Annotated in this window: 56 protein-coding genes (1 of these 56 only partly in view); 34 read left to right on the forward strand and 22 right to left on the reverse strand. The window is 38.6% G+C overall.

All coding sequences use genetic code 11. The annotated features are described in order from the left end of the window. On the forward strand, positions 1–1,149 hold the 3' portion of the coding sequence (locus tag F938_RS23155) for an acetyl/propionyl/methylcrotonyl-CoA carboxylase subunit alpha (protein WP_005035627.1). The gene continues 591 nt to the left of window position 1, outside the view; 1,149 of the gene's 1,740 nt are visible here — the last part of the coding sequence; the start codon falls outside the window, past its left edge; the stop codon is at positions 1,147–1,149. A gap of 129 nt (positions 1,150–1,278) precedes the next feature. Further along, a complete protein-coding gene (locus F938_RS23160; protein WP_005035629.1) occupies positions 1,279–2,316 on the forward strand; it encodes a hypothetical protein in 1,038 nt (345 codons plus the stop codon). 73 nt (positions 2,317–2,389) lie between these two features. Here F938_RS23160 and F938_RS23165 read toward each other — a convergent pair whose 3' ends face one another. Continuing rightward, a complete protein-coding gene (locus F938_RS23165; RefSeq protein WP_004826634.1) occupies positions 2,390–3,136 on the reverse strand; it encodes an SDR family oxidoreductase in 747 nt (248 codons plus the stop codon). A 149-nt stretch (positions 3,137–3,285) separates the two neighbouring features. Between F938_RS23165 and F938_RS23170 the strand changes: the two genes are divergently transcribed. From F938_RS23170 to F938_RS23195, 6 genes are all read left to right on the forward strand, one after another. Further along, positions 3,286–3,624, forward strand: a complete 339-nt coding sequence (locus F938_RS23170; RefSeq protein WP_004826637.1) for a winged helix-turn-helix transcriptional regulator — start codon at positions 3,286–3,288, stop codon at positions 3,622–3,624. Positions 3,625–3,730: 106 nt separating this feature from the next. Beyond that, positions 3,731–4,180 carry an ammonium transporter gene (locus F938_RS23175; RefSeq protein WP_004826640.1) on the forward strand — a complete coding sequence of 150 codons (450 nt, stop codon included), beginning with the start codon at positions 3,731–3,733 and terminating at the stop codon, positions 4,178–4,180. Positions 4,181–4,206: 26 nt separating this feature from the next. Continuing rightward, positions 4,207–6,849, forward strand: a complete 2,643-nt coding sequence (topA, locus tag F938_RS23180) for a type I DNA topoisomerase (protein ID WP_005035632.1) — start codon at positions 4,207–4,209, stop codon at positions 6,847–6,849. A gap of 79 nt (positions 6,850–6,928) precedes the next feature. Next, positions 6,929–7,723 (forward strand): NYN domain-containing protein, encoded by a 795-nt coding sequence (locus F938_RS23185; RefSeq protein WP_005035635.1) that lies wholly within the window; start codon positions 6,929–6,931, stop codon positions 7,721–7,723. Between the two features lie 5 nt (positions 7,724–7,728). Then, positions 7,729–8,487 (forward strand): hypothetical protein, encoded by a 759-nt coding sequence (locus F938_RS23190; protein WP_005035637.1) that lies wholly within the window; start codon positions 7,729–7,731, stop codon positions 8,485–8,487. A gap of 135 nt (positions 8,488–8,622) precedes the next feature. After that, positions 8,623–9,186, forward strand: coding sequence for an HdeD family acid-resistance protein (locus tag F938_RS23195; protein ID WP_004826648.1), 564 nt, complete (start codon positions 8,623–8,625; stop codon positions 9,184–9,186). Between the two features lie 136 nt (positions 9,187–9,322). Here the strand turns inward: F938_RS23195 and F938_RS23200 are convergent, their stop codons facing one another. Beyond that, on the reverse strand, positions 9,323–9,775 hold the full coding sequence (locus F938_RS23200) for a carboxymuconolactone decarboxylase family protein (protein ID WP_005035639.1): 453 nt from the start codon (positions 9,773–9,775) through the stop codon (positions 9,323–9,325). Positions 9,776–9,875: 100 nt separating this feature from the next. Between F938_RS23200 and F938_RS23205 the strand changes: the two genes are divergently transcribed. From F938_RS23205 to F938_RS23225, 5 genes are all read left to right on the forward strand, one after another. Further along, the gene (locus F938_RS23205; protein WP_005035642.1) at positions 9,876–11,012 is read left to right on the forward strand and encodes a glycerate kinase family protein; all 1,137 of its coding nucleotides are present in this window, start codon (positions 9,876–9,878) and stop codon (positions 11,010–11,012) included. A gap of 180 nt (positions 11,013–11,192) precedes the next feature. Continuing rightward, positions 11,193–13,184, forward strand: a complete 1,992-nt coding sequence (locus tag F938_RS23210; RefSeq protein ID WP_005035644.1) for an ATP-dependent helicase — start codon at positions 11,193–11,195, stop codon at positions 13,182–13,184. 85 nt (positions 13,185–13,269) lie between these two features. After that, on the forward strand, positions 13,270–13,521 hold the full coding sequence (locus F938_RS23215; protein WP_005035646.1) for an RNA recognition motif domain-containing protein: 252 nt from the start codon (positions 13,270–13,272) through the stop codon (positions 13,519–13,521). A 314-nt stretch (positions 13,522–13,835) separates the two neighbouring features. Then, on the forward strand, positions 13,836–14,339 hold the full coding sequence (locus F938_RS23220) for a DUF6586 family protein (protein WP_004826657.1): 504 nt from the start codon (positions 13,836–13,838) through the stop codon (positions 14,337–14,339). 108 nt (positions 14,340–14,447) lie between these two features. After that, positions 14,448–14,726: a hypothetical protein gene (locus F938_RS23225; protein ID WP_005035649.1), complete on the forward strand. Its 279-nt coding sequence runs from the start codon at positions 14,448–14,450 to the stop codon at positions 14,724–14,726. A gap of 99 nt (positions 14,727–14,825) precedes the next feature. On the opposite strand, the gene F938_RS23230 is transcribed toward F938_RS23225, so the two are convergent. The 4 genes from F938_RS23230 to F938_RS23245 form a co-directional block, all read right to left on the reverse strand. After that, the gene (locus F938_RS23230; RefSeq protein ID WP_005035651.1) at positions 14,826–16,544 is read right to left on the reverse strand and encodes a cation:proton antiporter; all 1,719 of its coding nucleotides are present in this window, start codon (positions 16,542–16,544) and stop codon (positions 14,826–14,828) included. 182 nt (positions 16,545–16,726) lie between these two features. Further along, positions 16,727–16,882, reverse strand: a complete 156-nt coding sequence (gene rpmG / locus F938_RS23235; RefSeq protein WP_003654787.1) for a 50S ribosomal protein L33 — start codon at positions 16,880–16,882, stop codon at positions 16,727–16,729. A 12-nt stretch (positions 16,883–16,894) separates the two neighbouring features. Further along, entirely contained in the window at positions 16,895–17,131 is a 237-nt protein-coding gene (gene rpmB / locus F938_RS23240) for a 50S ribosomal protein L28 (protein ID WP_000048256.1), read from the reverse strand. A 165-nt stretch (positions 17,132–17,296) separates the two neighbouring features. Further along, the gene (locus F938_RS23245) at positions 17,297–18,745 is read right to left on the reverse strand and encodes a coniferyl aldehyde dehydrogenase (protein WP_009586118.1); all 1,449 of its coding nucleotides are present in this window, start codon (positions 18,743–18,745) and stop codon (positions 17,297–17,299) included. A 111-nt stretch (positions 18,746–18,856) separates the two neighbouring features. Here F938_RS23245 and F938_RS23250 point away from each other — a divergent pair, with 111 nt between their 5' ends. The 5 genes from F938_RS23250 (at position 18,857) to F938_RS23270 (ending at position 22,590) form a co-directional block, all read left to right on the forward strand. Continuing rightward, entirely contained in the window at positions 18,857–19,549 is a 693-nt protein-coding gene (locus F938_RS23250) for a TetR/AcrR family transcriptional regulator (RefSeq protein ID WP_004826666.1), read from the forward strand. 83 nt (positions 19,550–19,632) lie between these two features. Beyond that, a complete protein-coding gene (gene purU / locus F938_RS23255) occupies positions 19,633–20,499 on the forward strand; it encodes a formyltetrahydrofolate deformylase (protein WP_004826668.1) in 867 nt (288 codons plus the stop codon). 219 nt (positions 20,500–20,718) lie between these two features. Next, positions 20,719–21,534, forward strand: a complete 816-nt coding sequence (locus F938_RS23260; RefSeq protein ID WP_005035655.1) for an energy transducer TonB family protein — start codon at positions 20,719–20,721, stop codon at positions 21,532–21,534. A gap of 28 nt (positions 21,535–21,562) precedes the next feature. Beyond that, a complete protein-coding gene (locus F938_RS23265) occupies positions 21,563–22,186 on the forward strand; it encodes a MotA/TolQ/ExbB proton channel family protein (protein WP_005035657.1) in 624 nt (207 codons plus the stop codon). After that, positions 22,186–22,590, forward strand: coding sequence for an ExbD/TolR family protein (locus tag F938_RS23270; RefSeq protein WP_004826673.1), 405 nt, complete (start codon positions 22,186–22,188; stop codon positions 22,588–22,590). Before F938_RS23265 ends, F938_RS23270 begins: the two co-directional genes overlap by 1 nt. A 91-nt stretch (positions 22,591–22,681) precedes the next feature. Here F938_RS23270 and msrA read toward each other — a convergent pair whose 3' ends face one another. The 3 genes from msrA to F938_RS23285 all read right to left on the reverse strand — a co-directional run bounded on the left by msrA (position 22,682) and on the right by F938_RS23285 (position 25,073). Then, entirely contained in the window at positions 22,682–23,203 is a 522-nt protein-coding gene (msrA, locus tag F938_RS23275; protein WP_005035659.1) for a peptide-methionine (S)-S-oxide reductase MsrA, read from the reverse strand. A gap of 427 nt (positions 23,204–23,630) precedes the next feature. Beyond that, a complete protein-coding gene (locus F938_RS23280; RefSeq protein WP_005035662.1) occupies positions 23,631–24,284 on the reverse strand; it encodes a haloacid dehalogenase-like hydrolase in 654 nt (217 codons plus the stop codon). 72 nt (positions 24,285–24,356) lie between these two features. Then, complete coding sequence (locus F938_RS23285) at positions 24,357–25,073, reverse strand: FadR/GntR family transcriptional regulator (RefSeq protein ID WP_227567183.1); 717 nt, start codon at positions 25,071–25,073, stop codon at positions 24,357–24,359. Positions 25,074–25,230: 157 nt separating this feature from the next. On the opposite strand from F938_RS23285, the gene F938_RS23290 reads away from it, so the two are divergent. The 4 genes from F938_RS23290 (at position 25,231) to F938_RS23305 (ending at position 29,228) form a co-directional block, all read left to right on the forward strand. Next, positions 25,231–26,109 carry a fumarylacetoacetate hydrolase family protein gene (locus tag F938_RS23290; protein WP_005035665.1) on the forward strand — a complete coding sequence of 293 codons (879 nt, stop codon included), beginning with the start codon at positions 25,231–25,233 and terminating at the stop codon, positions 26,107–26,109. Further along, the gene (locus tag F938_RS23295) at positions 26,106–26,885 is read left to right on the forward strand and encodes an alpha/beta fold hydrolase (RefSeq protein WP_005035668.1); all 780 of its coding nucleotides are present in this window, start codon (positions 26,106–26,108) and stop codon (positions 26,883–26,885) included. The genes F938_RS23290 and F938_RS23295 overlap by 4 nt, the downstream gene beginning before the upstream one ends. A 129-nt stretch (positions 26,886–27,014) precedes the next feature. Beyond that, entirely contained in the window at positions 27,015–28,373 is a 1,359-nt protein-coding gene (locus F938_RS23300; RefSeq protein ID WP_005035669.1) for a metal-dependent hydrolase family protein, read from the forward strand. 75 nt (positions 28,374–28,448) lie between these two features. After that, positions 28,449–29,228: a hypothetical protein gene (locus F938_RS23305; protein WP_005035670.1), complete on the forward strand. Its 780-nt coding sequence runs from the start codon at positions 28,449–28,451 to the stop codon at positions 29,226–29,228. 232 nt (positions 29,229–29,460) lie between these two features. Here F938_RS23305 and F938_RS23310 read toward each other — a convergent pair whose 3' ends face one another. Next, positions 29,461–29,799 (reverse strand): protein tyrosine phosphatase family protein, encoded by a 339-nt coding sequence (locus F938_RS23310; protein WP_004826681.1) that lies wholly within the window; start codon positions 29,797–29,799, stop codon positions 29,461–29,463. A 126-nt stretch (positions 29,800–29,925) separates the two neighbouring features. On the opposite strand from F938_RS23310, the gene F938_RS23315 reads away from it, so the two are divergent. The 3 genes from F938_RS23315 to F938_RS23325 all read left to right on the forward strand — a co-directional run bounded on the left by F938_RS23315 (position 29,926) and on the right by F938_RS23325 (position 31,697). Further along, positions 29,926–30,822 (forward strand): alpha/beta hydrolase, encoded by an 897-nt coding sequence (locus F938_RS23315; protein ID WP_004826684.1) that lies wholly within the window; start codon positions 29,926–29,928, stop codon positions 30,820–30,822. Then, positions 30,823–31,254, forward strand: coding sequence for a thioredoxin TrxC (gene trxC / locus F938_RS23320; RefSeq protein WP_004826686.1), 432 nt, complete (start codon positions 30,823–30,825; stop codon positions 31,252–31,254). It abuts the gene before it with no gap. A 74-nt stretch (positions 31,255–31,328) separates the two neighbouring features. Beyond that, a complete protein-coding gene (locus tag F938_RS23325) occupies positions 31,329–31,697 on the forward strand; it encodes an acyl-CoA thioesterase (protein WP_181447883.1) in 369 nt (122 codons plus the stop codon). A gap of 71 nt (positions 31,698–31,768) precedes the next feature. Here F938_RS23325 and F938_RS23330 read toward each other — a convergent pair whose 3' ends face one another. The 3 genes from F938_RS23330 to F938_RS23340 form a co-directional block, all read right to left on the reverse strand. Then, positions 31,769–32,284 (reverse strand): nuclear transport factor 2 family protein, encoded by a 516-nt coding sequence (locus tag F938_RS23330; protein ID WP_005035674.1) that lies wholly within the window; start codon positions 32,282–32,284, stop codon positions 31,769–31,771. A gap of 138 nt (positions 32,285–32,422) precedes the next feature. Next, positions 32,423–32,926 (reverse strand): DUF4442 domain-containing protein, encoded by a 504-nt coding sequence (locus F938_RS23335; protein ID WP_005035676.1) that lies wholly within the window; start codon positions 32,924–32,926, stop codon positions 32,423–32,425. Between the two features lie 28 nt (positions 32,927–32,954). After that, on the reverse strand, positions 32,955–33,443 hold the full coding sequence (locus tag F938_RS23340; RefSeq protein WP_004826694.1) for a YajQ family cyclic di-GMP-binding protein: 489 nt from the start codon (positions 33,441–33,443) through the stop codon (positions 32,955–32,957). Positions 33,444–33,534: 91 nt separating this feature from the next. Here F938_RS23340 and F938_RS23345 point away from each other — a divergent pair, with 91 nt between their 5' ends. Beyond that, positions 33,535–33,849: a rhodanese-like domain-containing protein gene (locus tag F938_RS23345; protein WP_005035678.1), complete on the forward strand. Its 315-nt coding sequence runs from the start codon at positions 33,535–33,537 to the stop codon at positions 33,847–33,849. 41 nt (positions 33,850–33,890) lie between these two features. Here the strand turns inward: F938_RS23345 and mnmC are convergent, their stop codons facing one another. From mnmC to F938_RS23365, 4 genes are all read right to left on the reverse strand, one after another. Further along, positions 33,891–35,801, reverse strand: a complete 1,911-nt coding sequence (mnmC, locus tag F938_RS23350; RefSeq protein ID WP_005035680.1) for a bifunctional tRNA (5-methylaminomethyl-2-thiouridine)(34)-methyltransferase MnmC2/FAD-dependent 5-carboxymethylaminomethyl-2-thiouridine(34) oxidoreductase MnmC1 — start codon at positions 35,799–35,801, stop codon at positions 33,891–33,893. Positions 35,802–36,086: 285 nt separating this feature from the next. Next, complete coding sequence (locus F938_RS23355) at positions 36,087–36,617, reverse strand: SH3 domain-containing protein (protein WP_005035682.1); 531 nt, start codon at positions 36,615–36,617, stop codon at positions 36,087–36,089. A 4-nt stretch (positions 36,618–36,621) separates the two neighbouring features. Then, positions 36,622–36,924, reverse strand: coding sequence for a YciI family protein (locus F938_RS23360; RefSeq protein ID WP_004826704.1), 303 nt, complete (start codon positions 36,922–36,924; stop codon positions 36,622–36,624). Positions 36,925–36,951: 27 nt separating this feature from the next. Further along, on the reverse strand, positions 36,952–37,566 hold the full coding sequence (locus F938_RS23365; protein ID WP_004826707.1) for an inner membrane-spanning protein YciB: 615 nt from the start codon (positions 37,564–37,566) through the stop codon (positions 36,952–36,954). Positions 37,567–37,610: 44 nt separating this feature from the next. Between F938_RS23365 and F938_RS23370 the strand changes: the two genes are divergently transcribed. Continuing rightward, on the forward strand, positions 37,611–38,462 hold the full coding sequence (locus F938_RS23370) for a PHP domain-containing protein (RefSeq protein WP_004826709.1): 852 nt from the start codon (positions 37,611–37,613) through the stop codon (positions 38,460–38,462). Between the two features lie 312 nt (positions 38,463–38,774). Here the strand turns inward: F938_RS23370 and ybeY are convergent, their stop codons facing one another. From ybeY to miaB, 3 genes are read right to left on the reverse strand one after another with little or no spacing between them, the layout of a single operon-like run. After that, complete coding sequence (ybeY, locus tag F938_RS23375) at positions 38,775–39,260, reverse strand: rRNA maturation RNase YbeY (protein WP_005035686.1); 486 nt, start codon at positions 39,258–39,260, stop codon at positions 38,775–38,777. 9 nt (positions 39,261–39,269) lie between these two features. After that, entirely contained in the window at positions 39,270–40,379 is a 1,110-nt protein-coding gene (locus F938_RS23380) for a PhoH family protein (RefSeq protein ID WP_005035687.1), read from the reverse strand. A gap of 38 nt (positions 40,380–40,417) precedes the next feature. Next, positions 40,418–41,872, reverse strand: coding sequence for a tRNA (N6-isopentenyl adenosine(37)-C2)-methylthiotransferase MiaB (miaB, locus tag F938_RS23385; protein ID WP_004826717.1), 1,455 nt, complete (start codon positions 41,870–41,872; stop codon positions 40,418–40,420). Positions 41,873–42,158: 286 nt separating this feature from the next. Between miaB and F938_RS23390 the strand changes: the two genes are divergently transcribed. The 4 genes from F938_RS23390 to F938_RS23405 all read left to right on the forward strand — a co-directional run bounded on the left by F938_RS23390 (position 42,159) and on the right by F938_RS23405 (position 46,567). Next, positions 42,159–44,132 (forward strand): lytic transglycosylase domain-containing protein, encoded by a 1,974-nt coding sequence (locus F938_RS23390; RefSeq protein WP_005035688.1) that lies wholly within the window; start codon positions 42,159–42,161, stop codon positions 44,130–44,132. 37 nt (positions 44,133–44,169) lie between these two features. Beyond that, a complete protein-coding gene (locus F938_RS23395) occupies positions 44,170–44,829 on the forward strand; it encodes a ribonuclease T2 family protein (RefSeq protein WP_010590786.1) in 660 nt (219 codons plus the stop codon). A 258-nt stretch (positions 44,830–45,087) separates the two neighbouring features. Next, entirely contained in the window at positions 45,088–46,074 is a 987-nt protein-coding gene (locus F938_RS23400; protein ID WP_004826724.1) for a malate dehydrogenase, read from the forward strand. Positions 46,075–46,309: 235 nt separating this feature from the next. Continuing rightward, on the forward strand, positions 46,310–46,567 hold the full coding sequence (locus F938_RS23405; protein ID WP_004826725.1) for a DUF2789 family protein: 258 nt from the start codon (positions 46,310–46,312) through the stop codon (positions 46,565–46,567). Positions 46,568–46,671: 104 nt separating this feature from the next. Here the strand turns inward: F938_RS23405 and F938_RS23410 are convergent, their stop codons facing one another. Both F938_RS23410 and F938_RS23415 read right to left on the reverse strand, forming a co-directional pair. Continuing rightward, the gene (locus F938_RS23410) at positions 46,672–47,199 is read right to left on the reverse strand and encodes a hypothetical protein (protein WP_005035689.1); all 528 of its coding nucleotides are present in this window, start codon (positions 47,197–47,199) and stop codon (positions 46,672–46,674) included. 188 nt (positions 47,200–47,387) lie between these two features. Then, positions 47,388–47,990, reverse strand: coding sequence for a 2OG-Fe(II) oxygenase (locus F938_RS23415; protein WP_005035690.1), 603 nt, complete (start codon positions 47,988–47,990; stop codon positions 47,388–47,390). A gap of 115 nt (positions 47,991–48,105) precedes the next feature. Here F938_RS23415 and F938_RS23420 point away from each other — a divergent pair, with 115 nt between their 5' ends. From F938_RS23420 to F938_RS23430, 3 genes are all read left to right on the forward strand, one after another. After that, on the forward strand, positions 48,106–48,963 hold the full coding sequence (locus F938_RS23420) for a 23S rRNA (adenine(2030)-N(6))-methyltransferase RlmJ (RefSeq protein ID WP_005035691.1): 858 nt from the start codon (positions 48,106–48,108) through the stop codon (positions 48,961–48,963). Between the two features lie 163 nt (positions 48,964–49,126). Continuing rightward, positions 49,127–49,954 (forward strand): CDP-diacylglycerol--serine O-phosphatidyltransferase, encoded by an 828-nt coding sequence (pssA, locus tag F938_RS23425; RefSeq protein ID WP_004826732.1) that lies wholly within the window; start codon positions 49,127–49,129, stop codon positions 49,952–49,954. Positions 49,955–49,988: 34 nt separating this feature from the next. Further along, complete coding sequence (locus F938_RS23430) at positions 49,989–51,074, forward strand: DUF6670 family protein (RefSeq protein WP_005035692.1); 1,086 nt, start codon at positions 49,989–49,991, stop codon at positions 51,072–51,074. Positions 51,075–51,226 lie beyond the last annotated feature (152 nt).

The raw sequence follows: 51,226 nt of genomic DNA on the forward strand, positions 1-51,226 counted from the left end.
TTTGGTCGTGGAGAGTGTTTTGTTGAGCAATATTTAGATAATCCTCGTCATGTAGAAGCACAGGTGATCGCTGATCAGCATGGACATGTGGTGGTGTTGGGGACACGAGATTGTTCTCTACAACGCCGTAATCAAAAATTGGTCGAAGAATCTCCTGCGCCATTTATCAGTGATGAGATTTATCAAGAAATCCTTAGTTCTGCAAAAAATATTTGTCAGGCAGCACAATATGTCGGAGCTGGAACAGTTGAATATTTGTTGAGCCAAAATGGTACATTGTCTTTTCTTGAAGTAAATACGCGTTTGCAAGTCGAACATCCTGTGACTGAAGAAACAGCACAGGTAGACTTGGTGGTTGAACAAATCCGAGTTGCATTAGGTGAAGAACTGTCTATTCAAGATACACCAAAGGCACTTGGGCATGCTATTGAGTTCCGGATTAATGCGGAAGACCCAAGTCGTGGCTTTATTCCTGCATTTGGCACATTGAGTCTATTTGAAGCACCTTTTGGTCATGGTGTACGTGTTGATACAGGGGTGCGTACAGGCTCGTTAGTTTCAAGCCACTTTGATTCTTTGATGGCGAAGCTCATTGTGACAGGCTCAACCCGTGAGATCGCAATTGCACGTGCAAAACGTGCATTAAAGCAATTTAAAATCGAAGGTGTTGCATCAGTACTAGATTTTCATCGTGCTGTATTGAATGAACCTGATTTTACTGAAGAATTTAAAGTCCATACTCGGTGGATTGAAAATGACTTTAAGCAGGTATTAAAACCGACGCAGCGAAGTATTCCTCAACATCAGCAAGCGATGACATTGAGCTATATCGAAATTGATGGGAAATTACACCGTTTGGGACTGCCTGCGGGGCTGTTTGCCCAAAATATTATGCCAACGAGTCAACATGTAGATCAAAAAACATCCTTTGAGACTCTACCTGAGCATTTGCTTGCACCCATTAATGGCGCAATCGTGGCATGGAAAGTTCAAACAGGCGAGCACGTCACTGAAGGGCAAGTGGTGGCGATTATGGAAGCCATGAAAATGGAAGTTCAAGTGCTCGCACACCAAAGTGGTCAAATACAAATATCGGCAAACGTGGGGATAACTTGTCAGGCTGATCATGTGATTGCCAGTATTCAATAGTCTTTAGGTATGTGCAATTTAACCTGAGCGTAAAAATTGGAAATTTATAGTTAAATTTCCAATTTTATTTGACCTTTTACTGAAAGCCCGCTGTAATGCACGCCACTGTTTAATTGCAAACTTTTGACCATGCCGGATACAGTTGTTCTTTTTGACCTTGAAAATAATATGCCTACAGCACCAATGCTGGGTAAAATGGTTGAGCATTACGCTACATTATATCTTTTTAATTGTACTGGGCATTTTCATTATTCACTGAATGATCTCACAGCGCTTTCCAGTTGGATCAACAGTGGTCAAGTGGTGATTTTAGACGTTCCTCAAGCGGCTCAAAAAGAATATGAGTATGCCGTGATTGCAGGGCAATTATTGGCACTCTTAACACCAGATACACAGATCGAAATTATTTCTGCCACATCCACTTGTACGGTGTTGTTGGATATTATCCGTAATGTACATCTCGATTGCCGTCTTGTTCAAATTGATCCGACTGGTCAATGCCCAAGTCAAAAACGACAGCTTCCAAGTCTTGAAACAATTCAAAATAAACCGTATTTACAAATGGTTAAAAAGTATTGTGATGCTTTAGCAAAGATGACAGGAAAGCCGAATACAATTGAAAAATTACGCAACTCTGTTGCCAATACATTGCAAATTGTGCCAGAAAAAGCACAGCATCTTGTAGGAATGCTGATTAATTTAAGAATTGTGAAATGCCTTGATGAACAAATTTCTTATCGGAAAAAGGTCTTAAAACAGTGGATCAGTCTCGATATAGAAAATTCAAATTCTCATGACCAAGCTGATCAACAGCTGGACAAACAATCGCATATTAAATTACATAAAATTGAGCAAATTTTAGAAAGCTTACATGCGCATCCGCAACAGGTCATCCAAGAAATAGATGATCAGGAATCTCTTGAAGCGGTACAACAGGTGCTGTTTAAAAACTTTGAGCAGATTGATCCTGTTCAAATTGAAGTGATTCATAAACTGAATGATTTAAAAACATCGAAACCCAAAGATATTTATGCATTGCGCGATCTATTGGAAAAAATGTTCCCTAAATCTGATGTTCGTTTATTGCTTAAAGAGTTGATTGAAAAAGGCTATATTTATTGGAATGGGCATGAAGTGGTCTACAGTCATGAAATGTATTTGAATTAATGCTGTTCAAGTAGATGAGAGAAACACTTCAAGATATCTCTGATCTACTTTCAGATTTTTTGATTTAAATGCTTTACAAGTTGGCAACACCACCATCTATCAATAGTTCTGTTCCAACAACAAAACGAGACTCATCAGAAGCAAGATAAATAAAGGCGTTGGCAATTTCTGTTGCTGTGGCAAGTCTTTGTAGTGGGACTAAATTTTCAATACTGGTTTTGAGCTGTTCAACTTCAGCAGGGCTGTCTGCGACTTTATTCAGTGCAGGTGTAAATGTCGGTCCAGGAGAAAGCAGATTAAAGCGTATTTTATGATTTAACAGTTCCCTTGAAAGTGTTTTGACCAAGGAGCGTAAGGCGATCTTTGAAGCAGCATACACACTGCTTTTTTCTAATGCGATATGAATGCTGGTTGAACCACATAAAATTACTGAACTGTTTGGATTAATCATGGGAAGAAGGCTTTGAATCAAAAAGAAAGGACCTTTTAGATTGGTATTTAACACCTCATCAAATTGTTCAACGCTCCATTGCCCAAAACGTTGATGGTTCACATTGCCTGCATTGATATAAATCACATCAAAGATAAAGGATAATTGCTGTAATTTTTTGAGAAAATCATGCTGTGAATTTAAGTCAGCATGGTCACATGTAAAACCGAAACTTTGCGATCCTAATTGCTGTTGAACTTGTGCAATTTGATTGATATTCCGTCCAGTAAAGACTACTCGTGCACCTTCTTCAATGGCTCGTTGTGCGGCAGCAAAGCCAATTCCACTGGTTGCACCTGTGATTAAAACAGTCTTGTCTTTTAATCTCATTTTTTCACTATAATGTCATTAAGAAACACGTATATTGTGAAAATTTATGCGCAGATGTAAGAACTTACCAAATGGTAACTAAGTCGCTGTTGGGTTTGAAATAGGCTGAAATCAGCTTTTATAAATTGTAGCTTTATGTAAGGTGAAAAATGACAACTGTGCAATATGAGCAAAACTGTTCAATTATGCGATTCGTTGCGATATTTTCAGGCAAATGGGTCTTGCCGATTGTTTATCATCTTATACAAGCTCAACATCCTGTGCGATTTAATCAATTACAAAAGGCTTTAGCACCGATTCCTCAAAAGGAACTTTCAAAACAGTTAAAGCTTTTAGAAGAATGCCAACTGATCTCCAAACAGATTTATCCAGAAGTACCTCCACGTGTAGAATATCAAATTACTGCATTGGGAAAATCTTTGGAAAGTTCGATTCGCTCATTGGGTGATTGGATGACGTTTTACGAAAAAAATAGAGATGAAAAATAAGACATTAAACTGACTTTAAAATTACAGATTCGTTGTAATTTTAATTTTAAACTTGCGTTTTATATTCAGCTTATGCAACTCTAATATAGGAATTTAAAGGTGAACTATGGAACACACTGGTCTTTGGGTTGCGCTCGTAATCGTTGTTTTTGTATTGGGCTCAATTTTTGGCTTACGCGTAAGCCCAAGAGAAAAGGCATTAGGTTTAATGCGTGAAAAAGCCCGAAAGATGGGTTTACATCCGCGTTTGGTGGCTGCGCCAGAATGGACTAAAATCCCAATGGCAACAGAATCTCGTGCAAGTATGGTGGCTTATTATAGTGTACTTATTCCTGATGCACGTTTAGCGCTGATGCGTGCATGTGTCGAAGATGAAAAGCTTCACGTGATTCAAGGTGATGCGAAATTTAAAGATTTTCCCATTGCATTAAAGGGGATTTATGCTATTGATATGCAGGCAAATTGTGTAGGGCTATATTGGGATGAAGAATCTGACCTAAGAGCAACACAACTTGATGATATGAAAGCATATTTACTCAAATTGGCTGAAATTTAACTTAATAATAGGAACAGTGGTTTATTATGGCGAACGCTCCTCGGTCCACATCCAAAAGCACTACAGCAAAATCTCCTGATGCTGGAAAAAAGCGTGCATTAGTGATTGTGGAGTCGCCTGCAAAAGCGAAAACGATTAATAAATATTTAGGCTCAAATTACATTGTAAAGTCATCCGTAGGTCATGTCCGTGATTTACCTACAGGCGGCTCAAGTAAAACAGCAGAAAAAAAGCCAGCAACACGCACCAAGTTGACGGAAGATCAGAAGGCTGAAAAGGCACAATCCGCACTCGTCAATCGTATGGGTGTTGATCCAGAACATGGTTGGAAAGCTAAGTATGAAGTCCTTCCCGGCAAAGAGAATGTTGTTGCCGAACTCAAAAAGCTTGCCAAAGATGCAGATGAAATCTATCTCGCAACGGATTTGGATAGAGAAGGGGAAGCAATTGCTTGGCATTTGAGAGAAGTCATTGGTGGGGATGATAGCCGTTACCATCGTGTGGTTTTCAATGAAATTACCAAAAATGCCATCCAAGAAGCATTTAAACAGCCGACACGTCTAGATTTAAACCGAGTCAATGCGCAACAAGCTCGTCGTTTTCTAGACCGAGTTGTTGGCTTTATGGTTTCACCATTGTTATGGGAAAAAATTGCACGTGGTTTATCTGCGGGTCGTGTGCAATCTGTAGCTGTGAAATTGGTGGTGGAACGTGAACGTGAAATTCGTGCCTTTATTCCTGAAGAATATTGGCAAGTTTTTGCAGACACTAAATCTCAAAAAGATGAGATTCGCCTAGAAGCAGTGAAGCAAGCTGGTAAGACATTAAAATTACAGAATAAAGCACAAACTGATGCTTTGTTGAAAATTTTAAAAGATGCTGAATATAAAGTTGCCACTCGTGAAGATAAACCGACTAAGGTTAATCCAAGTGCGCCATATATCACTTCAACGCTACAACAAGCGGCAAGTACACGTTTAGGTTTCTCAGTAAAGAAAACCATGATGCTTGCACAACGTTTATATGAAGCTGGTTTTATTACCTATATGCGTACTGACTCAACATTTTTAAGTGATGATGCAGTCAGTATGGTGCGGCAGCACATTGAAACAGAGTTTGGTTCGAAATATTTACCTGCAAAAGCCAATCGCTATGGCAACAAGGCAAATGCACAAGAAGCCCATGAAGCAATTCGTCCTTCAAACGTTGGATTAAAAGGCGACAGCTTGGCTGGCGTTGAGCGTGATGCACAACGTTTATATGATTTAATTTGGCGTCAATTTGTAGCTTGTCAAATGACACCTGCAGAGTATTTATCTTCAACAATTTTAGTGGATGCCAATGGCGTAGAGCTCAAAGCCAAAGGTCGTACTCTAGTTTTTGATGGTTTTACCAAAGTTCGTGGTCAAAACAAATCTGATGATGATGTTCTATTACCAGCAGTTAAAGTGGGTGAAATTTTAAAACTTGAGAAACTTGATCCTTCTCAACATTTCACTAAACCACCTGCACGTTTTACTGAAGCATCATTGGTCAAAGAATTGGAAAAACGTGGTATCGGTCGACCATCGACATATGCTGCGATTATTTCGACGATTCAAGATCGAGGCTATGTCAAGTTAGACAACCGCCGTCTTTTCGCTGAGAAGATGGGTGAAATTGTCACAGACCGTTTGGATGAGAACTTTAACAATCTAATGAATTACGCTTTTACAGCGGATTTAGAAGGTCAGTTGGATAAAGTTGCAGATGGTGAACGTAATTGGAAAGAGCTTCTTGATAGTTTCTATGGCGATTTTAAAAAGCGTTTAACCACAGCTCAAGGTGAGAATGGCATGCGCCGTAACTTACCTGTCGAAGTTGAGGATGTTCATTGTAAAGAATGCGAACGCCCAATGCAGATTCGTACAGGGACGACAGGTGTCTTTCTGGGGTGTTCAGGTTACAACTTACCTCCAAAAGAACGTTGTAAGGGCACGTTGAACCTAACGCCTGTCGAATCACTGGCAGCACTTTCCGATGATGATGGTGCTGAAACTGCCGATTTGATGTCGAAAAAACGCTGTCCAATTTGTGGTACTGCAATGGACAGCTATGTCATTGATGGTGGTCGAAAACTGCATATCTGTGGAAACAATCCAGACTGTGATGGTTATGAACTTGAAGAAGGTGAGTTCAAAATCAAGGGCTATGATGGTCCAACCATTCCTTGTGACAAGTGTGATGGTGAAATGCAGTTAAAAAATGGTCGGTTTGGTCCTTATTTTGCCTGTATGAGCTGTGATAATACCCGTAAAGTATTGAAGAATGGTCAACCTGCGCCACCACGTGTAGATCCAATCAAAATGGAACATTTACGTTCAACCAAACATGATGACTTCTTTGTTCTTCGTGATGGTGCTGCGGGTCTATTCTTGGCTGCAAGTAAGTTCCCGAAAGTACGTGAAACACGTGCACCTAAGGTTGCTGAATTGCGTTCTGTTGCAGATCAACTCGATCCAAAATATCAATTTATTTTGCAAGCACCTGATCAAGACCCAGATGGAAATCCGACATTGGTGAAATTCAGTCGTAAGAATCAAGCACAGTATATTGGTTCGGAAACACCTGAAGGTAAACAAACCAAGTGGTCCTTGGTTTACCAAGATGGAAAATGGGTTGAAGCCTAAGTTTTAATTACTCATAAAAATGCTCACAAAAGTGGGCATTTTTTATATCAATTATTATGGGAAGCGGTATGATAAATGAATGAATAAAAAACTAAAAATTGGGGATATTGTGGAAAATACTAAAAAATTTGCGGTTTTAATTGATGCTGATAATTCATCTGTGAACTCAATTTCGTCGGTATTGGAGGAAGTGGCAAAATATGGGATTGCCAGTGTAAAGCGTGTTTATGGGGATTGGAGCAGTGATTCTCTAAAAAAATGGAGAGAAGTCTTATTGCCGCATGCGATTACCCCTGTACAGCAATTTGCATATACCAGCGGTAAAGATGCTACAGATATGATTTTGATCATTGATGCGATGGATTTATTGTATGGTGGTGCATTGGATGGCTTTTGTATTGTGTCTAGTGATAGTGATTTTACCCCTTTGGCTTCAAGAATAAGGGAAAGTGGTTTAGTTGTTTATGGTTTTGGGCGTAAGAAAACACCTGAGCCATTTAAAAAAGCCTGTGATAAATTTATTTCGATTGAAAACTTGATTGCTGAAGAGAAAGAAGAAGAAAAACAAAGTACTGAAACTAAAAATAATGAAGATACCAAAAAACCTTCTCCAATCGATAAAGAAGAAACGAAAGCACCCATTGATAAAGCCACTTTAAATTTGATTTATAAGGCGGTAAAAGACAACTCAGATGACAACGGTTGGGCATATCTAGGTTCTATTGGTACCTATTTAAGTACAGTAAAGCCAGATTTTGATACTCGTGATTATGGTTATACGAAGTTATCAGGACTGATAAAAGCTGTGGAAGTCTTTGAAACTAAAATAGAGGGGAGTCAAATGTTTCTTAAAAAGCGTAAAAAACAGAGCTAAATTCAATGTGGAAAAAACTTCGAATTGCAATTTTATTGATCATTCTGCTTATTGTAGGAATGAATGCTTGGCGAGATATGAATCAAGATTGGACAAAACCGATTGTGGTTTTACTCCATCCGATCAATGCAGATGGACAAGTCTCCACGTCTCATTATATACAGCAAATTTCTGTCGATGATTTACAGGAGATGACGCATTATTTGGCGCAGCAATCTCAACTTTTCCGTGGTCAAGCGCTATCTTTTCATTTTCAACTTGGGCGTGAATTAAATACTCTGCCGCCAAAGTTTCCTGAATCTTCAAGTATATTCAATACGATAATATGGAGTCTAAAGTTCAGGTTCTATGCATGGAACCAACATCAAGGAGTAGATGGAACGCCATCTGTGACCTTGTATTTGAATTATTATGATCCAAAGTTACAGAAAGTTTTAAAGCACTCAACTGCCTTAGAACGTGGGCGTATTGGCTCAGTCAACTTATTTGCCTCACCAAAGCAAAGTGCAAGTAATCAAGTTGTCTTAGTACATGAGTTATTACATACCTTTGGTGCGCAAGATAAATATGATTTATCGACAGGACAGCCTCTTTATCCAACAGGTTATGCAAATCCTGAGCAACAACCACTTTACCCGCAACAGCGCGCAGAAATTATGGGCGGTTATATTCCACTTTCCCAAAGCAAAAGTAAAACCCCTGAACATTTGGAAGATACCATGATCAGTCGCTTAACTGCACAAGAGATGGGGTGGGTAAAATAGTATCTAGGGAATGCTGTTATTTTGTTGATTTCGTATAAAGGCAATATTTTATATGCTTTAGATGCAGATTTTATACAGACAAGATGCTGAATTAGATCAACAATCAAATCAATGAATAACAAACAAGAGAAGAATATGCGTACAGTCGGAAATGATTTAGTTCGTCACCAACTCCATGAAAACCGCAAATGGTATCTTTTACTTGGGGCATTGTTGGTCATCTTTGGATTGGTCTTATTGGCTTCATTGGGTATGGCAACACTTACAGTTGTCGTACTGTTTGGTGCGTTGATGATGATTGGTGGGGTTTTGCATCTTATCGCAGCATTTAAAATTTTTGATGGCGGGTTCCGCTGGCTTTGGGCATTGTTTGGTGTGCTGTATCTGATTGCTGGATATTATGCATTTAAGTCACCCGTGACTACCGCAGTGGTGCTTACCAATCTTCTGGCAATTGCTTTATTGATTGGTGGTTTTATTCGTATTTTTAATGCTTTTATGCTCAAGCCAATGTCTGGATGGGGATGGACATTATTTTCAGGTTTATTAACTTTGGCAACTGGGGCAATTATTTTGGCTTCACCAGATGCTCCTTTTTGGGTACTTGGATTATTCTTAGGCGTAGATATTTTATTTCAAGGAGTGAATTACCTGACTTTTGCCGCAGCAATTAAGCAGATTCCTCCTGCAAGTCACTAATTTAATCTTTGCTTCTAAAATAGATCAATAATAAAAAAACGCCTGATGTGTTACATCGGGCGTTTTTATTTTGCCGTTTCAATTGATGAAATTTGATCTTTTCAGGTACTTAATTTAAAAAATGAATGTTTACAACTTATTCAGGCGCAACACGATATTGACTAGAAATAGCAATGCGATTCCATGTGTTAATCACAATGCCAATCCATTCAATTGCAGTAATTTCAGCACTAGATAAATGTTGCGCTGCCTGCTCATAAGCTTGATCAGGAAAATGATGCTGGGCAAGCAATGTGATTTCTTCAATTAAAATTAACGCTGCACGTTCTTTTTGATTAAAGTATTCGCTTTCACGCCAAGCACTGATCAGGGCGATACGATCAGTCGTCTCACCTGCTTTAACTGCATCTTGGGTATGCATGCGCACACAAAAAGCACATTGGTTGATTTGAGAAGCGCGTAATTTCAATAAATGTGAAAAACCTATATCTAGCCCAGCTTGTTGAACTTTTTGCATAGATAAGTTTTCAAGTTCGATGACCGTTTTATAGAGTTCAGGGGCAGTTTTACCGAGATTTATACGTTGCATAATGATTATTTCTTGAGTGTTAATTTTTTCACTTCACAGTTTATTCGCTATAAAAAAATCGTTATGTTATTTTTTGAATATCACCAAAATAAATTTTCTCATGACTAAAGTTTTTGTTCTTGCTCCAGACTCATTTAAAGAAAGTATGACGGCTGAACAAGCCTGTTTTGCAATGCAACGTGGCATTGAAAAAGTCATTGCTAATGCGCAGTTTATTCATGTACCTATGGCTGACGGTGGTGAAGGAACCGTTGATGCTTTAGTCGCTGCTCGGGATGGTCGTAAAGTACATTTTGAAGTCACAGGTCCTTTGATCGATCAAAATGTTCAAAGCTATTTAGGTTTAATTGATGATGGCAAAACAGCCGTTATTGAAATGGCGATGGTGAATGGTATTCACTTGATCGAAAAATCCCAACGTAATCCTTTAGTGACAACAACGATGGGTACAGGTGAAATGATCAAAGCAGCATTAGGGTTGGGGGTGTCTAAAATCATTATCGGTTTAGGGGGCAGTGTCACCAACGATGCAGGTGCAGGAATGGCACAAGCATTGGGAGCAAAATTTTTAGATAAAAATATGCACATTGTGAATGTTGGTGGTGGGCAACTGGGACAAATTGAAAGCATTGATATTTCGCAATTGGATCAGCGTTTAAAGCAGACAGAGATTGTCATTGCCAGTGATGTGACGAATCCTTTATATGGAGCCTCTGGTGCTTCATATGTGTTCGCCCCACAAAAAGGAGCAACACCAGAGATGGTTGAAAAACTTGATCAAAATTTAAAATATTTTGCGGAGTTGGTAAAACATCAATTAAATGTCGATGTTGCCGATGTACAGGGGGCGGGTGCAGCAGGTGGTTTAGGTTTTGGTCTGATGGTATTTACAGGTGCGAAAATACGTTCAGGCGTTGAGCTTGTGATTGAAGAAACTCAACTTGCTGAAAAAGTTGCGAAAGCTGATTATGTTTTGACTGGAGAAGGTGGTATGGATTTTCAGACCAAGTTCGGTAAAACCCCTTTTGGAGTGGCGCAAGTTGCTAAGAAGTTGAATAAACCAGTGATTGCTTTTGCTGGGTACGTGGGGCAAGGAATTGAGGAGTTATACACTGAAGGTTTTACTGCAATTTTCGGAATTGTTGATGGTGCTTGTGACTTACAAACAGCGTTGAAGCAAGGTGAGCAAAATTTAGAACGCTGTTGTGAAAATGTGGCTCGCTTAATCAATCTATAGTGTTTCTAGATCGAGTAAATTTTGATTGTTTTTTATAGAGGTTGAATCTTTTATCTTCAATATTTCTCGATCTTCGATCCAGGGTAAAGCGTCAATTCACGACTTGATCATGAGCTTAAACTACATAATTTCATGATAGCTCTGCTAAACTAACGACCATCCATAAAGTGATGAGTGAAAATGAGTTTAGCCAACCTGATTGATGAATTAAACCCTCAACAAAAACAAGCTGCTACGACTAAAAACAAGCATAGTCTAGTGCTTGCAGGGGCAGGTTGTGGCAAAACAAAAACCATTGTCGCTCGTGCTGCATATCTCATAGATCAAGGTATTCCTGCGAATCAAATTCAGATTTTGACCTTTACTCGTCGTTCTGCCAGTGAAATTGTAGCAAGAGTAGAGTTGGCATTGGGTGATCAGGCGAGAGGATTACGCGCTTCGACATTCCACACCTTTTGCATGTATCTACTGCGCCGTGCACCGAAAGCATTTGGTCTGGATCAGTTTTCAATCATTGATCGTGATGATCAATTGATGTTATTTCGTTTGATTCGGGGCAAGGATGATAAAAACAACCCGAATGCGTTACCCAAGCCACAACAACTTTGTGATTTATATTCTTTTGCTCGCAATACCCGTCAAAAACTCAGCTTAGCTTTAGAAAAACAGTTGCCTGAGTTTTTAGAATATAAAGATCAAATTGCTGAAATTATGAAAGAGTACGAAAGCCGTAAACGCACTCGTAGCTTTCTCGATTACGATGATATTCTGGCTGTTGTTGCATCGGCTTTGGCGCAATCTGAGGGATTGGTTGAATATGTGGCAAGCCTATGTCAATACATGCTGGTTGATGAAATGCAGGATACCAATCCTTTGCAATGGGCGATTTTAGAACCGTTGAAAGAAAAAACCTCATTGTTTTGTGTCGGTGATGATGCACAATCTATTTATGGATTTCGTGGTGCAGATTTTGAAAACATTCATCATTTCAAAGATCGAGTACCAAACGCAGAGATTTTCAAATTAGAAAAAAATTATCGGTCTACGCAAGAGATTTTAGACCTCTCCAATTGGCTATTGGAGCAAAGCCCGATTCATTATGATAAAAAACTAGAAGCTTACCGCGGCGATGGTCTTAAACCACGTATGCATGTTTTCCCAAACGAGTTTGATGAAGCAAAGTGGATTGCAATCGACATTAAAGAACGTCATTTGTTGGAAGGCTCGGCATGGAATGATCATATGGTCTTGGTGCGTTCAGCTTTTGCTGCCAGACATATCGAAGCTGCATTTATTCAAGCCAATGTTCCATACCGGTTTATTGGTGGGATGAAATTACTTGAAACGGCACATGTCAAAGACTTGTTGAGTTTATTGCGTGTGATTGCCAATCCGTTTGATGATATTGCTTGGATGCGTTTCTTAACCCTTTGGAATGGTGTTGGTGATGTCGGTGCAAGTAAGCTTGCTCAACAGCTGTTACTTGATCCTGATATTGAAAAAATTACGGAGAAACTTGAGAAATTTGGGCGTATTCCAGATCATACCTTGTTGATCATGAAGCAAATGAGTGTGTTGAAAACTGAAGTTGAAGCTTGTGTTCGGCTTGGTGTTGAAGCAATTCTGAATCAGTTAGAAGAAAATTATGCTAAAAAGGACTGGCATAAACGCGTGGGTGATTTTGATCTGGTTAAACAGCTTGCCTCAAAACATAGCCAATTAAGTGAGTTTTTAGAAGAGTATGTGCTTGACCCTGTTTCAATTAGTGAGATCGAACGTCAGTCGCAAGATGATGTGGTAACACTGATTACGATTCATTCTGCAAAGGGCACTGAACAAAAAGTGTGTTATGTTGCCAATGTATCCGCAGGACAATATCCACATGCACGGGCGCAAGGTAATTTTGATGAGGTTGAGGAAGAACGTCGAGTTCTTTATGTGGCGTTAACACGTGCGCAGAATGAGCTGATTTTGACTAAGCAGAATTTAAACTTTTGGGCACATCGTCAGACAGATGAACAAGGCAGAGAAATTGAAAGTTATTTCTTCAATGATTTAACTCGAAATTTATGTACAACAGAAACCCATTACAGACAACGAGAACAAACGGTTAAAAGTGCTTTAATCGAGCGACAAGCGATTAATTTAGATTTTGGCATTGATCTGGATTAAACTATAGCAATCGTTTTTCATTCAAAAAGTAGGTAGGCGAGTGCTTTTTGATGTTTTTTGCCTCGTTTATATTTAAGGTTGTAAGATGAAAATTTTAGTTCGTAGTTTAGAACGCACTGTAACAGAAGCTGAATTATTAGAGTTGTTCCAACAATTTGGCACAGTGAATTCTTGTACATTGGTGCTGGATGCGACCACGGGAAAATCAAAAGGTTTTGCTTTTGTTGAAATGCCACATGGCAGAGAAGCTGTAAAAGCGATCAAAGGTTTGAATACTTTGCGTTTACATGGTCATGGGATTCGTGTCAAAGCTGCTGAAGAAAAACCAGAAGCTTAAATCAAAAGAGGGAGCAGGGAGTGCTCCTTTTTATTGCAAATACGATTTATAAAAAAATATAAGATAATGATTTAAATGTATTTTATTGCTAGATTTTTTCTATTCATTTTATTGACATTCGACATGGATAAAATTTATTGTGATTTTTGTGAAATAAAGATTAAGCTAAGTAAAGTATGTTGACACTTCACAGATACCTGCGACAGTGGACATTTTTTCATGCCTTGTTTATGTAGTTTTAACTGATAACACAATGCATGGTTGAAATATCAACAGGCACTATATAGTAAATGCCAAAATCTTAGGGAACATCCATGTCACGTGTAGCTCGCTTTCATGCAGACCGTACCAATCAAAAACTTTATTTTGCTCGTCTTTCATGTATGCAGGCAGAGCAGACAGAAAATGTTCAGCAAGCCCAAGCTCAACGTGAAGCAGCCGTATTTCATTTACATGGCGCAGTTCTGGCATTTTTACAGGAATTGGTTCGTTATTATCGCTTAAATGATTTGTCTCCTACGTTGAAGTCGATAGAAGAGAACATGGCAGCAAAAGGGCAAGTATCACCTGAAGTTTTGGTGATGCAAAAATTGGCAAAAGAAGGATTTATTGCTGAGCTTAAAAGAGCATATCGACTTTGCCAATATGCACCTGAACCGAGTGCGCCAGAACCTGAAGACGAGACATCTTCTAATTTAATTATTAAAGTGACACAAACACCACAAGCATGGTTGCCAGATACCAGAATTTTAAGAGAATGGCATCGTGATTTATCACAACTTATTGATGGTTTTCGTAATGAAATGGTTGAATTCTGATCTTTTTGATCAGATTCACTTGAAATTTTGTTTTAAATGACTATATAAAATATCTACAAGATGCAAAGTGCATTCAGTGCTTTGCCCCATGTTGAGCATGGAGGATTTATGTCTATCGAACAGTTAAAAGAGTTATTTGGGAATCAAGAAGCTATTTTGGAGTTAGTACAACTCGAAGGTGGTGAATTGGCATTGCGTAATGCAGGATCTGAAAAGGATCCATTGGTCACGATCCAATTTAATGAAGAAGTGAAAGCGTTATTGGGTGATCAAACACCAGCAATAGCTCAACAAATGATTCAAGCTGCATTATTCGCTTTACTTGAAAAGCAGGCGGATCAATGGCATGCGGAAGTTGTTGATGTGCAGCCGAAATATATGAGCTAGTACAGCTAAGGTTTGGTTTTCTAAAATAAATAAAAAACGCACTTTAAAGTGCGTTTTCTTTGTCACTTGTTTTAAATGAGCTGAAAGCTCAATTCAAATTCAATGCGTTGGTTCATGATGGTGTGCAATTTGAATTTGATTCAAAATATGATTGCTCATATTTTTCGCCATTTCCTCTTTTGCATAATAGACTTCACCAACATTGTCTTTACGAATAACTTCTGCCTCTTCTTTATTTTCAGCACAAACCAAAACTTGAATTTCTGGATTCAGTAATTTTGCTGTGTCGACAATTTTATGAATATCGACAATATCCATCGGTGAAATAACCAATAGTCTTGCATGTTGAATATGCGCTTGAATAAGGACACTGGGTTCAGTGGCACGACCTGAAACTGCAGCAATACCTTTTTCACGTAAGTTTTCTACGATTTCACGATTTTCTTCTGCGATCACGACTTTAATACCATCTTCCATAAGTGTTTTGGTAATACGACGACCGACTTCACCATGACCGACAATCACCACTTGGTCACGCAAGTAAGCTTGATCGACTTCATCAGGAAGCATTGCCAAAGGGTCACCACTACGTTCAAGCAAGCGTGCTAAATGTGAGCGTTCACGAATCCAGTTCTGTACAGGCTCAATGGCTGAGAACAGGAATGAGTTTAAGGTAATCGAGAATAATGCACCTGCCAAAATCAAGTTTTGTGCTTCAGGGCTGAGTAAGCCAAGTGAGAGACCGAGTGTGGCAAGGATAAATGAGAATTCCCCAATTTGTGCCAAACTTGCACCAACAGTCAATGCAGTATTGATCGGGTAGCGGAAGAATAAAACCAACGCCATTGCTGCGAGTGTTTTACCAATCATGATGATGGCAATCACGGCTAAAATATGTAAAGGTTGTTCAATAATAATGCGCGGATCAAATAACATTCCCACAGAAACGAAGAAGAGGATTGAGAAAATTTCTCTTAATGGTAAGGTTTCTTCTTCTGCACGATGACTAAAATCAGACTCTTTTACCACCATCCCCGCAAAGAATGCGCCTAATGCCATAGAGACACCAAAGATCGCGTAAGAGCCATAGGCAATTGAAACAGCTGCTGCAACCACTGTTAAGGTAAAAAGCTCTCTAGAACCCAAACGAGCGACATATTGCATGATCATTGGAACAAGGCGCTTACCAATAATGAGCATAAAGGCAATAAAGCCAGTGACTTTGAGTAGCGTGATGCCTAAGGTCATCCAAATGTTTTGATCTGACTCATGCCCTGCGATGGGGTGTCCTCCCAAAAGTACTGCGGTTGCAGGAAGCAGAACCAAAACCAGTACCATGACCAGATCTTCGACCAATAACCAGCCGACTGCAATTTTACCATTGATCGAATCGAGTAAACCTTTGTCACCTAAAGCTTTCAATAAAACCACGGTACTAGCACAAGATAAACTTAAACCAAAGACCAGTGCAGATCCAAAACTCCATCCCCAAAACATGGAAACAGCTATTCCCAATAACGTTGCAACTGCGATTTGTAAAATTGCACCAGGTAAAGCAATTCTTCGAACTTGCATTAAATCATTGAGGGAAAAATGCATGCCTACACCAAACATCAAAAACATCACGCCTAATTCAGCAAGCTGATTGGCAAGTGTGATGTCTGCGACTACACCGGGTGTATTAGGACTAATAATAATCCCTGCAATAAGATAACCAATCAAAGGAGGAAGGCGTAAACGTGCAGCGATATAGCCAAAAATGAGGGCTATACCAAAGCCAACTGCAAGCAAAATAATCAGATCTACGTCATGAGGCACTAAATACTCCTTAATTTTTAGGAGAAATCATTCAAAAAATCATTTCTAAAAGGGTATGGCTCTAGTTGAAACCATATAAAATGCACGAATAGTGCCAAATTTGATGAAGATTTTAACAAGTTGAAGAAAAAAAAGGCAAAAAAAACGACCCAAATGGATCGTATTTTTTAAGAAAACTAAAATTATTTAATTTTAGCTTCTTTGAAGATAACGTGTTGACGGATTTTTGGATCAAATTTTTTGATTTCCATTTTTTCCGGCATAGTACGTTTGTTCTTAGTAGTGGTATAGAAATAACCTGTACCAGCAGTAGAAACTAGGCGAATTTTATCACGCATGGTTCAGACTCCTTAGATCTTTTGACCTTGAGCACGTAGGTCAGCAACAACCTTTTCAATGCCCAATTTGTCGATAATACGCATACCTTTAGTAGTTAGACGAAGACGTACGAAACGTTTTTCGCTTTCTAACCAGAAACGGTGGTGATGCAGGTTCGGCTCGAACCGGCGTTTAGTTTTGTTGTTGGCGTGTGAGACGTTGTTACCAACGACTGGACGCTTGCCGGTAACTTGGCAAACCTTAGACATGGTGTAACTCCATTGATTTAGCCAACAGCAAATCTGTATGGCCAGTCAAAATAAAACGGATTGAATTCATTCAAGGGGCGTTTTATACCAAAATTCCGCTTAAAAGACAAGCGGAATTCGTCAAAACGCAATCTGATCTATTGTGATAGATCATGCCTTGATCAGTTAGCGTAAGAAAGTTTTCTCTAAAATTTTATTTAGGGGTTTATCGTAAGGCGCTAAGATGAATTTTAAGCTGAATAGCTTAGGAATAGACATCACTGAACGCTCATGTGATAAACCAAAGAAACCTTCTGGGCCATGATATTTGCCCATACCCGAAGCACCTACGCCACCAAATGGTAGATCGTCTTGTGCAACATGGGTTAGAACGGCATTTTGACCGAAATGCCCTGAGTGAGTACGTTGGGAAACATATTCAGCACGAGCATTGTCAAAGTCGAAATAGTATAAAGCAAGTGGACGAGGTCTGCCATTAATAAAGTCAATCACATCGTCGATTTGATCATATTCCATGATTGGAAGGACTGGACCAAAAATTTCATTCTTCATAATGTCCATAGTCGGTAAGACACCTGTTAAGAATGTTGGGGCAATTTTTCGTACAGCAGTTAAATCCTCATGATTGGGATTAATCTCAGTGAATTGAGCGCCTTGTTGACGCGCATCTTCTAAATACCCTTGGATACGATTGTACTGTTTGTCATTGATGATGCTGGTGTAATCCTGATTGTCTCGCAAGGTTGGGTACATTGCTGTAGCGATTTCTTTAAATGAATCAATGAACTCAGCAGTTTTACCTTTAGGCAGGAACATATAGTCAGGTGCAACACAGGTTTGACCTGCATTCCAAAGCTTACCAAATGCAATTCGTTCAGCCACCAATTTTAAGTCGCTAGACGGATGTACAATCACTGGTGATTTACCACCCAGTTCAAGAATAACAGGCACAAGATTCTCTGCCGCTGCACTCATCACTGTTTTACCCACATTGGTAGAACCAGTAAAAATGATTTTATCGAAGGCTAAATGCGAAAAAGCATCAGAAATTTGTCCACCACCATTCACGACTGCAACCAACTCTTGTGGGAATGCTTCTGATAACGCATTTTCAAGCACATAACCAAATTGAGAAGATGAACTGGAAATCTTTAACATGGCATGATTACCAGCAGCCAAGGCGCAAATCAGCGGTCCAACTGACAGTAACAATGGGTAATTCCAAGGTGCGATAATTCCAATTACACCTAGAGGTTGATATTGCACCCACGCTTTGCCTGGTTGGTGTAACATAGAGACATGGCGCTTAGATGGTTTCATCCATGCTGTTAAATGCTTGCTATAATATTTAATTTGCTCTAAACAGGTAAGTAGTTCACCGATTTTAGTTTCGCTGATTGAACGATTGCCGTAGTCTTGATTGATTGCATCTGCAAATTGATCTTGATATTTTACCAAAACTTTTTTCAAGCGAGCTAAACGTTCAATACGCTCTTTGGCTGTAGGAACAGGATAACGCTGATAAGCAGCTTTCTGTTGTTCAAGCAGATCGTGCATATGTTGAACTTCAGGTGAATAGGAAGTCATTGAATTTGTTTTTGTATGACTGTTCATGACAAACACCATTTACGAATAGGTTAATATAATATATTTTTTAGAGTAAATACTCTAAATAGTCAAGTCACTTTATGTTAGCTTGTGCTAACGGTTAAAAATGGTAATAGGATGTCAAGCTCCAAAACTTTGAAAACGAAAGATCGAATTTTGCAGATTAGTCTGCAACTTTTTAATGAACGCGGAGAGCGTGCAGTTACGACAAATCATATTGCAGCTGAGCTTGGGATTAGTCCTGGAAATTTGTATTATCATTTTCGAAACAAGCAAGAAATCATTAAAGAGTTGATGGAGCAATATCAAAAAGAAACATTAGATATGCTTTCATTACCCGATGACCGTAAAGTCAATGCAAATGATAAGATTCGTTATTTTCAAGTTTTGAGTAGCCAACTTTGGGAATATCGTTTCTTACATCGTGATGTTTATCACTTAATAGAAAATAATGATGATTTTAGAAAAATATATCCTCGTTTCGCTGGAAAAGTGATGCAGCAGGGACAAAAAATTTATCATGCCTTTGTTCAAGCGGGCTTGATGCAGATGACAGCATCTGAAATTGAAGCGTTGATTATCAATATTTGGATTGTACTGACCAACTGGACAAACTTCCTTTATATGTCTGGGCATTTGAGTGATTCCAATCATTTGGATGAAAAATGGATTTGGCAAGCGTTACGTCAAATGGTGTTTTTAGAAGGTCCGTATTTGCGTGGTGAAAGCCGTGAAACCTATGAGCGCTTGTTGGAAAGTTTTGGTTCTTCAGAATTATTTGCAAGTTTATCGGCAGTAAAACACGATTGATGCCGAATCAAGATTGAAAGCTGCTAAAAAAGCGTTAGAATACTCGGCTGTTTTAAACTAATTTATAAGTGATATCCTTCAACATGAACATGACTACTGCCAACACAGCACGTCTACTGATTACTTGTGAAGACAAGCCAGGAATCGTGCAAGCTGTATCGAGCTTTTTGTATCATCAGGGCGCAAATATTACCGCGCTTGATCAATACGCAACTGAAGCTCAGGGCGGACGTTATTTCATGCGTGTTGAATTTGAACTTGACCATTTGCAATCTCGTCGTGAAAGTCTGATCCAAACTTTTGCAAGTAATGTTGCTGAACGCTATAGCATGCATTGGCGTTTAAGCTTGGTGAGCGATATTAAAAAAGTAGGTATCTTGGTCTCTAAAGTCGACCATGCTTTACTTGAGTTACTTTGGCGTCATTCACGTGGCGGTTTACATTGTGAAATCACACAAGTGGTTTCAAATCATGAAGATTTGCGTGAGTCAGTAGAGAACTTTGGTATTCCTTTCCATGTGGTTCCAGTCAATAAAGAAAATAAGCGTGAAGCGTATGCGCAAATTGATGAACTCATGCAAGGCAATGACTTGCTGGTACTTGCACGCTATATGCAGATTCTTGATGAAGAGTTTGTACAAAAATGGGAAATGAAGGTGATTAATATTCATCATTCATTCTTACCTGCATTTGTCGGCGCTAATCCTTATAAGCAAGCCTATGAAAAGGGTGTGAAGTTGATTGGTGCAACAGCCCATTATGTCACAGCTGATTTGGACCAAGGACCAATTATTGAGCAAGATGTAGAACGTGTAAATCACGATTTTACTGTTGAGCAATTACGTGAATTAGGTCAGGATGTTGAGCGTAATGTTTTGGCAAGAGCAGTCAAATGGCATCTTGAAGATCGTATTATTGTCGATGGCAACAAGACTGTTGTATTTCAATAATATGTGAATGTTGGGTAAATTTTTAAGATGAAAAAGGGATGCTTTAAGCATCCCTTTTTATTTTTTTATTTGTAAAAATGATAAAAAACGCAAAAAAAGCTGTTGCAAATGAAAACACTTCTCATTTATCATTGTTGCACTTTAATTGTTCTATCCGATGAGCTTAATCTGTAAATTGACTATTTTACAGTTTACTCAATTTTAGGTATTTAGATTCTTATGAGTCAGTCTTCCTCTGCACCACTTCAAACGCCTCCACCGATGAAGAAAAAAGTCCTTGCTGCAGTCTTAGCAGTTATTGTTGGGCATGTAGGTGTATTGTGGGGAATCAGTAATATGAAGGCTTTTGAATTACCACAAATCAAGAAAGAACCTTTAAAAATCAAATTTTTAAAGCTCAAAGAAGATGCTCCACCACCGCCTCCACCTCCTGTTGAACAGATCAAGCCTAAAGTTAAACCCAAGCCGGTAGAGAAGAAAATCGAACCGAAACCTGTGGTTAAACCGAAAATCATTGAACAAAAAAAACCTGTTGTAAATGACGATCGTGCAAGAAAGCTTGAAGAGCAGAAACGTTTAGATGATCAAAAACGTTTAGAAGATCAGAAGCGTATGGATGAGCAAAAACGTCTAGATGAGCAAAAGCGTTTAGAAGATCAAAAACGTTTGGATCAACAGAAGCGTGAACAAGAGGAACGTGATCGTCAGCGTCGTGAGCAAGAACAAAGAAATACGCCACGTAATGTAAGTGACGGACAAGTGTCTTGGAATCGCAGTCCTCGAATTGCAAAAGACCAGTTACTTAAACTGATGTCACCTGAAGATGGTACAAAGGTTGTAAATCTTGAAATTACCGCAGATGCGAATGGAAATATTACCAATGTACGTGTGATCCAATCGAGTGGTAACTCAAGTTTAGACAGTTACGTTGTTAAACAGACACAATCTGCAAAATTTAAAGCCTACAAAGAAAATGGCACTGGTGTACCATTTAAAATTAGGCAGGATTTTGCGTTGTCAGTCTCTAAAAAATGATTTTTTTTAAGAATTAGGAAATGTGCATATGAACTTTTCAGTTTATTGGCAACATGCTGATGCGGTCAGTAAAACACTGTATTTCGTGTTATTGGCAATGTCTATTGCAACGTGGACTGTGTTCATTTTGCGTATTTTGGGCACGCGTCAACTCAAGCAGGTTGCTCAAGACCATCTCGCTCAAGCGTTGAGTGCATTAAAGACAAAACTTACCCCACTTGGATTTGACCAACGTAAAGCAGTTGCAGAACAAGCTTTATTGCGTCAGATTTCAGTAGAGAAAGCCAATGCTGAAAAGGGTGTTTCTGTATTAGGTACCATTGCTTCACTGGCACCATTTGTGGGTTTATTTGGTACAGTATGGGGAATTTTCCATGCATTGGTTGCTGTCGGTAAAAGCGGTCAAGCAGGTTTAGCGCAAGTTGCAACACCTGTTGGTGAGGCGTTGATCATGACAGGGCTTGGTCTTGCAGTCGCAATTCCTGCTGTATTGGCGTATAACATCTGTGTACGTTTCAATCGCACTTTGTCAAATGAATTACAAGATCAAGCACATGGTTTATTGATTGATACGATGTTGCAGCAAGAATCTTCAACAAAAAAAGTTGAAGCTGAAGCAACAAATAAAGGTTTAGTTGGAGGTCAAGCTTAATGGCTTTTCAATTGGGAGAAGACAACGATTCTGGCATGAATGAGATGAATCTTATTCCGCTGATCGATATTATGTTGGTATTGATGATCATCTTCTTGGTGACAGCAACCGTTGCTAACCCATCGATACCGTTAACCTTACCGAAAACTACCGCTGAAGTGAATGCTCCACCTCCTGAAGCCATTACGATTAGTATTAATCAGCAAGGCGAAGTGGCTTGGAATGATCAAATCATTACTTTAGATGAATTATCAAAACGATTTGATGAAGCAGGACAAAAAGCTGTTAAACCAGCTGTTCAGCTAAGAGCCGATAAAGAGTCGCGTTATGATACTGTTGCACAAGTGATGTCACGTGCAAGTGAGGCAGGATTAAATGATCTTGCGTTTATGAGTGATAATTAATAAATAACAAGAAAATGATAATATTTTTTAAAACCTCCCTGATGGGAGGTTTTTTTATACGGATTTTAAACGCTTTAAATTTTAAAAAGACTTAATCTTTGAGTAAGTCTTGGAATTGGCTATGTAATTTGAGCAGTTTAGGAGGAATGGCAAAATTACAGTATCCCTGCGCAGGGTTTCGAGCAAAGAAGTTTTGATGATATTCTTCCGCAGGATGGAAGATTGGGGCTGGACTGAGTTCAGTGACAATATTTAGCCCATCTGCTTTGAGTTGCTCAATAAAGCTTTCAGACTCGACCTTTTGCTGTTCATTGAAATAATAAATGACAGAACGGTACTGTGTGCCAATATCATTGCCTTGACGGTTTAATGTGGTTGGATCATGTATCGCAAAAAATACAGTGAGCAATTGTTGATAGCTGATCTGTTGTTCATCGAAATCAATCAAAATCACTTCAGCATGATTGGTATCTCCATTGCAAATCGCCTCATAGGTAGGATTGGTTGTATGCCCACCAGCATAACCACTTACCACCTTTTGAACACCTTTAAGCTGTAAAAAAACGGCTTCTGTACACCAAAAGCAGCCACCACCGAATAAAGCTTGTTGCATTGAGAAATCCTTTTATTATTGAATAGGAAAAATATATGATCAAAATGATCATAGCGTGAATGATGTGATTGTGTCATATCACTATTTCAGAATAGATAGTATTACAACCTGATTAAGTTGATCAGTCAGTGGAAATTGTAGCTAGATTTAACATCAAAAAAATATAAATAAATTGTCAAAGCTTATTGCATTCGTGTGAGTAAAAGACATTTGAAAAAGAATGCTTTTGGTATCTCAACCCAATACAAGATTGAGATTTACCTTATATTTGTCATTTTGATTTGTGCAAACCCCTGATATGAAATCAAGAAAAAATTAATTTTTGATGCTTTTTTTGAATTGCATAAGCTTTAAAAACAATTATTTAGTGTGAGATCGATTGTGTTAAATCGACTCGAAATTAGGTGGAATTGCACACAGATTTAAGTTAATTCCATTTTAAATAATGAATATTTTTAAGTTTGTTATTTAATTCTCTTTGCTCCTCACTATTAATTAAATAAGGGTGCTGACTATTTATTAAAATCGGATAATCTTCTTCAATATCATCAGTATATGTTGCTAACCATGGTGAGTTTATACCAAGAAGCTTTAATCGTTTAAGTTTTTCTTCGTGCCTACAATGGATTCCACTAATCCATCCCCCCATTTTATTTTTTAGTGGTGTCCCAATAACATTTATATTTAAACCTAAAGTTTTGAACAATTCTCGTGCTAGAAGTTCTGGGGCTGCTGTCACTATGATAATTTTTCGATCAGCTTTTAAATGTTTTTTTAATTCAGAAATACCTTTATCAAACCAATATAAATTTGTATTAGAAGAAGTATTAACTTCAGTTGAGAAGATTTTGAACCTTTCTATCAGTTGATTTCTATTCAGCCCGAATGTGGCGATCCATAAAAAGAATGAAGCTCCAATGGACTTATATTTCTTAACTTTCATTAGAGGAATCGCTATAGGCATAATAGAAATTGCCCCAATAAACCTGAGAGGATGTGATTTTAATTGTTTTATTAACCAGACTCTTGTGGAGTCTGTTGATAGAAGTGTTCCATCTAGATCAAAAACAACAAATTCCATAGTTTGTCTTAATCCATTTCAGTCGTTTTTCTAAAATTAACATATCACATAATTGTAAAGTTTTTTTAGTTGTTAGACTTCTCCAATCATACCATTTCTAATTTCTATTAAGTGATTATACACAGCAATACTCGCTGCTTTCGCATCACGTTGGCATAACGCATTTACAAGTGCACGATGTTGGGCGCGATATTGACTTAAACGCTCAGGCGTTAGACTACGCTGTTTTAAAGATTCCCATTCTGGTTGTTTGCGAACCCCATTTATAGCTTCATAAAGATCCGTTAGAAGATTATTATGGGCAGCAGCTAAAATAGCTTGATGTAACATTCCATCCCAATATTCAAAGTCTCGTACAGTAGTGGTTTTCTCACTTTCTTCTAAACAATAGTTAATGTGCTGTAAATCACGTCCAGAAGATCGTGTTGCAGCTAGCTCAACAAATTGGGGCTCTAGTAATAAACGTAATTCCATGACTTCGGCAGGACTAGCCCCATATATTCTTTGTAATAATGATTCGGCTTCATTATTACTTTCAGTTTTAGGAATAGTTGCGACGAAAGTACCACGACCTACATGGCGTGTAATTATCCCTTCACTTTCTAATTTATCCATAACTTTTCTCAAAGTGTTACGAGCAATACCAAACTGTTCAACTAAGTCTCGTTCAGCAGGTAAGCGATAGCCCACTGGCCAAATTTCGTCATTTATACACTTATGAATGTAGTGTAATAGTTCAACGCTGCTGTTTTGTGCTTTTTTTCGCACCCCTTTTATAGAGCCTTTCATAGAGAAACCATAACTTATAAATTGAACCAATTTTAAACCAATTAAATAAAAAAGTCTATATTTAATTGGATATGGTTTATTTTTTGTTGACATTATAAACCAATGTATTAATAATGGTTCATGAAATATGGATATTGGTTTAAAAATGGTTTAAAATATGAAGATATTAACTTTTCGCAATACAAATGGTCAAAATACTGTAGCTCAACTAACATCTACAGGAAATGTTCAGCCATTAGCTTACCCAGACGGCAGACCTGTTAATGATCTACAGGCTTTAATTGAAAGCAATCTATCATTAGCCTTACTTAAGTTTGATGGCCCTGAGCTAACTTTTGATTCAATCAAATTGCTAGCTCCAATTCCTCAACCAAAACGAAATATTTTCTGTGTGGGTAAAAATTATATTAACCATGCTCACGAATTTACTAAGAGTGGATTTGATGCTGGGCAAACTGCCAAGGATGCAATTCCAACAGATCCTATTGTATTTTCTAAAACACCTGAAACGGTAATTGCTCACAAAGATAAAATTTGGGAGGCTGAGGGTGTAAGTGATGCTTTGGATTATGAAGCAGAATTAGCTGTTATTATTGGTAAAGGTGGCCGTGGAATTTCAAAAGAAAATGCTTTAGATCATGTGTGGGGCTACACAATTATTAATGATATGACAGCTCGTGATTGGCAAAAACGTCACAAACAATGGCATTTAGGAAAGTCATTTGATACGTTCGGTCCAATGGGTCCAGTTATTGTAACAGCAGATGACATCGATGCCAGTAATTTAAATCTTAAATGCTGGATCAATGGTGAACTTCGTCAAAATACTAATACTCGAGACTTAATTTTTGACATTCCAACTTTAATTGAAACAATATCTGCCGGTATTACACTTATACCTGGAGATATTATTGCAACTGGTACACCTGAAGGTGTTGGCATTGGTTTCAATCCTCCACGTTTTCTTAAGCGCGGTGATGTAGTTGCTATTGAAATTGAAGGAATTGGCCTCCTTGAAAATGAGATTGGCCTATGAGTTCTGTAAATATTAATAATCTTTGGGTTGAAGATTCAGGAATTGGCGAAGAGGTAGTTCTACTTATTCATGGTTTGGGCGGTAGTTCTAACTTTTGGTCTCCAATACTATCAGTTTTTAGTGGTTATCGAACTATTCGTCCAGATTTAGCAGGAGCTGCACGTAGTACTAAATGTGTTGAAAAGTTAAGCATTCGTAGCCATGTTTCTTCGTTAATTACGATTTTAGATGAACTTGGTATTAATAAAATACACGTTGTTGCTCATTCAATGGGTACTATTATTGCACAACATTTAGCTGTTTCTCATCCTGATCGCGTACTGTCATTAGCATTATTCGGTCCATTAACAGCACCTACTGATACAGCACGTGAAGCAACGCGTAACAGAGCAAATCAGGCGCGTACAGGGAATATAGCAATGCAAGAAATTGCAGATGCTATTTGTCAGGCAGCGACTAGTGCTGAAACCAAAAAGGACCGACCTGTAGCATTAGCTTTAATACGTGAATCTATTATGCGTCAATCTGCCGAAGGTTATGCATTAAATTGTGAAGCATTAGCTGAAGCACAAGCTGCGGATATTAAGAAATTAATAATACCTGTATTACTTGTAACTGGTGATGAGGATCGTGTCGGCACACCAGAGGGAATTTTGGCAATGTCTGAACAATTGACTGATCATTATCAATTTATTCTGAAGGGATGTGGTCACTGGACCACTTATGAAAAGCCTTTTGAATGTATTCGCATTTTAGCGGATTTTTATAAGATTTAGTTAAATTGTAAATTCATCAAGGAAAGATTAATTAACAAGATGACTTATGAATAGTCCGTTGAAAAATAATTTTAATGGACTTTCATAAAAGTCTCTAAAAGAAATATTCAATTATTTTAGGATAAAAGTATGGAAACTATAGCTATTACTAATGTATTAATTTTTGACGGAACTGGTACTGATCCCTTCAAAGGAGAAGTATTGATTGAAGACAACCAAATCAAAGCAATTGCTCGAGATGGGCAATATTTGGAAACTGGAGATGCTAAAATTATTGATGGGCATGGTGCTTTCTTAATGCCAGGTATGACAGAAGGGCATACCCATTTTTCATGGAATGATCAGCCTAGTTTATCTGCTATCCAATTTATGCCTCCTGAAGAGCATATTGTTTGGTGTATACGTGTTGCAAAACGTTACTTAGAAATGGGATGGACAAGTGCATTAGGAGCAGCAACAGCAAAACCAAGATTAGATGTCGTAACTCGTAATGTCATTGAAGATAAGCTTTTCCCTGGTCCACGCTACCTTGCTGGTAGTCAAGAAATAACAACATCAGGAGGATTAGGTGATAATACACTCCCTCATCTTACCGACCCTGCTATGAATTTTGGTCAAGTTTGTAATGGACCAGAAGATATGCGTCGTATAGTACGAATGTTTGTAAAATATGGAGTTGACCACTTAAAGATCAATTTGTCTGGTGAATATATTACAGGTATTCCAGCTGAAGCTAACCCATTTTCTGAAGAAGAAATTGCTATGTTAGCTGCTGAAGCTAAACTTGCAGGTAAACGAGTTGCGGCTCATGCGCGTTCCAATGAGTCTGTTAAAGCATGCGTAAAACATGGTTTTGAACTCGTATTTCATGCGAGCTTTGCTGATGATGAAGCCATAGATATGTTAGCAGAAAATAAAGATAAACACTTTGTGGTACCAGGTTTAGGTTGGTTGATAAATACAATTTACAATGCTAGTGAATTTGGCATAACAGAAGAAATTGCTACCAAAATGGGATATAAGCGTGAACTCGAGGTAGCATCAGAAACACTTTCTAAAATGCATAAACGTGGTATTCGAATTTTACCAGGTGGGGATTATGGTTTTGCTTGGATGCCTCATGGTACTAATGCACGTGATTTAGAATATTTAGTTCAATATGTTGGCATGACTCCTAAAGAAGCATTATTAGCAGCAACAAAGCATGGTGCTGAATTAATGATGAGATCAGATGAATTAGGTCAAATAAAAGAAGGTTACCTTGCTGATATTATTTTGGTTGATGGTAATCCACTTGAGAATTTAGCTCTACTTCAAGATCCAGAAAAAATATTAATGGTTATGAAGGATGGTGAAATTTTTAAAAATGTTAGAACTATACTTCCTCCGCGTGGTGTAATTCATTCAGTTTATGGTGGCAATCCACTTGTAGAATCAGGTATACGCAAAGTAGCACCAATAGATCCAATGGATTCTTATACCTCTTAACTTTTTATCAATGGTTTTACCCTTAATTGATGAATAGGGTAAAACCAGCCTTCATACATATAAGGATATTTCGCCATGGCTCATTTAAATTGGCTAAAGGGTGTGTTTTTTTTCGCCTATATATTTTCTACAAATACTTCTGCTGAAAATTTTACACTTAATTCATTTTCATTTTTAATTACGAACCAAGCTAAACCTGATGCAATCTATGGCTATGGAAGTAATGACAAAGATTTACAAATGTTTCAATATGAACATTTTAGTACGCATAATTGGGGTGATATTTATTTTGATGCTGAACTATTTTATGGGAATGATGTCGGAACTCCAGTCGAAAATGGCAATAGCACACAACATTTATTAGTACTCAATCCCCGTTTAAGTATAGGAAAGCTTACTAATAAGCCACTAGATTGGGGGCTAATTAGTGATGTTAGTTTAATAAGTCGTTGGGAAGCTAGTAGTTATCCATCAAGTGATCGGTTCCTAGCACAAAATTATGGATTTTCTTTAAACTTTGATGTTCCTGGTTTTTCTTGGTTTGAATCAGGAGTGCTTTATCGCGATACTAATTTTGATCCAGACACTTGGTTATGGCGTACAGTCTTAATGTCCAAACCATTAGTAGTCAAAAACCAAAAACTCCATTTTAATCTTCTTTCTTTAATTAATGGAAGTACTAATAATGGTACTGAAGTATTTGAACGTGGCGATATCCTATGGGAAATAGGGGGAAATTCTAAAGCTCAAGTAGGAGTAAGGCTTGAATATGCAAGTTATGATAATGATCCACTAAAATTAAATGGAAATTATGACAGATTTACTCCATTTTTAATGTTTAAATATACTCCTTAGTGGATAAAATAATATTATTTGATTACAAGTAGTTAATCTCTTTAAAAGATTATAATGAATTAATTTCCTAAAATTAACGTACCATAACTTATATAATGGGCTTTATTTTCTTTAAATCAATATTTTAACTTAAGCCATTCCAGTATACTGAAATGGCTTTAATGATTTTCATATTCCAAAATTAATCAAGAAATAATGCTTCTCAATGGTATTTGTTTTAATGAAACAATCTTTATTCGTCGTCTAATAAGTCCATTTGCTTAGCAATTTGATAGAGGTTATTTGAACGATTGCCTGTGCGACAGAACATAAGGACCGGTTTTGGAAGCTCGTTAAAACGATTCGCAAACGTTCTGACATCGACTTCTGTAATTTGTCCTGCAACAACAGGTAAAAATACATAATCTAACCCAGCAGCACGTGCTGCTTCTTCGATCTGTGCGCTGGTAGGCTGTTCTGAACCACCCTCTAAATCAGGGCGGTTATTGATGACAGACTTAAACCCTTTCTCTGCAACTTGAGCAATATGTTCTGGACCTATTTGACCTGCGAAACCAACATTTTCACTCATTTCGTCACTCCTATATTATTTAAAATCAAATATGCTATATATAATAGCATTAAGCTCAGAACTGAGTTTGGACTACAAAAGATTTATAAAAGAAATATCTATAAAAGATAACGCAATGGAGTGTGTATGTACGCATATACAGTTGAACCACTGTATGTCCCGATCGGGCAAGAAGTTATAGCCGCAGATTTTTATCGTCCTAAAAACTTAAAGAAACCAGCTGTAATCATTATGGCACATGGCTTTGCTTGTCTTAGACAATTTAGACTGATTGCATATGCACAAAAATTTGCGCAAGCTGGTTATGCGGTTGTGCTCTTTGACTATCGTTTCTGGGGAGGGAGTACCGGCTTTCCCCGTGAACTGATTTCTTTACAAAATCAGATGGAAGATTGGAAAACGGTCGTTAATTATGTGGCAACACAAAAGAAAATAAATTCTAAGAAAATGGTGTTATGGGGGACATCGCTGAGTGGTGGTTATGTATTGAGCCTTGCCAGTGAACTTAAAAATGTTCAAGGGATCATGGTACAGGTACCTTATGTCGATGGGGCAGAAACGGCAAAATCATTCCCGATTCAGCAGCTTCCTAAAGCTTTAAAAATATCCAGTCAAGATTATATGGGGGCAAAAGTTGGCATGCTGCCACGTACCTTACCTGTCGTGCATCCCTATGACCTTTGCTTCATTCCAACCAAAGACAGCTACAACGGTTATATGTCGATTGTGCATCCTGATTATTTTTGGAGTGGTGAAGTTCCTGCACGAGTTTTCTTTAATTTAATTCGTTTTAGACCAATTCAGACAGTAAGAAGTATTAATGTTCCTGTGTTATTTATTGCTTCTAAAAAAGACAGTTTTATCCCAATAGAATCTAGTCGAGAAACGGCGACGAACATAGCACCTTTTGTGCAATATCATGAGTGGGATATGGCGCATTTTGATATTTATCACGGGAAATGGTTGGAAAAAGCAATTTTGACCCAATTAGACTTTTTACACCAACATATAGGAGTGAGCTAGATGATTATCGTATGTCCATCATGTGGCGCAAAAAACCGTGTTCCTGAAGACAAGCTGAATGCGCAGCCGAGTTGTGGGCAATGCCATCAAAATCTTATACCACTTGCTCCAATTGAATTAAATGAACAGAATTTTAGTAATTTCGTCAGTCACAGCGACTTACCTATCCTGATTGATTTATGGGCAGAGTGGTGTGGTCCATGCAAAATGATGGCACCTCATTTTGCCCAAGTGGCGGGCAGTAATCCCAATGTGGTTTTTGCCAAAATTGATACAGAAGCCAACCCTCGTTTGAGTAGTGCATTTAATATTCGTAGCATACCAACCTTGGTTTTAATGAATAAAACCACAGAAGTTGCTAGAATTAGCGGTGCGTTACGGGCTAACCAATTACAAGAATGGTTAGATCAACAATTGAATGCCCTTAAGTAATTCACGGGCTCGGAGTTATTGTGTCAGATTCTCATGTAAAACCTGAAGGTACACTGTCTTTACAAACCATCGCAATGCCAGCAGATACAAACTGGAGTGGTGATGTTTTTGGTGGTTGGATTGTTTCACAAATGGACTTGGCTGGCGCTATTCATGCAGAACGTTTTAGTAAAGGGCGTTGTGCAACTATTTCGATTAATCAAATGACTTTCCTTGTTCCAGTGAAAGTGGGTGATGTGATTAGTTGTTATACCAAAATTTTAAAAGTGGGGAATACCTCCATTCAAATGCAGATTGAAGTGTGGGACAGTCACGACAGTTCACGTGCTGCCAAGCGTGTGACAGCAGGTGTATTCACTTTTGTTGCTGTGGACGTTACAGGGAATAAACGACAAATTCCTGAGGATGTAAAACAAAAGCACCTTGCATCACAAACAGTGTGATGGCTTCAACTAAAAAATCCCAACATTGTTTGGGATTTTTTTATGGGTTCGAACAGTACAGATTTGCTGTTTCAGAACATGGTGTTTTGATTGGCACTTGTCTCAGGAACGGGTTGTCGTACATCCCAGTGTTCAACAATCTTGCCATTTTCAACTCTAAAAATGTCGATGATCGCAACACCTCGATCTTGTGGATTCATTGTGGAATGAACATGCAGAAATACTAAATTTCCTTCAGCGACCGCACGTTTAATCACACTTTTTGCTTCCGGATTGTCTTGAAAATATTGGGTAAAGTAGTTCACAAATGGTGCTTTGCCGTCAGGAACACGTGGATTGTGCTGAATATACTGTTCACCAATATAGCGATCAGCATAAGTTTTGACTTGGTGTTTCTGAAATACACCCTCATAAAAATCAGTCACAAGCGCTTTGTTCTGTTGTGCAAGCTGGTTTGCCGCCACGACTTTTGTGCTGTTGTTAGTGAGGTTGGAGTTGATTTGATTTTGGGCACATGCTGTTAAAAATAAAACAGGACTCAGCATGAGCGTCAATACAATTAATTTAGGTGGGATATTGGATTTCATGATTATTCTCAATATTTCAAGATGATGTTTTAACATCATCTTGATGAATAAATATTGATGAATATAGTGACCAATCGTCATTCATTATGGGGACTTTAGTAATTTTTATACTTACTTAAAAGTAAGTTTTATTTACATTTATTTATTTTTTAGGCGATCTTTAGATACCCATGCCCAAACCATTTGGCACTCTACAGGTTCTTTGCCTGATTCATCCATAATCGTAACTGGAACTAGGGTTTCACCCTTTTCAGACGTTTGCATTTCTAAAATTTGTTCAGCGCTAAGGGTCGCTGTTGCTGTCATGTCACCCTTAGATGGGCGTTTGTAGTCAATATGCATACTTTTGATCAATACAATTGAGCTATCAGGAACATTCATTCCTGTCACAAAACCTGTGGCTGTTTCTGCAATTAATGCCATCGCAACAGCGTGTAATTGACCAATATGATTTTGCATAGCGCGATGGTTTTTAATCTCCACCACCACTTTTGAAGAGCTGACCTCGAGGTATTTAATATTGGCTGTACCCACCATAGGGACAACTCGACCAAAGGCTTTACTCCAGAGCGTACTACGAATGCCTTTAGGGAATTTAGAAGTCGCTTTTACAAGTTTAGATAAACGATTGGTCTGAGTCATGTCTTAACCTATAGGGCTATTAAAGACTTTAGTCTTTGAAGTTGTTAAATTGTAAAGGTACACCGAACTGTTGTTCTTTTAAAAACGCCATAACTTGCTGTAATGTATCGCGCTTTTTATCCGTTACACGAATCTTGTCACCTTGGATAGAAGATTGCACTTTGACGCCGCTTTCTTTAATGGCTTTATTAATTTTTTTTGCGGTATCTGAGTCAAGTCCATCTTTGAGTTTGATCACTTGAATAACATTCTTACCTGAAGCCGTCATTTTTTGAGGATCAAGTGCTTGGATATCAACTTTACGTTTAAAGAAATGATTTTCAAGCATGCTATAAACCTGTTCACATTGGAAATCGCTTTCAGTTGAGATTTTAATCTCTTTGGCTTTTTCGTTGATCTCGATAGAAACATCCTGACCACGGAAGTCGAAGCGTGTAGCAATTTCTTTTTGGGTGTTTTGAACCGCATGATTGACTTCAAAAATCTCTAATTCTGAAACAATATCGAAAGATGGCATAGTTTAGACCTTTACAAATAGAAAGAATATCTGAGATGCTAGGGATGTTTTCTTCATTTGCCAAGTGTTGTTTACATCAAAGGAGTGCACAATGATCCGTAAATTAGAAATTACAACATTTGAGTTCCCAGAAGATGCCATTATCTGGGATGTTCGTGACGCAAAAGCCTTTGCTGAAGGTCATGTGAAAGGTGCTGTAAATCAGCCCATCGATAGCCTAAGTGCAGAGAGCTTGACTCAAGTGAATTCGGATCAGTCCATCTACATCTTATGTGGTGGTGGAAGTAAGGCACCTCGTGCTGCTGAAAAATTAGAAAGTTTAGATGGTTCTCGCGATTATGTCGTGCTTATGGGCGGTACTCGTGCTGCACGTGATGCAGGCTTACCATTAGAACAAGGTTCGTAAAAAAGCGCCGAAAGGCGCTTTTTTATTGCCAGTAGATGTGATTAACGATCAATATGATTTGGCTTGAAGTATGGTTTCTTTGGTTTTAGTTTTTTATTGAAACGTTTGACATCCAATTTTCTCAAAAGCGCTTCTGGCACAGGGCAAGCTTCATTTAAAATGATTGCAATCAAAACTTCACTACACAATGGTGCAAATAAAAAACCTTTAGAACCCAGTCCTGAAAAAGTATAAATTTCTTTGTCTGTCTCAACTTTTCCGAGTAATGGGAAATAATCCAAACTCTGCGCACGTACGGATGCACGACCATGCCATTCTGCAACAGGTGCGAGCCTTTCTGCATATTGTGGAAATACACTGTGGATAAGATCATAGTTATGCACATGGTCTTCCGCTAATACTTCAGTATCATCTCGATTAGGATAAAAAGAAGCGCCTAAGATCAACTGTTGATCATCAAGTTGCATGCAATAACCGCCGTAGCTATAAGCATGTTTGGGATTGAGTTTGTGTTGACTGTTGTTGAGCCAACTCACTTGCCCACGGATGGGTTTAAGTAAGGGAAAGTTTTCAAAAAAATGTTGGCTGTCTTTGGCACAGCAAACAATCACATGATCAAAGTCGCCCAGATGGCTATGCTGATGATCGAATAAGGTCAGTCGCTGAACATTTGTTTGAGTAATATTTTCGATTTTGGCATGTTTTAATTGAATCAACGGATGTTCAAGAATTTGATCTTTGAGTTGTTGCGTATAGACTGAACCTGCTTGAGTCAACTGCAAACTTTTGTATTGGGTGTGCAGATCGAGTTGTTCCGCTGTTTGTGCTTTAAGTAAATCTTGAGGATATTCACTCGCTAAGTGAAGTAATTCATCCGGATTTTTTTGTGCCAGTTGCTGAACGGCAATCGGACGAAAGGCACTAAAATTTTGATAATGATTAAGCGCATATTGCCAAGCTAAGGTCATTAAATGTTCTGGACTCTGCTCAATCGGGCTGAGTTTTGGATTAAGCAATGCCAAGGGATTACCAGATGCACCTGATAATGGGGCAGATTGCTCGTAAATCGTAACTTGATGTCCACGTTGAGCTAATCCCCATGCACAACTTAAACCCGCAATTCCTGCGCCAATAATCGCAATTTGACGTTGACCAAAATGATCTGTTGAGTTGCGATGATTGTGTAGTTGTAGTTCTTGGCTTTGTTCTGCAATGGGCTCAGACGCATTCCAAATCGCTTTTAACATCTCGCGTTTATGTCCAAAACCACGTGGACGTGAAATGGTGATACCGTGTTGTGTTAAACCGCGCTTAAGCACGCCTGCTACACTGAATGAGGCAAATGTTGTTCCTATGTCAGAAAGTCTGATGAGATTGTTTAAAACATTGGCTTCCCACATGTCAGGATTGCATGAAGGCGCAAAACCATCTAAAAACCATGCATTGACGGGATGGGTTTTTGCAATAAGGGGAAAGACATCATGTGCATCACCTAACCAAAGATCAATTGAAAATCGGGCTTCAGGAAAGTTTAAACGATGGCATCCTGCAATTGGTAAGGGGTACTGTTCAATCAGTTGTTGTGAAAAACCTTTTAGCTCAGACCAGACTGCTAAAGCACGGATTAAATCTTGCTTAGACAGTGGGAACTTTTCGACGCTGATGATGTGTAAGTGACTATGATTATCGGGACGAACCTGTTGCCAAAGTTGCCATAAGGCGAGAATATTGAGCCCTGTACCAAAACCTGTCTCACCTACACAAAAATACTCAAAATCACGCAAAGCCCCTAGTCTGGTTTCAAGGTCATTGCCATTCAAAAAAACATGTCGTGTTTCTAGTAGTCCATTGTCTTTTGAAAAATAGACATCACCAAATTGTTTTGAAATTGGAACTTCAATTCCATCAACACATTGCCAGTCTAAGTCGGCAGTTTGAATGGCATTTGACAACGTGAATTACCTTTTAATGATTGAGATGTGGAGAACGCTTGAAATTATTCATATTCAAAATGATAGAGCATTATGATGCCAACAGATCACGGAGATTTACAACACTTGATTTGACGCTAGATACTATTTACAACTTTTTCCAGTAGGTAAATCGCATTTAAATGTAGTCTAGCTGTTCTAAAACATATTTCAATAAGAATGCCCTGCAGGCATAAAAATGTCGAAAACAACTTTTATACGTGAAGGGCATTAGAGTATCTGGATGAATGCAACCTTAATCGTGGTTTACCACTGACGACGGCGTTTGGTATAGATATAGCTTGCGATTAAAAAGCCAAGTAATACACCCACGGCAATGGTAGCTGCACCATATAAAAACATTTGCGCGCTTTGTTCACTTTGTAGGACTTGAACCTGCACCCCAAGATTATCATTTTTCAATTGTAACTCTTGGTTCTGCGCTAAGGCTTCTAAATTGGCTTTTTCAAGCTGTTGCAACCGAGTTGCTTGGTCTTTAACTAAAGCCTTGACTTTGGCATCTTGAGACGCTTTTTCCTTGACAATTTGTTCAGCAGTCAAAGGTTTATTTTCTTGTGCCTGTGCCTGTGCCTGAGTTTGAACTGTCGCATTTGCACCAGCAACTGCAGGAATGATATTGGGTTTTGGTGGCGCGACAGTTGGGTTCGCCTGAGCGGAAGGCGCTGCTGTCGTTGTTTGAGCTGTGAGTGCCTGTGTTGGCTCTGCCCATAACATAGGAGATAGAAGTATCGTAGAACTTAAAGTCAGACGAAGTAAGCTTTGAACGACAACGCGCATTTTGTTATCCCTTAGGTAATGCTTTATTGAATGGCTTAACATCGATATGACGATAAATTCCTTCTTTAAGGAAAGGTTCGTCTTTCAGCCATTCATCTAATGCCTCACGACTTTCAAAATCAAGAATCATCGTACTGCCATAAAAACCTGCTTGGGGATTTTCACGATCAACGGGCATTGCTCCAGCCACAATAACACGACCTTCAGCATCTAATTTTTCTAGTCGAGCCAAATGCTGTGGACGTACAGCAAGACGTTTTTCTACTGTACCTTCTTGATCAGTACAGGTAATTACAAATAATGGCATGATATTTCTCGATTTTTCTAAAACACTTTATTCGTCGCCTGACTTGAAGTGTTTTCGTAATATAACAAACTGGATAATGATAAAGGAAAACATCACAATCATGTCACCAAATGCTGTAAATTCTCCCCAATATTTGCCGCCTGCAAATAAAAAAGCAAAGAAAACATGTAAACCTGACATCACAATGAACATCGCTGCCCAAGCAAAGTTTAAATTTTTCCAACCTTTTTCAGTCAGGTCTAAAACCGGACCAAATAGTCGTTGAATGAGTGGTTTTTTATCTTTACCAAAATAAGGAGAAAGCAAGAAAGCGCCTGCAAAAACTAAATTCAGAATTGCAGCTTTTAAGCGAATATAGAAGTCATCACTTAACATTAAAGTGATTCCACCAAAAATCACAGTCATAAATAAAACAAACCATTGTTGTTTATCCAGACGGAATTTTTGTGAAATGAATAAAGCACCATAGACAACAAGCATTGAAATAATCAAACCTGTTGTTGCAACAAGAATGTTATTGTTATTTACACCACCTGCTGAGCCGATCAACTGTAGTAAGGGATGATCAACATCTTTGGGATCAACCGTTTTGTATAAATAAAAGAAAATTATGAGGGGCACAAAGTCTAAAAGTGCTTTCATGTTAAAGTATCTAGTCTGTTCAGGTTGATGGGATAGTATAAAAGATGCAAGGCATAGATTTACATACTCACAGTAATATTTCTGATGGAACTTTAACACCAGCATTACTGGTTGAAGCTGCCATCGAGAAAGGCATACATACGCTTGCCTTGACGGACCACGATAGCATGGATGGCTTAATACAAGCTGAACAATTTGCAAAAAATCAACCAATTCAAATCATTTCAGGTGTAGAAATCTCGAGTCAGTGGTCTAGACCCGCCACAAAAAAGAGTTATGGCGTGCATATCGTTGCACTCAATATGCAAAATCCTGAACCTTTACAACGGCTTTTAACCGCACAGAAAAAAATTCGTGCCGAACGAGCAAAGGAAATTTGTGAGTTGTTGATTCCTTTGATTCACCAAGATATTTATGCCGATGTTGTGGCAAAGGTAGATGGTGAGCCTGATCGAATTACACGAACGCATATTGCGAAAACATTGGTTGAAAAGGGCATTGTACAGCGCGCACAGCAAGCATTTGATAAATATATCAAAGAGGGCAAAAAAGCTTATGTGAAGTTTGATGGTTTAGGTTTGGCAGAAACCATACAGGTGATTCATGAAAGTCAGGGCTTTGCGGTATTGGCACATCCTACACGCTATGATTTATCAGCAACCAATATTCGATATTTGATTGAATTATTTGCTCAACACGGAGGCGATGCTATTGAGTTACCTCCTGCGATTGAAACCGCTTCAACACGCCAAATGGTTGATCGAATGATTGCTGAACATGCATTAAAGGTTTCAGTAGGCAGTGATTTTCATGGAGATAATATGCCCTGGATTAAACTGGGCAATATTCCACACGTGAAAGAAGGTCAAATTGGAATTTGGGAAAGTTTTCGATAATATTTTTTGAAGTCTTAAACGTGCAGTCTAAAATATTTTGTGTCGCTGGTGCTTAGGATTTACTGATGCTGTGTGAGCGCTACAATTCATATCTTTTGAGTATTCCATGCATTGGAAGGCATCCACATGTCATATGTAAGTACGACCATCTATGATGAAAAATACCAAACTATATGCTTAGCTTGATTTATATTTGGCGATTCTAAGGTATCGCTATGCGTGCGAGTGGTGCGTAGTAATGATGTGCATAGGTACTGTATTGATGAAATAAAAAATCCTTCTTTTTAGAAGGATTTCAGTTTGATTGGAAGATCAATCTTCCTTTACGGAATAGGGATTTTCGAAACCAAGTTTGTTTAATATTTCGATTTCTAATGCTTCCATTTTTTCGGCATCTTGATCTGAAGTTTCATGATCATAACCCATCAAGTGCAGTGTTCCATGAACCAACATATGGGTAAAATGTTCAATCGGCGTTTTTTGCTGTTCAATGGCTTCTTGCAACACCACCGGGATACAAATGACTAAATCACCTAAAGGTAATGCATCCAAAAGTGGTAGCACTTCTTCAGGGATATCACTTGGAAAAGACAACACATTGGTGGGTTTGTCTTTTTTTCGATATTCAGCGTTTAACTGATGGCTTTCGTCATTATCTACACAAGCAATTCCAATTTCACAATCTTGATCAACTTCGATATGACGTAAAGTGGTTTCAATGACTTTCTTTAAATAGGCACGTTTGAGCACCAGAGTTGGTGCTTCAAACGATTGTTGTAACGATAAGCTAAGTTTCAAAAACAATCCTTAAACATTTTCCTGATTTGAAGCAACTGCGTCTTGGTGTTGAGCATCTGCCGCAGAATCATTTTCAGCAATTAAGGCTTCCTGACGTGCTTTACGTTCAGCACGTGCTTCAGCACTTAAACGATATTGTTCACTGTCCCATCCTTCATAAGCTTCGACGATTTTCTGTACCAGCTGATGACGAACCACATCCCGAGAATGGAAACGTGTGATATGAATTTCCTTGATTTTTTCGATGATTCGTAAGGCATGTGCCAGACCAGACTGTTGTCCTCGTGGTAAATCGACCTGTGTAATATCACCTGTGATGACTGCACGAGAACCAAAACCTAGTCGCGTTAAGAACATTTTCATCTGTTCTGGCGTGGTGTTCTGAGCTTCATCTAAAATCACGAATGAGTGGTTTAATGTTCGACCACGCATATAGGCAAGTGGTGCGACTTCAATGACTTGGCGTTCGATAAGTTTTGCAACTTTTTCAAAGCCAAGCATCTCATAGAGTGCATCATAGAGTGGGCGTAAATAAGGGTCGATCTTTTGACTCAAGTCACCCGGTAAAAAGCCCAATTTTTCGCCAGCTTCAACAGCAGGGCGAACCAAAAGAATACGTTGAATTTCGTTGCGTTCGAGCATGTCGACAGCTGCAGCAACGGCAAGATAGGTTTTCCCTGTACCCGCAGGACCGATCCCGAAAGAAATATCACTCTGTAAAATGCGTTGTACATAACGCTTTTGATTGGCACCACGAGGATTAATTCGACCTTTGCGGGTTTGCAACCAGACTTCATCTAAGCCTGTGTGCTCATTGTCCGAAAGGTCTTCTTGTAACTCGCGGTCAGTTTGACTGCCTTGAATCATTAAATGGATCGTATCAGCACTGATTTCTTGAGAGAGTTCAGCTTCAGCATGCAAACGCTGCAATAAGCCTTCAACTCGCTCCACTGCTTCTAATTCACCATCAATATAAAAGCTGTCGCCACGGTGTGAAATACTGACATTTAAACGTTGTTCGATTTGTTTCAGATGACCGTTATAAGCACCAAGCATGCTTTTTAAACGTTCAACTGAAATACCTGGAAAAGCTACTGTACGTCGAATCGCTGCAGTCAAGAGATATCCTTTTTAAAAGTAAAGTCTATACCCTTACATTACGCCACGTCAGGCTCAAGATTCAAGAGTTCTCCGTAAACTAAATTTAAGGTCTTAATCTCCGTAATCTCAATCTCTGCAAAGCGTCCGACCCAAGAGGCATCACCTACAAATGTTACTAAACGTGTATTGTCGGCTGTACCCACCAATAAATTTGGATCTTTGTTCGAAACATTCTCAACCAAAACGCGTTGAATAGTGCCCAACATAGCATCTGTTTTACGGATACTGGATTGCTTAATCCAATGCTGAACTTTGGCTAAACGCTCCTTTTTCACTTCATCAGGTGTGTCATCTGGTAATTCAGATGCAGGTGTGCCTGGACGCTTTGAATATACAAAACTGTAAGAATGGTCAAAGTCTAAATCTTGGATAAACTGGTAAGTCTCTTCAAAATGCGCATCTGTTTCCCCCGGAAAACCGATGATGAAATCTGAAGATAAATGCATATCTGGGCGAACTTTGCGCAATTTGGCAATTTTTTCGATATAAACATCAATGGTGTGATTACGTTTCATCGCTTGTAAAACATCATTTGAGCCACTTTGCACAGGTAAGTGCAAATGTGAAACCATTTGTGGTAAGTCGCGATAGCATTGGATCAAATCGTCATTAAATTCGAGCGGATGTGAGGTGGTATAACGTAAGCGACCAATACCTGGAATTTCTGCAACAAGACGCAATAAATCTGCGAATGTGCAAATTTCGCCTTCAAAGGTCTCACCACGATAACCATTCACATTTTGACCCAGTAGGCTAATTTCACGCACACCTTTTTCAGCCAAACCTGCAATTTCTGCCAAGACATCATCCAGAGGACGAGATACTTCTTCACCACGTGTGTAGGGAACTACGCAAAATGAACAATATTTCGAACAGCCTTCCATGATAGAAACGAATGCTTTGTAGCCTTCTACGCGCGGTTCAGGCAAAAAGTCGAACTTTTCAATGTCAGGGAATGAGATATCCACCAGCTTAATTTTATCTTTTTTAGGTTTTTCAATTTGATCAACATGTTGATCTAACATTTGCGGTAAACGATGCAAAGTTTGTGGACCAAAAACCATATCAACATAAGGCGCACGCTTTTGGATGTTGTCACCTTCTTGTGAAGCAACGCAACCGCCGACACCAATAACAAGATCAGGATTTTTTTCTTTAAGTTTGCGCCAGCGTCCTAATTCCGAAAATACTTTTTCTTGCGCTTTTTCACGGATTGAACAGGTATTCATCAGTAGAATATCTGCATCACTTGGATCGCTTGTGAGCACATAACCGTGTGAGTCGCCTAAAAGATCTGCCATACGATGACTGTCATACTCATTCATCTGACACCCTTGCGTTTCGATATACAGTTTTTTAACCGTACCGTCGGCTGGGGTGTGCTGTGGCTGGGTTACAGTGTTTTCTGAGGCAGCTTTGGCACCATTTGGAATGAAGGTTTGAACCGTCATGGAGGGGTCTATCCTATGAAGAAAGGGAATTTTAAATTCGCATTGAGTTTGTTATTTTAACAGACTCGCAAAAGGCGCGCTATTTTACAGCATTTAAATGGAATTCAGGGAAATATTTAAACATCACTGCTAGCTTAAGAACAGTAGGGAACACAAATGAAAAAAATCAAGAAAAACAGAATAGATTATTAATGATGAATCATGAGGTTACATAACACAACAGTAGAAATGGATTAGAATAATTAAACTAGGCACAAATAAGTGCATCAGCAAGTTAAGGCACATCATGCAGGTTGAGAGAAAAACGGTGTTAAAGCAGCAACTTAAGCAAAATAAATTAAAACTTTACCTTTTAGGCACAGTTGCATGCACAAGCCTGCAAGTGACTTATGCTGCTGAAGAGCAGTTTAATGATGCTTTGCGTAATGCGAATAATTCGAGTGCTTTAGAACAGTACCGTGTTTCAATGCAAAATGATGCTTTAGGCTACTATCCTGAATATTGGATGTTGAATGCTAATCTTGCTTTTCAACCTGCTGGCAACATTATTAGCTTTGCGCAACGTTACCCACAATCGGCAATGGCTGAAAAGCTAGCGGCAGACTATGTGGAAGAAAAAGTCAAACAGGCAGATTTTTCAAGCGCCCAACCCGTATTGCAATATGTGACCAATCCAGACCAAGCAGAACGCTGTGCAGTCGCACAAGTTCGTGCCAAAACAGGCGATGCCTTGGTTTTTGCCGAATTCAAAGATGTTTGGCTGACGACCAACACTCAACCTGAATCTTGTAATGGTTTGGGGCGGATGATGTTGTCTAGTCCACTGATGACGACACAAGATCGTCAACAACGTCTTTATGCACAATTAAGAGCAGGACAATCTGGTTTGGCTATAGCGACAGCACAATCAATTGGTATTAATTTATCTTTGACCCAGTTAAATCAAATTCAAGCAAATCCACTCAATTACTTATGGTCAGCACCGAAAACGAATGTGCAAGATTATGCCTATTTAGTGTATGCCTTGGGTCGTGCAGCGGATACAGATTTAACCAGTGCTTTGCAGTCTGTACCTAAGTTGGTTCAGGGTGTGCCAGAAGATGTGCAAAAATATATTTATCGTACTGTGGGCTATATAGGTGGCACAACAGTCATGAAAAATAATTTTAATCGCGAAGTGCTGCAAAACTTTGATGCCAGTTATGGTGTGCCTTTTAGCGCTGAAGAAGCTGAGGTGTATGCACGCCAAGCGATACGATTTGGTGCGTGGGAAAGTGTGATTCGTGCAATTGACAGTATGAGCGTCACGCAAAAACAAGAAGATCGTTGGCAATATTGGTTAGCACGTGCGTCTGAACAACGTAGTGATGCGCAATCGAAAAGAACAGCACGTGAGATTTATCAGCGTTTGGCTATGTCAGGCGATGATTATCATAATTTGCTTGCCAAAGATCATTTGGGGCAAAAATATAATGATAGCCCAGCAAGAGAGCAACCCTCGACAGACGATCAACAACGTCTAAATAGTGATATTCATTTTCGTCGTGCGTTTACTTTACGTAATATCAATGCCCCAGCAACCTATACCAATAGAGAATGGAATTGGGCTGTACGTCAGGCATACTTGAAGCATGATGATGGCTTGCTGCTTGCTGCTGCAAAACGTGCCACTGATATGGGCTGGTATGATCGGGCAATTTATGCGGCAGAACGTACAGAGAAAAAACATAACTATACCTATCGTTATGCGACACCACATCAATCTTTAGTCGTTAGCCATAGTCGAAATGCTGGGATTGACCCTGCTTGGGCATATGGTTTAATGCGCCAAGAAAGTCGTTTTGTCACCGCTGCTCGTTCACATGTAGGTGCGGGCGGTTTGATGCAAATCATGCCAGGCACGGCAAAATTGGTGGCAAGACAGATGGGTGAAACATATAATCCTGCTGCACTCAGTGATGCCAATACTAATATTCGTTATGGTACTTTCTATTTGTCAATGATTCATGGGCAATTAAGCAGTAATCCAGTTTTGGCAACAGCAGGTTATAACGCTGGACCAAACCGTGCTAAACGTTGGCAACCTGATTATCAAAATCTTTCAGCAGATCAGTATACAGAGTCCATTCCTTTGAATGAGACTCGTGACTATGTAAAAAATGTGATGACCAATGCTGCGCATTATGGAATTTTATTAGGACAAGGACCTCAAGCTATTGAAAGTCGTATGCCTGTGATTCCAACTCGTGTATCGCAATAATCGCTTTAAACTTGGATGAAACTTTGTTGGTAAATCAATGATTTTCAATATTTTTCGTAAATTAAAGAAGTTTTGCATGGCATTGACTGTATGCTGTGCGGGATTTTTTTTGGTCAATGTGCCGTTGCATGCAGCACCGCAATTACAAGGTTATGTGATGCAGGTGCAATTGACGCCAGCGGTTTGTGCCTTGGATTCGTCTAAACAAAAACAACGCAAATGTTTAGAAGGATATTCATTAACGATTTCAGGTTTATTGCCCGAAACAACTGAGAGAAATTGCACCACCAATTCATCTGCAAGCTTAACGCCCTTACAGGCAAAGGTCGTAGCTCGAGTGATGCCAGAGGAAAATGCCCGCATTCAACTTTGGCGGAGTGTGGGGGGATGTGTCCCGATGAATGCCAGTCAGTATTTTAGAACAGTTATCAATTTGGCTGATCGACTTAAAATTCCAGCAGATTTGACCAGTTCAGAAAATAAAAACGTACAGCACAATGCTTTAAAAACACAATTTGTAAGATTAAACCCGGGAATGAACAATGATAGTATTCGCTTCACTTGTCAAAGTTCATCATCAAATCCAGTATTAACTGAAGTTCAAGTGTGTTATCGAGTCAATGGGCAGTATAAACAATGCTCGAATCATATTGTTTCAAATTGTCCAAATACATTCTCAATCAAGGGTACATATTAGCCACTGTTGGTATTTTAGATTTTGTGTCTGGTCATCCCTGAAAAGCAGATATATTCATAAATAAAGCTGAATTGTCGTTAGAACCCATTCTTTTTGAGCTATTTTATTTATATTTCCTATCATACTTTTGTTGAAATTCATTCTCTTTTACATGCAAGTGTCAAAGGATTGGAGTACAATCTTTGCCGTTTATGATAATTCGATTAAAACGGATTTAACCGTTTAATCACATTAACGATCCTCATTGGAGATAATTACATGAAGCAACCTGTTCGCGTTGCCGTTACTGGCGCAGCTGGTCAAATCGGTTACAGCTTATTATTCCGTATCGCTAGCGGTGAAATGCTTGGTAAAGACCAACCCGTTATTTTGCAATTGTTAGAAGTTCCATTTGAGAAAGCTCAAGCTGCGCTTAAAGGCGTAATGATGGAATTAGATGACTGTGCTTTCCCATTATTGGCTGGCATGATCGGTACTGATGATCCAAAAGTTGCATTTAAAGATGCTGACTACGCGTTATTGGTTGGTTCACGTCCACGCGGTCCTGGTATGGAACGTGCTGACTTGTTGAAAGTGAACGGTGAAATCTTCATTGGTCAAGGTCAAGCGCTTAACGAAGTAGCAAGCCGTGACGTAAAGGTACTTGTTGTAGGTAACCCTGCAAATACAAATGCTTATATCGCAATGAAATCTGCTCCAGACCTTCCAGCGAAAAACTTTACTGCAATGTTACGTCTTGACCACAACCGTGCGTTAACTCAAATTGCTCAAAAAGCTGGTGTTGCTGTAGCTGACATCAAAAACCTTACAGTTTGGGGTAACCACTCTCCAACAATGTATGCTGACTACCGTTTTGCAACTGCAAATGGCGAAAACTTAAAAGACAAAATCAACGATGCTGATTGGAACGCAAACGTATTCCTTCCAACTGTTGGTAAACGTGGTGCTGCGATCATCGAAGCACGTGGTCTTTCTTCTGCTGCTTCTGCTGCAAATGCTGCAATCGACCATATGCGTGATTGGGCACTCGGCACAAATGGCGAATGGGTAACGATGGGTATTCCTTCAGACGGTTCTTATGGTATTCCTGAAGGCGTAATCTACGGTGTTCCAGTAACTTGTGAAAATGGCGAATACAAACGTGTTGAAGGCTTAGAAATTGACGCATTCAGCCGTGAACGTATGGATAAAACACTTCAAGAACTTGAAGAAGAGCGTGCTGCAATTGCAGATATGCTTAAATAATTAAAAAATTTAATCTATTTAAGATTAGTTTTGAAAAAGCACTCTACATAGAGTGCTTTTTTATTGGTGAAATTCAACACAATACAATGAAATACTGTCTGTTGAAGCAAGCTTTGTTTGAATTTTAATCACAAATTGAAACAAGAAAACCAAAAATACAACTATCTTTTGTATGACCTTTCTTATAAGTTAATTGTATATCTAATGACAAATAAACTTATATAAGGAGGGCGATATGCTCAGGACGAACAAACCATCCTTAGAGTTACTGTTTTCCCAACTGGGTTTAGCCAATAGTTCAGCAGCGATTGAACTTTATGTACGAACCCACCAGCTACCCGCAAATGTGTCTCTACATGAAGCACCATTTTGGAATAGATCTCAGCGTGATTTATTAATCAGTCATTTGGTGCAAGATGATGATTGGGCAATTTGGATTGACGAGTTAAACCAACAACTCCATTTAGATGCTTATAAATTACAAACAGCTTAACGCTTTCACTTTTCCCAAGCGCAACAAAAAAGATGGCTACACTAGCCATCTTTTCTTTTTTTATGGTTTGCCAGTTCATGTCATGGTGACTTTACACTAAATGCTTAATGTAATTTACTTTGGATCATTTGGCTGAACCAATGTTCACTTCGAACAGGTTGAAAAGCATGATGTTGTCGAAGTAGTGTTAAATCAAAATCTGCAGTTTTGATATATTTATTTAACCAATGACGAGTCAAAGCAAAATCATGCTTGCTTACAGAAGCATAAGCCAACATAAAGTAAATATCCGCATGCTCATGTTGAGTCATCGGTTTCAAGATTTGCTGTGTGATCAGGGCATAACGCGATTCTTTAGTCAGTTCAAAGTAAATCATATAGGCTTTGGCTAAATGCAAAGAAAGCTGTATATACAATGACATCGGCATTTCTTCGTATTCCAGACGCGCAGTTTCAAGCAATACAATCGCTTCTTGTAAAAAATGTATCTGTTCCTGTTTTGAATGACTTTGCGTGACTAACTGTAAACGTAGATCACCACGTTCAAGTGCAAGTTCAGGTGTATTGCCTGACAAATACAATTGATCAGTTTCACCAATACGCGAGATGATTTGTTTTGTATTATCAAACATATGCTGAATCCTCTTAATTTCTACACTCTATTATGAGGTTTATTTCAATAATTTAAAGCCAATTACTTTGAGATGGAGCGTTGCATATTTAAATACTCAAGACCAAAATGGTCAAAGCTATTCAATAGTCCTAAAAGCTTTTATAACTACAAGAACTTGCAATATGGCTGATCTTTTCGTTAAAGCACTTATAGGATAGGGGTATCGCTTCTGAGCCATGCTGTAATTGAAAGTCGTTGATGTTTAGCTTCAAGAACTTCATGCAATAAGTCGCTTTGGAATAAGGCGATTCGATTGGGTTTGGGTTCTAAAGTATGCCATACATTATTTTTGTCTTGTAAATGCAATTTACCTCCCCAGTTATCCTGCCATTCATTATGTAAATAATACACTGTAGAAATCATACGACCATTTTTGCCTTGAGGATTATCTCGATGCAAGGCATAAAACTCGCCTGCGTTATAGCAAGCAAAATGAGCTTCGATTTCTTTGATTCCCAAGTAAAATGTTGCATTGAAAATTTGAACGAGCTGTTGCAACGCTTGGATATGCTGTTGAGCAATTTCTAAATCTTCATTGATCCATAAAATATGATCACTGCGAATTTTGCTGATTACACCATTTTGAATTGCCGCATCACGGAAACGGTTTAAATTTTCGGTACACTCTTGCATCAATTGTTGTACATATTCAGCCGGGTAGGCATGGTCAATAACAGTAAATCCATGTTGATCTAAATCATCAAGAATTTGATCAACATTCCATGACTTTGGGAGGGAAAGTGCTTCCATAAATAACCAAAAATTAGTGTTTGAGGGGCTGTTGCTATATTAGAACAAACGATGGACAGTGAAGAAATATTTTTTCGTGTTAAAATAACCATTGAACTCAGGAATTAATCGAAACATGAATTACCGTCACCATTTCCATGCAGGCAACTTTGCCGATGTCATGAAACATGTGTTATTGCTCCAACTATTGACACGTCTCAATGCTAAAGACAAACCCTATCGTTATATAGATACACATGGTGGTGCGGGCAAATACGATTTATCTACATCTGAAGCGCAAAAATCAGGTGAATTCTTAACGGGCATTCACCGTCTCGTTAAGCTTGATGATTCAATTAAACGCAATGCACCAGAAGGGGTAAAACAATACCTCAAAGTGGTTGAAGATATGCGTGCAGGTTCTGGAAAAGGTGCTTATCCAGGCTCACCTTGGTTTGCACTTGAAGCAATGCGAGATATAGACAAGGCAACAATCTTTGAAATGCAGCGTGATGTGTTTCAGCAATTGTATTTTAATATCCGCGACAAACGTGCAGGCTTGCATGAACGTGATGCATACGAAGGGCTTTTAGGGGTAATTCCACCAAAAGAAAAACGTGGTTTGGTGATGATTGATCCACCTTATGAGTTAGAACGTAAAGACTTTCCGCAACTGGTTGAATTAATCGCTGCTGCATATAAAAAATGGTCTACAGGTGTATTCGCAATTTGGTATCCGATCAAAGACCGTGCCATGATTGAACGTTTTGAAAAGAAAATGATTAAAACAGGGATTCGCCGTCAGTTAATTTGTGAAGTTTGTGTATGGCCCGACGATACACCAGTTGGATTAAATGGTTGTGGTTTGTTGGTCATCAATCCACCATGGAAATTTTCTGAAGATGCGGATGAAGCATTGCAATGGTTATTCCCACATTTGCGCATGAGTGAAAATGGTGGGCATGCTGCTGTGCGTTGGTTGGTGGGCGAATAATTCATTTCTGGCAATAGCTAGAAAGGTGAATAATGATGCGAATTACAAATTATGACCAAATAATTTGAGTAATTCGTATCAATTTCACTTAGAAATGAATGTGATAAAATCTTAGGTGAGATATCAACAGCTCCAAAATAAGAGCCATAGATAGGATTCGAAAATGACAAATATAAATAAACCAGAAAGCCCAAACTCTTCAAACCAAGACCTTGGATTTGATGGCATTACTTTTGAGGTTGAAGAGGAAGAGCATACGCATGAAGGGCAAAAAGTAAAACGTCGCGGGATCTATTTGTGGCCTAACCTGATTACAACTTCAGCGTTGTTATCAGGCTTTTATTCCATTATTGCCAGTATGAATGGTGATTTTACTCAAGCGATTTATGCCATTTTCCTGGCAGCATTATTTGATGGTTTGGATGGTCGAGTGGCACGCGCAATTGGTGCACAGAGTGCTTTTGGTGAGCAATTCGATTCACTTTCAGACTTGCTGGCGTTTGGTGTTGCACCTGCTATCTTAATGTATAGCTGGAGTATGCATGATTTAGGTAGAATTGGTTTAGCTGCCTGTTTTGTTTATACAGCTTGTGCTGCATTCCGTTTAGCACGTTTTAACGTACAAATTGGTGTGGTCGATAAACGTTATTTTATCGGTGTTGCGAGTCCTTTGGCTGCAATCATTATTATCGCATGGGTTTGGGTTGGACAAGATTTCAGTTATATTTTTAATCTTAAAGATGGTGCTATTCAGGCAACCAATGCGTTTGTCATTATTGCCGTTGGTTTGTTGATGATTTCCAATATTAAATACTATTCATTTAAAACAGTGGATCGTAAGCGAGTACCATTCTTTGTATTGCCAATCGCTGTATTTATCCTTGCAGCAATGACTTATAATATTCCTGTAGGCATATTGGTGATTTCAATTATCTATGCTATTTCTGGTTTTGTAACAACATTCTTGGCAAGAAAGAATACGGTTGAATAAGATATAAAATAAAACCTATGGTAAGGAGCTTGATATGCGGTTGTTTCAAGATTTCTTAGATCAGTCTAAACAACTGAATCAAGCTCAAACGCCCACTGAACTTTGCTATCACCCTCCCAAAGATAAATACAAAATTGCGCATCAAAAGTTGGTTTTGGCTAACTTACCGGCTCCATTACATTATCTCAATTTCTATAGTTTGATCGGGCAACCGAATAACGCTGTTTTCTGCAATCAAAATGAAATCTCGACCACTGCTTTAGATACTGCCACTGTATTGGGCAGTACAAGTGCCCATATGGTGGGACAACTCAATGGCTATTCGATTCAGCATGATTGTCAGTTTCAGGTTGATGATCAATCCAAAGTAAAATTTGAGTTTGGTCAAAAAGAACAGGTTTTTGGAAAAATTCCAAATTTTGTAATGCGAAGGTGGGATAGCGAATTAAGTTTTGATTTAAAGATTACGACTTTGCCTTTGGTTTCGCATTTTATTCATTTGAAATTTGGTTTTGCTGAGAATTGGTCTTTGGTTGCGCACTGTGAAGGTTGTATCCAATACAAAGATCAAAAATATGATATTCAACAATACGCGGCTTTTGAATATATGCGTATGGTGAATTTTCCATATCTTCCTTATGCGCTCTACACTTATCAACTCATTCAATTGAGTGATGAGTTACAAATCATTTGTGTTTATAGTTGTGACCAAATGAATAATACCTTGTATTCTCGTATCTATATGCGAAATATCCAAACACTTGAAGCCAAAATGTTTGATCGACAAGTTGTATTTAATATTCAGCGTGTTTTCCCTAAAGTCAAAACGGTTAACCAACAAGAAATGTATTTGCCCAGAGAGTTTGAATGGCAATACCAAGATGAAAAAATTTCTATCAGTATCCAAGCTCAAAGTCGGGGTGATTATAAATTTGGTTTAGCGGCAGGTTATGTCGGTAGTTTTAGTTATCAACTGCAAATCAATGAACAAAGCTACCAAGGCGAAAGTGGTTATTGTGAATATATTGATTGTCGCCCTTTAAAGTGGCAAGAAATCGATAAAGAAAATAAATTATCCAGTAAATCGAGCCAACCTGCGCTCATAATGCTCAAAAAATAGATAAAAAAGCAAAAAAAAGGGTGAATTTGAGGAAAAAACATCCATCCGAACAGAAAGATTAAAAAAGGGGGTTGTGTTAGGTTAGGAATGCTGTAGAATGCACATCCATCGGCGGTGATGAAGATTAAAACTTCTGATAAAACAATGACTTG

This window comes from Acinetobacter bereziniae LMG 1003 = CIP 70.12, from assembly GCF_000368925.1.
Taxonomy (GTDB): domain Bacteria; phylum Pseudomonadota; class Gammaproteobacteria; order Pseudomonadales; family Moraxellaceae; genus Acinetobacter; species Acinetobacter bereziniae.

Bases quoted from the DNA above. Each gene is read 5' to 3' on its own strand.
- F938_RS23305 (WP_005035670.1), top strand. From the start codon at position 28,449: ATGGCTCATTTAAATTGGCTAAAGGGTGTGTTTTTTTTCGCCTATATA.
- purU (WP_004826668.1), top strand. From the start codon at position 19,633: ATGAACATGACTACTGCCAACACAGCACGTCTACTGATTACTTGTGAA.
- F938_RS23225 (WP_005035649.1), top strand. From the start codon at position 14,448: ATGTCTATCGAACAGTTAAAAGAGTTATTTGGGAATCAAGAAGCTATT.
- F938_RS23290 (WP_005035665.1), top strand. From the start codon at position 25,231: ATGAAGATATTAACTTTTCGCAATACAAATGGTCAAAATACTGTAGCT.
- rpmB (WP_000048256.1), bottom strand. From the start codon at position 17,131: ATGTCTAAGGTTTGCCAAGTTACCGGCAAGCGTCCAGTCGTTGGTAAC.
- F938_RS23170 (WP_004826637.1), top strand. From the start codon at position 3,286: ATGACAACTGTGCAATATGAGCAAAACTGTTCAATTATGCGATTCGTT.
- F938_RS23420 (WP_005035691.1), top strand. From the start codon at position 48,106: ATGAATTACCGTCACCATTTCCATGCAGGCAACTTTGCCGATGTCATG.
- F938_RS23270 (WP_004826673.1), top strand. From the start codon at position 22,186: ATGGCTTTTCAATTGGGAGAAGACAACGATTCTGGCATGAATGAGATG.
- F938_RS23175 (WP_004826640.1), top strand. From the start codon at position 3,731: ATGGAACACACTGGTCTTTGGGTTGCGCTCGTAATCGTTGTTTTTGTA.
- F938_RS23215 (WP_005035646.1), top strand. From the start codon at position 13,270: ATGAAAATTTTAGTTCGTAGTTTAGAACGCACTGTAACAGAAGCTGAA.
- F938_RS23190 (WP_005035637.1), top strand. From the start codon at position 7,729: ATGTGGAAAAAACTTCGAATTGCAATTTTATTGATCATTCTGCTTATT.
- miaB (WP_004826717.1), bottom strand. From the start codon at position 41,872: ATGACGGTTCAAACCTTCATTCCAAATGGTGCCAAAGCTGCCTCAGAA.
- F938_RS23300 (WP_005035669.1), top strand. From the start codon at position 27,015: ATGGAAACTATAGCTATTACTAATGTATTAATTTTTGACGGAACTGGT.
- F938_RS23410 (WP_005035689.1), bottom strand. From the start codon at position 47,199: ATGTTTGATAATACAAAACAAATCATCTCGCGTATTGGTGAAACTGAT.
- F938_RS23265 (WP_005035657.1), top strand. From the start codon at position 21,563: ATGAACTTTTCAGTTTATTGGCAACATGCTGATGCGGTCAGTAAAACA.
- F938_RS23205 (WP_005035642.1), top strand. From the start codon at position 9,876: ATGACTAAAGTTTTTGTTCTTGCTCCAGACTCATTTAAAGAAAGTATG.
- F938_RS23285 (WP_227567183.1), bottom strand. From the start codon at position 25,073: ATGAAAGGCTCTATAAAAGGGGTGCGAAAAAAAGCACAAAACAGCAGC.
- F938_RS23395 (WP_010590786.1), top strand. From the start codon at position 44,170: ATGATTTTCAATATTTTTCGTAAATTAAAGAAGTTTTGCATGGCATTG.
- F938_RS23210 (WP_005035644.1), top strand. From the start codon at position 11,193: ATGAGTTTAGCCAACCTGATTGATGAATTAAACCCTCAACAAAAACAA.
- F938_RS23370 (WP_004826709.1), top strand. From the start codon at position 37,611: ATGCAAGGCATAGATTTACATACTCACAGTAATATTTCTGATGGAACT.
- F938_RS23260 (WP_005035655.1), top strand. From the start codon at position 20,719: ATGAGTCAGTCTTCCTCTGCACCACTTCAAACGCCTCCACCGATGAAG.
- F938_RS23315 (WP_004826684.1), top strand. From the start codon at position 29,926: ATGTACGCATATACAGTTGAACCACTGTATGTCCCGATCGGGCAAGAA.
- F938_RS23335 (WP_005035676.1), bottom strand. From the start codon at position 32,926: ATGACTCAGACCAATCGTTTATCTAAACTTGTAAAAGCGACTTCTAAA.
- F938_RS23280 (WP_005035662.1), bottom strand. From the start codon at position 24,284: ATGGAATTTGTTGTTTTTGATCTAGATGGAACACTTCTATCAACAGAC.
- F938_RS23360 (WP_004826704.1), bottom strand. From the start codon at position 36,924: ATGCCATTATTTGTAATTACCTGTACTGATCAAGAAGGTACAGTAGAA.
- F938_RS23160 (WP_005035629.1), top strand. From the start codon at position 1,279: ATGCCGGATACAGTTGTTCTTTTTGACCTTGAAAATAATATGCCTACA.
- F938_RS23365 (WP_004826707.1), bottom strand. From the start codon at position 37,566: ATGAAAGCACTTTTAGACTTTGTGCCCCTCATAATTTTCTTTTATTTA.
- F938_RS23195 (WP_004826648.1), top strand. From the start codon at position 8,623: ATGCGTACAGTCGGAAATGATTTAGTTCGTCACCAACTCCATGAAAAC.
- F938_RS23400 (WP_004826724.1), top strand. From the start codon at position 45,088: ATGAAGCAACCTGTTCGCGTTGCCGTTACTGGCGCAGCTGGTCAAATC.
- topA (WP_005035632.1), top strand. From the start codon at position 4,207: ATGGCGAACGCTCCTCGGTCCACATCCAAAAGCACTACAGCAAAATCT.
- F938_RS23340 (WP_004826694.1), bottom strand. From the start codon at position 33,443: ATGCCATCTTTCGATATTGTTTCAGAATTAGAGATTTTTGAAGTCAAT.
- F938_RS23325 (WP_181447883.1), top strand. From the start codon at position 31,329: ATGCCAGCAGATACAAACTGGAGTGGTGATGTTTTTGGTGGTTGGATT.
- pssA (WP_004826732.1), top strand. From the start codon at position 49,127: ATGACAAATATAAATAAACCAGAAAGCCCAAACTCTTCAAACCAAGAC.
- F938_RS23295 (WP_005035668.1), top strand. From the start codon at position 26,106: ATGAGTTCTGTAAATATTAATAATCTTTGGGTTGAAGATTCAGGAATT.
- F938_RS23200 (WP_005035639.1), bottom strand. From the start codon at position 9,775: ATGCAACGTATAAATCTCGGTAAAACTGCCCCTGAACTCTATAAAACG.
- F938_RS23165 (WP_004826634.1), bottom strand. From the start codon at position 3,136: ATGAGATTAAAAGACAAGACTGTTTTAATCACAGGTGCAACCAGTGGA.
- F938_RS23430 (WP_005035692.1), top strand. From the start codon at position 49,989: ATGCGGTTGTTTCAAGATTTCTTAGATCAGTCTAAACAACTGAATCAA.
- F938_RS23185 (WP_005035635.1), top strand. From the start codon at position 6,929: ATGAATAAAAAACTAAAAATTGGGGATATTGTGGAAAATACTAAAAAA.
- F938_RS23250 (WP_004826666.1), top strand. From the start codon at position 18,857: ATGTCAAGCTCCAAAACTTTGAAAACGAAAGATCGAATTTTGCAGATT.
- msrA (WP_005035659.1), bottom strand. From the start codon at position 23,203: ATGCAACAAGCTTTATTCGGTGGTGGCTGCTTTTGGTGTACAGAAGCC.
- F938_RS23355 (WP_005035682.1), bottom strand. From the start codon at position 36,617: ATGCGCGTTGTCGTTCAAAGCTTACTTCGTCTGACTTTAAGTTCTACG.
- F938_RS23345 (WP_005035678.1), top strand. From the start codon at position 33,535: ATGATCCGTAAATTAGAAATTACAACATTTGAGTTCCCAGAAGATGCC.
- F938_RS23415 (WP_005035690.1), bottom strand. From the start codon at position 47,990: ATGGAAGCACTTTCCCTCCCAAAGTCATGGAATGTTGATCAAATTCTT.
- F938_RS23310 (WP_004826681.1), bottom strand. From the start codon at position 29,799: ATGAGTGAAAATGTTGGTTTCGCAGGTCAAATAGGTCCAGAACATATT.
- F938_RS23220 (WP_004826657.1), top strand. From the start codon at position 13,836: ATGTCACGTGTAGCTCGCTTTCATGCAGACCGTACCAATCAAAAACTT.
- rpmG (WP_003654787.1), bottom strand. From the start codon at position 16,882: ATGCGTGATAAAATTCGCCTAGTTTCTACTGCTGGTACAGGTTATTTC.
- F938_RS23405 (WP_004826725.1), top strand. From the start codon at position 46,310: ATGCTCAGGACGAACAAACCATCCTTAGAGTTACTGTTTTCCCAACTG.
- trxC (WP_004826686.1), top strand. From the start codon at position 30,823: ATGATTATCGTATGTCCATCATGTGGCGCAAAAAACCGTGTTCCTGAA.
- F938_RS23245 (WP_009586118.1), bottom strand. From the start codon at position 18,745: ATGAACAGTCATACAAAAACAAATTCAATGACTTCCTATTCACCTGAA.
- F938_RS23330 (WP_005035674.1), bottom strand. From the start codon at position 32,284: ATGAAATCCAATATCCCACCTAAATTAATTGTATTGACGCTCATGCTG.
- F938_RS23390 (WP_005035688.1), top strand. From the start codon at position 42,159: ATGCAGGTTGAGAGAAAAACGGTGTTAAAGCAGCAACTTAAGCAAAAT.